The sequence below is a fragment of the Acidocella sp. genome, from assembly GCF_050253495.1.
Classification (GTDB): Bacteria; Pseudomonadota; Alphaproteobacteria; order Acetobacterales; family Acetobacteraceae; genus Acidocella.
Window position 1 is genome coordinate 56,758 of the sequence record NZ_JBFWIX010000009.1, and the last position, 56,329, is coordinate 113,086.

Here is a 56,329-nt window from a genome sequence, read left to right on the forward strand (position 1 = left end):
GTTAGCGAACGGGGGCGCTGAAGGTGGACGGATTCTTTGTGCCAGAATTGCTGCTATGGGGGAGCCGGTTCAGCGTGGCTCTGCTGGCGGTGGTTTTGGTGCTTTGCTTCGCCGGCTCTTATGTGGTGATGGTCTTGCTGCGTCGGGCCCAGCTATTATGGGGGCGCCGCCGTTTGGCTTGGTTCGCCGGGCTCTGCCTCTGTTTCGGGGTGGATGTCTGGGTGACGCATTTCATCGTCATGCTCGCCTTCAACCCTGGGGTTCCCGTTTATTACGATGCCCGCCGGACGGTGGTTTCCATCCTCGCCTCCGTGCTGGGCGGTGTGCCTGGCTTTGCTCTGCTGGTCTGGCGCGCGCATTGGCGTTTTGTCTGGGGGCTGGCGGGTTTGCTGTTGGCTGGCGCCATCTTGCTGATGCATTTCATCGGCATGTCCGCCATGGCGGTCTGCGGCGATCAGGATTACAAGGTGGTTTTCGTGATCGCCGCGCTGATAGTCGGCGCTCTGTTCTCTTCCTTGTCGATGCGCGTGATGCTGCATCCGGCCAAGAAACCGCCGGTGCTGGGCGGATTGCTCCTGGCTGTTGGCATTATCGGGCTGTATTTCAGCGTCATGGGCGGGCTGATGCTCGTGCGGGCTTCGGGGTTGAGCGTCATACCGGTGATCAATCTCACGGATCAGAACAATCTGGCCATTGCCATCGGTGGAATCAGCCTGCTGCTGTTATTCGCGCTGCTGGTTAGCGCCCTGGCGGACTCAAAGCTGGCGGAGCGGCAGCTTGAGGCGCGCCGGCTCTGGCATCTTGCCCGGCATGATGACCTGACCGGTCTGCTCAACAGGCGCGGTTTGCGCGAGAAGCTGGAAAAATTGACCGTGGATTCAAACGGCCGGCCCTTGCTGATCAGCATCGGGCTGGACCGGTTGAAACCCGTGAATGACCTGTTCGGGCGGGAATTGGTGGAGAATCTGTTTTGCCTGGCGGCGCGGCGCCTGTCCGCGCGTCTGCGGCAGGGGGATATTCTCGCCAAGCCGTCCGGTGGTGAGTTCGTGGTGCTGCGGGCGAAGGCCGGACGCGTGGAAACCGGCATGGCGCTGGCCCAGGAGCTGATTTCTTGCCTGTCGGAGCCGTTCGTCATTGACGGGGTGACGGCGCAGATCGGCGCATCCGCCGGGGTGGTGCATGGCGATGGCGGCGGCGAGCGGGCCGAGGCCTTGTTGACCGCCACCGACATCGCGTTGCGGGAAGCCCAGAGTGCCGGTGGCGGGCAGGTGCGGCTGTTCACGGCGGAGATGAGTGCCCGGCTGCTGCGCCGGCACCAGTTGGAGCAGGAGTTCCAGGGGGCTTTACGCAACCGCGATTTCAAGATTTTTTATCAGCCTTTGTTCGATTGCCGGAGCCTTGAACTGCGCGGTTTCGAGGCGTTGGCCCGTTGGCAGCATCCGGCGCGCGGGCTGATCGGTCCGGACGAGTTTATCCCCGTCGCCGAGGCGGGGGGGATGATCACCGCCCTGGGTGAATATGTGCTGGAAGGGGCCTGCCGCGCCGCCCGGAACTGGCCGGAGGACCTGCGCGTCGCGGTCAATCTCTCGCCCTTGCAGTTGCGCGACCCCGCCTTGCCGGACAAGGTTGGGTCGATTTTGACGCAGCTCGGGTTGGCGCCGCACCGTCTGGAGCTGGAAGTGACCGAGGGGGCGGTGCTGGAGCAGACCGCGCAGGTCCATGCCAGCCTGGCGGCGTTGAAGGCCTGCGGCGTGGGGCTGGCCATCGACGATTTTGGCGCGGGCTATTCCAGCCTCAGCTATCTGCACAGATTTTCCTTTGAGCGGCTGAAGATCGACAAATCCTTCATCCGCGCGATCGCGGGCAGCGCGGATGCGCGGATCGTCACGGGCGCGATCATCGGTCTCGGCGCGGCCTTGGGCATGGCGGTACTGGCGGAAGGCGTGGAGACGCAAGCGCAGCTCAATATATTGCGCAGCGCCGGGTGCGGGCAGGTGCAAGGTTTTCTGCTTGGCCGGCCCATGCCCGAGGCCGATATTCAGCCCTTGTTGGAGAAGATAAAGCGGACAGGTAATGTGACAGTCCCCGCGTGACGCGCTGAGGCTGGGCCTGCCTTGTTTGGCTCAGGCTGGCCGCGGGCCGCCTTGCAGACGAGAAAGGGCGAGATCCACTTCGACGGCCAATGCCGTGTCGGGGCAGGACAGGCGCCAGGCCGGGCGGGTGGTGCCGGGCGCGCCGATTTCGACGAAATGTTCCTGAAAGCCATTATCCAGCTTGGTGCGCGCGCTATGTGTTCCCAAGGCCGAGGCGGGGAGAATATCCGCCCGCATGCCGGCCTTGTCCGGTGTTGCCAGAAAAACTAGCCCCTGGGCATGGTCGATGGCCAGCCCCACGCCGCGGTCGAGAAAGCTTTCCCCAGGGGTGAAGGGGCGTTGCTGTGCCGCCAGCGCTTGCTCCAGCTGGGTTTGTGTCCGGCGGAGCCGCTGGGTTTTCATTCTTTCGCCAATATGGAGCCAGCCGCGTGTGGGCATGGCCGCCACCGCGCAAAGAACAAGAGTGCCCGTGATGAACAACCAGTGGAAAAACATTGCGTCGCCCCGCGGAATTGGTTGGAAATTCTTGTTTTTTGAATAGCCGCAAAACCGGACCGCAGGCAAACGGTCCTGGGTTTCAGGCCTTGTCTCTTCTCTGGGGTTCTTCTCTGGTCGATGGAGCCGGGGCGGCGCAAGTTTTAGTGAAGGGCGTGGATATGTTCGCGTAACTATGCTTGAAGCGGGGAATTCCGCCCTCGATAATCGCCGCCGCCAATGTCAGAAGGTCCATGAAGCAGCTTATTTCCCTCGTCGTGCCGTTTTATAACGAGGAGGAAGCGGTTCGTGTCTTCGCCGGGGCGGTGTTGCCCGTGCTGGAAGACATTCCCGATGCGGAATGGGAGGTCGTCTGTGTGGATGATGGCAGCCGTGACCGGACGCTGGCGGGGCTGTTGAAGCTCGCGGCGGCGGATCCGCGTTTCAAGGTGGTCGAGCTGTCGCGTAATTTCGGCAAGGAGGCGGCGTTGACCGCCGGGCTGGATGCGGCGCGCGGCGATGCGGTGATCCCGATCGACGCGGATTTACAGGATCCGCCGGAACTGATCGCGCGCATGGTTGCCGCCTGGCGCGATGGGGCGGAGGTGGTGCTGGCTCACCGTACCGACCGCTCGACCGACAGCTTGCTCAAACGCGGCACGGCCTTGCTGTTCTACCGGCTCAACCGTCATATCTCGAATATCGATCTGCCCGAGAATGTCGGTGATTTCCGGCTTCTGGACCGGGCCGTGGTGGAGGCGCTGAAACGCCTGCCGGAGCGTCAGCGTTTCATGAAGGGGTTGTTCGCCTGGTTGGGATTCAAGACGGTTTCGTTGGATTATACCCGCCTGCCGCGCGCCGCGGGCAGGAGCAAGTTTTCAGGTCTGCGCCTGTGGAATTTTGCCTTGGAGGGGTTCACCAGCTTTTCGACCACGCCCTTGAAGATATGGACCTATCTGGGCGGGGTCGGCGCGGTGGTGGCGCTGGTCTATGCGTTGTTTATCGTGGGCAGGACGATCTTGTTTGGCAATGCCGTGCCGGGCTATGCCTCCATTTTCGTGGCGGTGACGTTTTTTGGCAGCATCCAGCTCATCAGCATCGGGGTTCTGGGAGAATATATCGGCAGAATTTATGTCGAAACGAAACAGCGGCCGATTTATCTGATACGCCGGCTGCATGGGTTCGACGCTGAGCCATGACCCGGAACGCGTGGGGGCGGTGCGGGCCATTGGCTGAGTTCGATGGAAAAATAGTCAGGCCCGTTCTTGAGAGGCAGGATTATCTGGTTCTGGGGCTGGGGCTTTTATATGCATACATGATCTTCGGGGCGGCCGGGTATTATGACGACGATATAGGCCGGGCGCTGTTTGGAGGGCATCTTTGGTCGAATGACGGGCGGCCCTTCGCGGATCTGATCTATTTTCTGCTGATCCTGCATTATCCATGGGTGGATATCGCGCCTTTGCCGCAGCTTCTGGCGGCGGCTTTGACCGTGGGTGCCGCGCTCGCGGTGATCCGGCACTATGAACATCAAGGGTTACATATACCCAGGGCTGTGGCGCTGTTACCCTTGGGCAGCCCGCTCTATCTGCAAAATCTGGCCTATCATTTTGTTTCGGTCACGATGGCGATGTCCATCGTACTGGCGGTCTCCGGGTTTCTGATCAGGCCCAGGGCGGTTGCCTTCTATATAACAGGGGCTTTGAGCCTTTACGCGGCTTTGGGAACATATCAGACAGCCATCAATATTTTTCTGAGTCTTGCCCTTTTCGATCTGATCGGCGGGCGGCGGGGGGCTGCGAAACATACAGGCGCGGCTTTGGCCTTGTTCGGGCTGCGCTTGTCCCAGGCGGGGCTGGCGTTGCTGATCTATCAATGGACGATCACGCCCATGGTCAATGGTTATGCCGGGGGGCATAAGGATCTGTTGCCCTTGTCCGGGCTCGTGCCGGGGCTATTGCATAATCTAGGGGCGTTTTCAGGCTATATCGGGGCCATGCTGGCGGAGCCGCTCTTCGCGCCATGCTTGCTGCTGCTTTGCGTGGGCTGGCTGGGCGGCGTTCTGCTGTGTGTGCGGGGAGAAGCGGCTTTACCGACCAGGATTGTGTCTCTGCTCGCCTGGGGATTCGGAGCGCCGCTCTGCGTTGCCGGAGCGCTGGCGGCTCTGCGGCACCCGGTTCTACAGCCGAGGGTTTTCGACGATTTCGGGTGGTTCCTGTTTTGCTGCGCAATGGCGCTCTATGTCGGGGCAGAGGCAAGAGGCTGGCTGTGCCGCGTGGTCACATGCTGGGTTGGAATCGTTCTGCTGAATTTCCTGGTTGCCGGCATGGTGTTCAAGAATGCCTATGCGGCGCAATGGCGCCACGAAAACCGAATCGCCGGATTGCTGGCGGAAGATTTGTACGGGGTGTTCCAGGCGCATCCAGAGGCGAAATATGTCGCCGGTCCTGGCTCGGGCTATTCACCGCTCGTGCTGCATTATATGCGGGCCTACCCGTTTGTCTGGTTCCTGGTGCCGCAATATCTGGAGACGGATTCCACCAATATCTGGTTCAGGGGCGTCATGGTTTTGCACGGTGTTTCGGATGGGCGGTATGCGCTGAACCTGTCCCCCGTGGTGGGGCGGGAACTGACGGGCTGTACTGCCCAGCTGGTGCGTAAACGCCGGGATTACTGGCTCTATTATAAAAACAATCTGGCTTATGTCGATTTTACCAAGGGCGCGGATTGCGCGGCCTTGGCTCGGTGATCCAGGCTATTCCTCAATTTGGGAGGACGCGTTTAAAAGATGCCCATGGCAAGCCCCGCCGCCATGGCCTGGCCAAGTTCCGCGCAGGGGGCAAGGGCTGCCGTGGCGAGATGTTTCGGGGCCAATATCGTTTCCGGTGTCTGTGCGCCGGTCCGTATGATCACCGGCGGGGCGATTTCACGCAGCCGCCAGCCAGTGGCGATGCGGGCGATCTGGCGCGCGGCCCCGGTGCCGTCCGTTCCGGCGCAGACGAGGCTGGCATAGGGGCGCCCTTCGGTCCGCCCCAGTGCCGGGTAATAGCAGCGTTCGAAGAAATCCTTCATTAGTCCCGCCATGGCGGCGAGGTTTTCCGGTGTGGCGAAGAGATAGCCGTCCGCCGCCAGAACATCCTCAGGCCCCGCCGCTGGGGCTCGAAGCCGCCGGATTTGCACATCCTCCTGTGTTCCGCCGGCGTGGGCGGCGGCCTCGGCCATTTGCGCCGTGCCGCCGGTCAGGCTGTGCCAAACGATGAGCAATGTTTTCACATGTGCCAGCTTGCCCGTTTCCGCTGGACGGGAAAAGCCGCCCGCGTGACGCGCGGATGGAGCTGGGCTATGCAGGGGGCAATGATGCCTGCTTTCCGTTCTCTCCGTGCCACGGTGCTGTTATGTTCGATGATCGCGCTGGCGGGTTGTGCCGCGCCGTCCTTCCAGGCGCCCCGGCAGCCGGTCGCGCTGGGGCCCGTGATCACGGCGTCCGACCTGAAAAAGGCCGAGCGGATTTCCTATGACCGGGGGTTCGAGGCCGGGCGGCATTATCAGGACAAGCATGGCGGCGCGGTGAATGCCACCCCCGCGGCGGATGCGGCACAGGATGGTGCGGCACAGGATGGTTGCGCGCCGCCGCCGGCCTCGCAACAGCCGACCGCCGTGGCGCCCGTGGCACCCGTGGCGCCATCTTCCAGCTATACCACCTCCGGCCGGGCGCAGCCCCTGCCGCAATGAGTCGGATGGCTTGAACCGGGACGGCGCTTGGGCCAAACAGCCCGCATGGCGCCGCCCCTTCTGCTTTTGACCGATATTTCCGTGACACTCGGCGCCGCGCCGCTTCTGGAGCGCGCGACGCTGTCCCTCGGCGCGGGGGAGCGCGTCTGTCTCGTGGGCCGTAATGGCTCGGGCAAGTCCACCTTGCTGAAAATTGCTTCCGGTGAGATCCCCTTCGATTCCGGCACCAGGTTTTTCCAGCCGGGGGCGACCATGCGCTATCTGCCGCAGGAACCGGACCTCTCCGCCTTCGCCAATGTGATGGCCTATGTGTTGGCCGGGCTGGGGCCGAATGACGATGAATATCGCGCCCGCTATCTGCTGGGCGAGCTGGGGCTGTCCGGCGATGAAAAGCCTGGCCATCTCTCGGGCGGTGAGGCGCGCCGCGCCGCGCTGGCCCGAACGCTGGCACCCGAGCCGGATTTGCTGTTGCTGGACGAGCCGACCAACCATCTCGACCTGCCCGCCATCGAATGGCTGGAGGGCGAGCTGAAATCGCTCTCTTGCGGATTGGTGCTGATCTCCCATGACCGGCGGTTTCTGGAAAATCTGTCCCGCGCGATGGTCTGGCTGGACCGGGGGCAGACCAAGCGGCTGGACAGGAGCTTCGCGCATTTCGAAGCCTGGCGCGATGAGGTGCTGGAGCAGGAGGAGCAGGAATTCCACAAGCTGGGCCGCAAGATCGCCCGCGAGGAGGATTGGCTGCGCTACGGCGTGACGGCGCGGCGCAAGCGCAATGTGAAACGCCTGGCCGGGTTGCAGAGCCTGCGCGCCGAGCGGCGCAACTTCACCCATAAGCTGGGGCTGGCGAAGTTGGCCAGCCTGGATGCCGCGACTTCCGGCAAGATCGTGGTGGATGCGGACGGCATTTCCAAGAGCTTCGGTGAGAAGCGGGTGGTGGATAACCTCACCTTTCGCGTGCTGCGCGGGGACAGGCTGGGCATTGTCGGCCCGAACGGGGCGGGTAAATCCACCTTGTTGAAGCTGATCCTGGGGCAGTTGGCGCCTGATTGCGGTGCGGTGAGGCTGGGCTCGGCCCTGGATGTGGTGACGCTGGACCAGCAGCGGGCGGATTTGAACCCCACGGCCTCGCTGGCGGATACGCTCACGGGCGGCACTAGCGACCAGGTGGTGGTGGGAGGCCAGGCGCGGCATGTGATCGGCTATATGAAGGACTTCCTGTTCAAGCCGGAGCAGGCGCGCACGCCGGTGGGTACGCTCTCGGGCGGGGAGCGCGGGCGGCTGCTGCTGGCCTTGGCGCTGACCAAGCCTTCCAACCTGCTGGTGCTGGATGAACCGACCAACGATCTCGACCTTGAAACGTTGGATCTGTTGCAGGAGATGTTGGGCGATTATCCAGGCACGGTGGTTGTGGTCAGCCATGACCGTGATTTTCTGGACCGTGTCTGCACTTCGGTGTTGATGTCCGAAGGGCGGGGGCGCTGGGTGGAATATGCCGGCGGCTATGCGGACATGCTGGCCCAGCGCGGGGCGGGCGTGGAAGCGGCGAAGGCCGAAAAAACCGAGAAAAAACCCGCGCCGAAGCCTGCCCAGGCGCCCGCCGCCGCGGCGCGGCCAAAAATCTCCTTCAAGGAACAACATGAGCTGAAACAGCTCACCGGCGACATCGCCAGGATGCAGACGCAGATGGCCGGGTTGGAAGAGCGCCTCGCCGCACCGGATCTTTATACGAAGGACCCGAAACAATTCGCGGCGGCCACGGCGGCCTTGGCGGAACTGCATGCCAGGCTGGAAAAGGCCGAGGAGAGGTGGCTGGAGCTGGAGATGCTGAAAGACGGCTGAACCCGCCCGCTGGAGAAATGCCGCGAGGGATTTTCGCCATGCCGGCGTAGGGGGTTATCGATGGTGGCGCGCGGGGCATGACGGAGCCCGGTATTCCGGATTTGATGCAGGATGCGGCGGCGGGCGACCGGGCCGCCTTCAGCGCCGTCATGCGTTATGCGTTACCTCGCGCCTGGAGGCTGGCCATGCGCATGCTGGGCAACCAGGCCGAGGCCGAAGAGGTGGCGCAGGAGGCGATGCTGCGGCTCTGGCGCCATGCTGGGTCGTTCGATCCCAGGCGTGCGCCCTTCGATGCCTGGCTGACGCGCATCACCGCCAACCTGGCGTTGGACCGGCTGCGCATGCGCCAGCGCGCGGGCGTTGCGGTGGGGCTGGATGATGCCATTCCCTCCACGACGCCCAACCCGGAAGAGGCGCTGGGCCGTGCCGCCCGCATGGCGCGCATCGAGGTGGCGTTGCAAACTCTGCCAGACCGCCAGCGCGCCGCGGTGGTGCTGGTTCATTATGAGGGGTTGTCCGGCGTGCAGGCGGCGCAGAGCCTGGGTATGACGCCAAAGGCGCTGGAGGGGCTGCTTTATCGCGGGCTGGGAGCTTTACGGCGGCTTTTGCTGGATGAGGGAGAGGCGGAATGAAGGATGAGGCCTTGCGGGCACGGCTCGATGAATATGCCCCGGAACTGGACCCGCGCCGTCAGGCCGTCTTGCTGGCGGCATTGGAGGCCCGGCTGGATGCGAAACCGGCCCAGCGCTGGCTGCTTTATCTTGCCACGCCGCGCCAGGCCGGCTGGTTCGCCGGGTTGGGAGCCTGCGCTCTGGTGGCGGGCATCGCCGCGGGGCAGGCGGTGGTGCAGGGGGCGAGCGTGAAATTCGCCATGATCAGCCTGCTGCTGGGTTAGGAGGGACGATGCGAAGCGGGATGCGCTGGCTGCTGGCGGGGTCTTTACTGTTGAATCTCCTGTTGCTCGGCTTTGGCGGCACGGTGGCTTGGCGGTTGCGCCATGGGGCCGTGGGGCTGGTGGAAGGCGCGATGATCCGCCCCTTGCACGGGCAGGACAAGCGGATCATGCGCCAGGCTTTTCTGCAGGCGCGGCCGGAGGCGCGCGCCGCCCAGGCCAGAATGCGCGCCGCCCATCTGGCGGTGGACACGGCCCTGCGCGCCGAACCGTTCGACCCGGCGGCGCTGCAAACAGCCCTGACGAGCTGGCGGCTGGCCACGGACGCGTTTCTGGCGAGTTTCGAAGCCCCCTTGCTGCGGGGGGCGGGGGCTGTCTCGCCGCAGGGGCGGCGGGGCATGGCCGCGTTGGGCGACAAGCAGGCGCGCCGCGCCGCGCGCGGGGTCGGTCCGTGAAACTTCCGTAACGCGCGAGTGGGTTCGGGCGGGGCTTCGTAGAGGGGGCATCAGCTTATGAAGGAGATAATTCATGCGTCATTACCTGCTGGCCGCCACGCTGCTGCTCACCGCCGGTTCCGCCGCCGCGCGGGAGTTTCATTCCAGCAGCACCGTCACCGGGGCGAATGGCCGGGTCTATCAGCGCGAGGGCAGCACCAGCTTCGGCCAGGGTTATGCCAATCATCAAGGCAGTGTCACCGGCCCGAATGGCCGCGCCGTGACCAGCCAGGGCAGCACGCAATATGGCCAGGGCTACGTCAATCACGAAGGCACGGTGTCCGGCCCCAATGGCAATGAGGTTTCACGCCAAGCTACCACGACTTACAACGATGGGAGCTATGATCGCTCGGTGACCTATTCCGGCCCGAACGGCAACAGCACCGGCCATTCCAGCACCGGCACCTATGGCACCAGCCCCTGAAAGCCGCTGGGCCCGCGCGGCCCCAGGGCCGGATCGTCTCGGGCGATCCGGTTTTCTGACCCGCCGCCGGGATTTGCTCAGCTTTCGTTAAATCTTTCCGGCTTGAATGAGGCGTGTCGGAAACGGAGCCGGGCCTATGAAATTTTGGGGTAAGCGTGGCCAAGTGGCGCAGAAGCGGGTTTTACCGTTCGAGGCCATGCTGCATCACATGGTCGTGCCCATGTTCATGCTGAATGAGGAAGGCATTGTGGTCTTCTGGAACGAAGCATGCGCCGGGCTGACCGGGCTTGCCGCGCGGGAGGTGCTGGGTACCCGGGAACATTGGCGTGGTTTTTACCCGCAGGAGCGGCCTTGCCTGGCGGATCTCGTTCTGAAGGGCGCGCAGGACAAGGCGGGCGCGCTTTATGCCGCCCATTCCGACAAGCTAGCCGAGGATGGGCGGATGCTGGCGCAGAATTGGTGCGATCTGCCGCTGGGCAAGAGGCGCTATCTACGCATAGACGCGGGGCCGGTGCGCGGTCCGGATGGTGAAACGCGCTTCGTGGTCGAGACATTGCAGGATCTGACCGCCATGAAGGAGGCGGAGGCGCTGATCGCCTCCGAGCGGGAGACGGTGGCCAGCCAACAGCACAGCGTGATGGAAGCGCTTGGGCAAGGGCTGGAGGCGCTGGCGCACGGGGATTTGCAAAACCGGCTGACATCGCCTTTTCCTGGTGAATACGACGTGTTGCGCCGGAATTTCAACGCGGCCCTGGCCGGATTGACCGAGACCATGCAGGCGGTGCGCGGCAATGGCGGCAGCGTGCGGGGCAGTGCGCGAGAGATGGCGCATGCCGCCGACGATTTGGCGCAGGGCACGGCCCAGACCGAGAATGCCTTGCACCGGACCTCGGAAGCGTTGGGCCTGTTGACCGATACCGCCAGCAAGGCCGCGGACGGGACCAGCGAGGCCAGACGGGTGGTCACCAGCGCGCGCAAGGAGGCCGAGCAGTCAGGTGGCGTGGTGCGCGAGGCGGTGAACGCCATGGGGGAAATCGAGGCATCGTCCCGGCAGATCGGCAACATCATCGGGGTGATCGACGAGATTGCTTTTCAGACCAATCTGCTGGCGCTGAATGCTGGGGTGGAGGCCGCCCGCGCGGGCGATGCCGGGCGCGGCTTCGCCGTTGTCGCCACCGAGGTGCGGGCCCTGGCCCAGCGCTCCGCCGATGCCGCAAAGGAGATCAAGGCATTGGTCTCCACCTCCGGCACGCAGGTGGAAGCCGGCGTGAGGTTGGTGGGCGAGGCGGGGGCGGCGTTGACGCGGATCGTCAGCCATGTCGAGCAGTTGAACCAGATGATCGGCGTCATCGCTGAATCGGCGCGTCAGCAAACGGCTGGGCTTTCCGATATGGATAAGGCCCTGATGCAGATGAACGAGGTGCGCGGCAAAAATGCGCGGCTGGTGGAGCAGGCCGCCGCCGCCAGCCACGCGCTGAATGACGACGCCGAAGCCTTGGATATTCTGCTGGCGAAGTTCAAGCTGGCGGAAGAGGCTGAGCCACGCTTCCGTCGGGTGCCCGTGCTTCAGGGGCATTAGAACGGTATATTTTTGGAACGGTATATTTAGAGCGTGTCGCGGACACATCTCCATGAAATATCCATGAGGATTGAGGGGAGCGCTTAGTCCCGGTCCTTGAACGGGTTGTCCGTGCCGCGCAGATAAATGCGGATCGGCACGCCTGGCATCTCGAACACTTCGCGCAGGCTATTCACCAGATAGCGCTGGTAGGTTTCTGGCACCTGCTCGGCGCGGGTGCCGAACAAGGCGAAGGTTGGCGGGCGGGCCTTGATTTGCGTGATATAGCGCAGCTTCAGGCGGCGCCCATCCACCAGCGGGGGTGGGAAACGCTCAAGCGCTGCCTCGAACCAGCGATTGAGCTGGCTGGTGGGGATGCGCAGATTCCATTTCTCATATGTGTCGCGGATGGCGGGGAAGAGTTTTTTCACCCCTTCGCCTGTCTCCGCCGAGAGTGGCACCAAGGTGATGCCCTTCATCTGGCTGAGTGAAATGGAGATGCGGTCCAGGGCGGCTTTCTTGGCGTCCGGCCGGTCTTCCACCGCGTCCCATTTGGTCAGCGCGATCACGCAGGCGCGACCTTCCCGCTCGATCAGGCGGGCGATTTGCAGATCCTGCTCCTGCACGCCCTGGATGGCGTCGATGGCCAGCACCGCCATCTCGGCGCGTTTCAGTGCCTCAATCGAGGAGGAGGTGGACATTTTCTCCAGCCCTATATCCACCTTGGCGCGCTTGCGCAGGCCCGCCGTGTCCACCACGCGGTAGAGTCTGCCATCCGGCCCTTCGAAATCGGCGGAAACGGCATCGCGCGTCAGGCCTGGCTCGGGACCGGTGATCATGCGCTGCTCGCCGAGCAGATAATTCAGCAGGGTGGATTTGCCCGCGTTTGGACGGCCGACGATGGCAAGGTGAAGTGGCTTGTTCTCCTCGTCCTCGGTCAGTGTTTCCTCATCGGGCAGGCGGCTGACGATCTCGTTCATCAGATCGTACACGCCCTCATTATGCTCGGCGGAGATCGCCACGGGTTCGCCAAATCCCAGCTCATAAGCTTCCATGGCGTTGGCGATGCCGCCGCGTCCTTCGGCCTTGTTGGCCACCACCAGAACTTGCCGGTCCTTCCGGCGCAGCCAGGTGCCGAAATGCCGATCCTCCGGGATCAGACCGGATTTCGCGTCGAATACGAACAGCACCAGATCCGCCTGGTCCACGGCGGTGGCGGTGGAGGCGCGCATGCGCCCGGGCAGCGTGTCGGGTGCCGCTTCCTCCAGACCGGCCGTGTCCACCACCAGCATTTTACGTCCGCCCAGTTCGCACACGGCTTCCTTGCGGTCGCGCGTGACGCCCGGCGTGTCCGCCACCAGCGCCAAGCGGCTGCCGACGAGCCGGTTGAACAAGGTGGATTTGCCGACATTCGGCCGGCCGGCGATGACGATTCGCGGCAGCTCAGCCATAGGCTGTCAGGCGCGCATCGCGCGTGAGCTGCAGCAGCACGCCACCGGCCGCGATGGGGGGCATGTCGGCGGGAGCGCCCAGTTTCAGGGTTTGGGTCAGCTTGCCGGAGACGGCATTCACCAGGGCGGCCTCGCCATGGTCGCTGGTCACGATCAGGTTGCCATTCACCAGAGCCGGGCCCGACCATATGATGGGGTTGCGCTTCTTTTTCTCGTTCTTGAAGGCGGGCAGTTGGGTGGCCCAGCTGACCAGCCCGTCATCGGCATGCACGGCGAACAGGGTCTGGCTGGCATCCAGCAGGAACAGGAAACCGCCGGAGGCGGCGGGAGGCTGTGAGCCGGTGGCCTGATGGGTCCAGACCTTGGCGCCGGAATGTAAATCGACAGCCATGAAGGCGCCGCCGATATTGATGCCATAGACCACGCCGCTGGCGATGACCGGGGCGGCCACCACGTCTGAAAGGTCGAGCGAGCTGGCCTGGCCGAAGCCGGCCGCCAGGCTTTGCTCCCAGACCGGGGTGCCGGACATGCTGTCGATGGCGGCGAGCAGGCCGGTGGAAAACCCCGCCACGAGAATGCCGTCGGCGAAGGCGGGGGCACCGGTAACGCTGGCGGCGGTCATGGGCGGCGTGCCCACGGCGCCGGTGAAACGCCAGCCCGGGGTGCCGGATTGCATGTCGAAGGTCAGCAACAGGTCGTTCTGGCAGACGATGGCCACCAGCCCATTCGCCACCAGAGGGGCGGAGCGCGCCGCGAAATCAAGCGGCTGGCGCCAAAGGATCTTGCCGGAATCCGCATCCAGCGCCAATGCCTCGCCATAGCCGGTGCTCGCATAGATCTTGCCGGCCTCGAAGGCGATGCCGCCGCCGATATTCTGGTTGGAGGCGTGCTTGGGGCGTGTGTCCGTGCGCCAGAGCGTGGTGCCGTCCGCGAGGGACAGGGCGCGTATATGCGCGTCGGCATCCATGGTGAAGACATGTCCGCCAGAGACCAGCGGGCTGGCCGCCAGGGGCTGGCGGTAGCCGCCCGCGCTGCCGATGCCCGTGTGCCAGCGCGGCTTGAAGCCGAGCGGTCCAGCCACGTTGCCGGGGGCATGGGCCGGGTTGGCCAATGTTTGCCGCCAGGCGCTGAGTGGCGTGGCGGTGGGCAAGGCAACGGTGGGGGCGTTAGGGGACAGATCCATGCCCGTCTGGTCCGGCAGAACGGGCACTTGCAGGCCGGGAATGGGTTTTTTCGGGGTTGAGCAGGAGGCGAGCAGGCCGAACAGGCCGAGGGTCGCGGTGCGGCGGCGAATCATGGGCTCTTTCATCCGTTTAGCTTGGCGAGCATGGCCTGGGCGCGGTTGCGCGCGCCTTGGGGGGCGCTGGGGTCGTCCTGCACCTGGGTGAAGAAGGATTTGGCCATCGCCGTGTTGCCTTCGTTCAGGTAGGCCATGGCCTGCATCTCACGCGCCAGGCCGTGATAAGAGTTGCGTGCCTGTACCATGGGCTGCAGCCGGGCCAGAATGTCGGAATCCTTGGCGATACCCAGCTCATGCTGGGCGAAGAGCAGGTTGGCGGCGTCGCGCAGCAAGGTGGGGGCGGCCTCGTCGGCGCCGATTCGCGTCCAGAGTGCCGCGGCCTTCGAAGTCTCCCCCGCATTCGCGTAAAGTGCCGCGGCTCGTAGCCGGGCGAGGGTCTTATAGGTCTCCGGGGCCGTGTCGGAGAAGGTTATCAATGTCTTGGCGGTGGTTTCGGCCTGGGCGGGGGTTATGTCGCCGTTTGGCTCGTCCACCTGCTGGGTCAGCGCCAGATAACGCGTGGCGGCGGCCTCGGCCTGTTTGGTTTTGTGCGCCTGCCAATATTCCTGCCCGGCCACACCGGCCAGAATCAGGATGAGGACCAGCACCAGCAAACCGCCATAGCGCTTGGCGAGCTTCAGCGCCCGCTCATGGCGAATATCTTCTGCAATCTCGTCTAGAATATCGACCACGCGGCTTTTTTCCTCTTTGCCGGGTTTGTCTTAGCCGGGGTGGGCGCTGGCGGCAACGCAGGCGCTCAGGCGCCGGGCCGCGCGCGCGCTGCCCATCAGGCTGAGCAGGGGGGCCATCTCCGGCCCGTGCTCCTCACCGGTGAGAGCCAGACGCAAGGGCTGGTAGAGCTCCTTGCCCTTGGCGCCGGTGGCGGTGGCGATGGCGGCGGTCCAGCCTTTCCAGCTTTGCGGCGTCATCTCCGCAGGCAGGGAAGCCAGCGCGGCCTCGATCACGGGCAGGGCCGCCCCGGGCAGGGCGGGTGTTGTGATTTCACCGCGCGCCACCGCCCACCAGCGCCGCGCCTCGCTCAACAGGTCCAGATTGCCGCGCACGCTCTCCCAGAAATCCGGGCCTGCCCCTTCGGGAAGCCGGTCGCGCACGGCCTCATAGGGCATGTGGTGCAGGAGCTTGCGGTTCAGCCCGAGCAGCTGGGCGGCGTCGAAACGCGGGGGGGAGCGGGAAAAATCGCTTAGGGAGAATTGCGCGGCCAGTTCCGACAGAGGCAGGGGGGCGGTATCCTTGCTGGTGCCCAGCCGCGCCAGATAGGCGGTGATCGCGGCGGGTTCGATCCCATCCTTGCGCAGCGATTTCAAGGAGATGGAGCCGATACGCTTGGAGAGTTTCTCCCCGTCTCCACCGGAGATGAGCGGCAGATGCGCGAAACGTGGCACGGGCGCGCGGGCAACCGCCCGGAACAGGTCGATCTGCACCGCCGTGTTCGAGACATGATCCTCACCCCTTATAATATGGGTGATGCCCATATCGGCGTCGTCCACCACCGAGGTGAAAGTGTAAAGCGGTGTGCCGTCCGCGCGGATCAGCACCGGGTCCGACACGGTGGCCAGCTTGATGTTGCGCCCGCCCAGCACAAGATCGTTCCAGCTCACCGCCTCGTCCGACAGCTTGAAGCGCCAATAGGGCGTCTTGCCGTTGGCTTCGGCGGCGGCGCGCTGTTCGGCGGTCATGGCCAGGGCCGCGCGGTCATAGACCGGGGGCAGCTTGCGGCGGATGAGGGCGGCGCGCTTGGCGGCCAGCTCATCCTCATTCTCAAAACAGGGATAAAGCCGCCCGGTCTTTTTCAGCGCCTCGGCGACTTCCTCGTAACGGGCGAGGCGGTCGGATTGGCGGGCCTGCTCGTCCCATTCAATGCCTAGCCAGCGCAGGTCGTCGTAAATGCCTTGTTCGTATTCTGGGCGGCCGCGCGCTGTGTCCGTGTCGTCCAGGCGGAGCAGGAGCTGCCCGCCCTCGTGCCGGGCAAACAGGAAATTCACCAGGGCGGCGCGGGCATTGCCGACATGCAGATAACCGGTGGGGCTGGGGGCGAAGCGGACTTTGACCATTATCGGGGGGTTAGCCTTTTTTGCGGACGGGGGGAAGGCGAAGCGGCGCGGAACCGCGCGTATGAAGTGGATGAGTTTTTCTTGCCAAGCCCTCTTGCATCCGTGGCGTGGGCCGGTCTATACGCCCCTCCACCGAATGGCACGGGGCTATAGCTCAATTGGTAGAGCGTCTGCATGGCATGCAGAAGGTCAGCGGTTCGATTCCGCTTAGCTCCACCAAAGGCCTTGTTTAGGCATCGGTGATTTTCCCCCGGAATTAATCTTTGAGCTGTTTCGCGCCGCTGCGGATGAGCGCGACGCGATGGGATGAAAATCAAGAGCGGCAATGTCGCAAACGGTCGATATATCAAGCTGTTCGCTGTTACCCCGCCATAAAATTAACCGGCTAGCGCCCATTCGCCGTGAAAAGCCTGGGCGGGTTGGCGATGCGGTCGACCGTGAAGTTAAGCCCAAAATTTATGCTGTTGTAATTTCAATTAATTATTACCACGAAAAATAAGGTGAAATTTCATTCATTATGTGGTATTTTGGGCATCAACCTGAATTGACCTTGTCTTTCTGCTTGTTTTGTTGGCTGCAACCGTTGTGAGGGCCATGAGCATCGAAACTTTTCAGCCCGTCCGCTTCTCTCATATCGAGGCTTTCCGGACGGCATTACGTGGAGTTTGCGGGAGTTATTCTGTCACGCCTCGCGCGGCGGATGGGCGGTTGCGTGCCTGTGCCGGGTTGTTTCACCATGGCGGGCTGGAATTTGCCCGTGTCGGGCTGGACGCGCCTCTGGCCCGCCGCGACAGGCTGAGCATCAAACGTGATGACATCGACCATTTCGTGCTGGTGCTGGGCATCCAGGGCCAGGCGCAAATGGCCCAAGCCGGATGCAGCGCGCGGCTGCGCCGGGGAGATCTCTTGCTGTTGGATAGTAGTCAGCCCAGTACGTTCGATTTCTCCACCGGCTATTGCGAACAGCTCTCCGTGCATATCCCCCGCGACCAGATACAGGCCCGCTTTGGCGGCCAAGCCAGGGGCGGGTTACTGTTCCGGCGCGAGCATGATCTCGCGGGCATCGTGCAAACCTTGCTGCGCCGCCTCAGCCAGGGAGGTCTTGAGGCGGCCGGGGCCAAGGTGCTGGCCGATGCGCTGCTCAATATCATGGGAGTCTGTCTGGCGGAGGTAAGCGGCACGTCTTCCTCCCAGGGTGAAGATTTGCTCGCACGTTCCTTGCGGCTGATCGACCGGTCCTACGCTGACCCGGAATTTGGTCCGAGGCTGCTGGCCGAGCAACTCAATATTCCGCTGCGGCGGTTGCAGCGTCTGTTCGCCGATATCGGCTCCACACCGCGCGCGCATATTCAGCAGGTTCGCTTGGAGCAGAGCCGTCTTGCCTTGGCCAGGCGTGGCGAGCGCTCCGTGAGCGACATCGCCTTTGCTCATGGCTTCAACGATCTATCTTATTTTTACCGGGCCTTCCGGGAGCGTTTCGGCATTCCCCCCGGCGCATCGGTGTAAGGTCTGCGCTTCCCGCCTGGGCGGTGCAATGACGCACCAAGCCAATCTCCCTGTCGCTCTGGTCCAAGAAAGGCGGCGCCAGCTTGCTCTAGCCTGACCTCAGCTTCAATCAGTTTCAGGAGATGGCATCGTGCAAGCGCAACAGATTTTGGAACCGGCGCCACCAACAGCCGTCGAGGCCGGATTGTTAATCGATGGTGCGTTGCGCCCTGGCGTTGCACGCTACGAGGTGTGCAACCCCGCCACGGGCGGGGTGGTCGGTTCGGCGCCGGAAGCAACGTCAGCGGATCTGGACGCTGCCGTGGCTGCCGCCAGCCGTGCCTTTCCGGGTTGGGCCGCGGCCCCCGATGAAGTTCGTGCCGCCGCCTGCAACGCCTTTGCCGACACATTGGCCGAGCATGCCGAAGAATTGGCGCGTCTGATCACGCAGGAACAGGGTAAACCCCTCAACGGTATTGGCTCGCGCTTCGAACTCCAAGGCGCCATCGGTTGGGCCCGCTACACGGCCGGGCTGACGGTGCCGCGCGAAACGCTGCAAGATGACGCCACCGGTAAAATTGAACTGCTGCGCAAGCCGCTCGGCGTGGTTGGTTCCATCACGCCCTGGAACTGGCCGCTGCTAATCACGATGTGGCATATTCTTCCGGCTTTGCGCGCGGGCAACACGGTGGTGGCCAAACCCGCGCCGGGCACGCCTCTGGCTTGTCTGCGCATGGCCGAGTTGTTCAGCCGCCACCTGCCACCCGGCGTGCTCAACATGCTCAGCGGCACCGATAAGGATGGTGGCATAGGCGCCCGCATGGCGATGCATCCGGGCATCAAGCGTATTGTCTTCACGGGTTCAACCGCCACCGGTCAAAAGGTCATGCGTGGCGGCGCGGAAACCCTCAAGCGTCTTACCTTGGAGCTGGGAGGCAATGACGCCGCCATCCTGCTGCCAGACTGTAATCCAGCCGAGATTGCCGAGGGGCTGTTCTGGTCCGCCTTCATCAATACCGGGCAAACCTGTGCCGCTCTGAAGCGCCTTTATGTGCCAGCCAAACTCCATGAGAGCGTCTGTGAAGAACTGGGTGGCGTGGTGGCGCGGATGAAGATGGGCAATGGCCTTGAGGAAGACAGTATCCTGGGGCCGCTCAGCAACAAATCGCAATTCGATATTGTCTGCCGCCTGGCGGAGGCCGCCAAGGGCAAAGGCAGTTTCATAACCGGCGGGGAGCCAAGCGAGGGGCTGTTCTTCCCCGCCACGCTGGTGGCGGGGTTGAAGAATGGCGATGCGCTGGTGGATGAGGAGCAGTTTGGCCCAATTCTGCCGGTCATCCGCTATGACGATCTGGACGAGGCCGTGCAGGCCGCCAATGCGAGCCCCTTTGGGCTTGGCGGCTCCGTCTGGTCGCCCAATCTTGCCGCTGCCCGTGCCGTCGCCAGCCGTCTGGAATGTGGCACGGTTTGGCTGAACAAGCACGGCATGGTGCAGCCCCATGCCCCCTTCGGTGGGCATAAAATGTCCGGCCTTGGCGTGGAATTTGGCCAGGCTGGGCTGCTGGAAAACACCGAAATGCAAGTCATCATGGCCTGAGCAGGAGACTGGAAGAATGAGCAGCACAACACTCGCCCCAAGCTATGACTATATCATCTGCGGCGCCGGTTCCGCGGGTTGCGTTATTGCCGCCCGCCTTTCCGAGCAGCCGTCTGTCTCCGTGCTGCTGCTGGAGGCTGGCAGGCCAGACGATACCGACATGATCCACACGCCGCTGCGGGTCATCGAACTGTGGGAGAGCGATTATGATTGGGCCTATTGGACGGTACCGCAAAAACACGCACAGAATCGACGTCTCTTTTGGCCGCGCGGTAAAACATTAGGCGGTTCCTCCTCCCTCAATGGCATGATTTATGTGCGGGGCAACCCGGCGGATTACGACCGCTGGGAGGCTCTTGGCAATGAGGGGTGGGGGTGGAAGGATGTATTGCCCTTCTTCAAAAAATCCGAAGATCATGAGGGCGGCGCGAACGAAATGCATGCCACGGGTGGCCCGCTGCGGGTCACCAAGGACATCAACCCCCACCCGGTCAACGCGGCCGTTGTCGAAGCCGCGGTGCAAGCTGGGCACGCTTTCAACGATGATTGCAATAACGGCGACAGCCAGATGGGCGCGGGGCTCTGTCAGCTCAACACATTGAATGGCCGTCGCCAATCCAGCGCTGTTGCCTTCCTGCGTCCGGCCATGGCACGCCCGAACCTTACCGTGCTTACGGGTGCGCGGGTACAGCGGGTGGATATCGAAAACGGAGCGGCAAGCGGTGTCACGTTCATGCATGAGGGCGTACTGCACAGCATCGCGGCAAATCGTGAGGTGGTGCTCAGCGGTGGGGCGATCGAGAGCCCGCGCATGCTGATGCTCTCAGGCATTGGTCCACGCGCGGCGTTGGAACGTCTTGGCATTGCGGTGAAGCACGATCTACCCGGCGTGGGTGAAAATCTGCATGACCATACATTGCTGCCGATGATCTATGAGGCGAGGAAACCAATTCCCGCTCCGGAACATACCGGTTGGACGCCGCTGCACTCGCACCTTTTCATGAAGAGTGATGAGGAACTGGCGGAACCGGACTTGCAGCCATTATTCCTGTTCGCCCCTTATTATACGCCTGAGCTGAAGCCGGTGACACCGAATGCCTTCACCTTGAATGCCGGAGGTATCCGCCCGACCAGCCGGGGGCAGATCCGTCTCACATCCGCTGACCCGGACGCACCGATCGAACTCGACCCGAACGTGCTGGCCACGAAATATGATGTCGACGCTCTGGTAATCTGCATGAAACGGTTACGCGAGATCGCTGCCCAGCCCGCTTTGCGGGACTGGATCGAACGCGAGATCTATCCTGGCCCGGCCGTGCGGAGCGATGCGGAGTTGGAGGCCTATGCGCGTGGAGCCGTGGTGTCTTATCACCATCAATGCGGCACTTGTAAGATGGGCGTTGATGAGATGGCGGTGGTTGACCCGCAATTGCGGGTTCATGGTCTTAAGGGGCTGCGCGTCGCCGATGCCTCGATCATGCCCGATGTCACCTCTGGCAATACCAATGCTCCTTGCATCATGATCGGTGAGAAGGCCGCCGCGATGATTCTGGGCGCTGTTCACAAGGTGGCATGCGAAACCGAACCCGCCTGACATTGCTCTGCCCTGGGGCTGTCGGCGATGAAATAAAGCTGGTGGCTCCAGGTGTGACGTCAGCAAGACCAAGAGACGCTGAGTGGAATTAGACTAAGTTATGATAAATCTTCGCCGCGAGCCGGGTGAAGCTGTCGAGTTCCTTGCTGCTGAGCCCGTAAAATGCCTGGTCGGAGATAAACCCCACTTTTAGCCGCACACGTTCCAGCACATCCCGCCCGGAAGAGGTGATCAGTACTTCTGTTACACGCGCATCCTCGGTGGAGGGACGGGTGACAACGAGTTCCTGTGCCGCCATCCGCTGGATGATCTTGGTCATGGTCGGTACGCGCGAGACGGCTTCATCCGCCAGCTTGGTAACCGTTGCCGATTCGACGCGGGAGAGCACCATTAGCACCCGCCAGCGTGGGACATCCATGCCGATCGGCTTCAGAACTGAATCAAGCCGCAGATTATATAAGCCGACGAGACGCGAAGCCTGATAGAATGGCCAGTTCGACGGATCGAAATCCGGATCGGTCGGCTGGCTTGGCCGCCGCGAGGCGGGTGTACGCGTCATCTTGGCGCCCTTATGATGAAACGTCCTTGGCAGGACGCGAAATGAAGATGCTTGGCCGGCGTCTCCCGACCTTGAGGGCCTTATACCCGGCTTAGCCGTTCCCGTAAAAGGGGAGAAGTGCCGCGGGAAGCAAAGCTGGTTAATTCATCTTTTGATGAAAATTTACCCAAGAAAAACCCAAAAATTTTGCTAAATATTTAATTGAATATTCAAATGATTCTTCGTATTAATAAATGGCCACGAAATAGGCGGTCAACATGCTCACAGGGGATAAAAGCTTTGGGATCGAAGCGGCGCGAACCAAGCGCGTGCTCATCATTGGTGCAGGTGCCGTAGGGTGCGCCCTGGCTGCCACGCTGCTACGCCACAACGTGCATGTGACGCTTGTCGCCCGTGGCGCAACGCTTGCCGCGTTGCGTGCCAATGGCTTGCGGCTTCGCGATGAATTCGGGGTTTACAGGCTGTACCCCGAACTTGTGGAAACGCTCCCCGATGCAAGGGCTGACCTGCTGATTCTGGCGTTGAAGGCACAACAATTGCCGCCTCTCGCCGCTATATTGGCGCAACGTCAGGAATTGGTGGTGCCAGTGGTTAACGGCATCCCGTTCTGGTTTACCTCTCGCGGCATGGCCGCGCGGGAGTTGTCCCCGCAAGACAGGCTGCGCCATGCCATATCGGCGCATCGCCTCGCCGGCTGTGGCGCTTATCTGATGGCCCGCCTGGAAGCCCCTGGCCAAGTCTATTGTCCCCGCCCGCCGAGGTTGCAATTGGCCGCGCTGACGCAACAGGGGCGCGCGCCTCTGCGATGCTGCGCCGACTTCCTGCGCGCCGGTGGGGTAGAGGTGGACATCACCGCGGATCCGTCTGAAATGATGTGGAGCAAGCTGCTTGCCAATGCCGCCACAAATCCGCTCTCGGTCATCTCGCATACGACTTTGCGCCAAATCAGTCAGGATGCGGGACTGTATGATTGCGCCCGGAGTATCGCTCAGGAGATGGTCGCTCTCGGACGGGCCGCCGGCCTCTCCCTGCCCAAGGAACCTGCCGCCTGCCTTCAGGCGATAATGCATGCGGGTGACCACATCACTTCCATGCGCCAGGATTTCGAAGCCGGGCGTCTTCTGGAGCTTGAGGCGATATGCCACGCCCCCCTGGAGATGGCCACGCGCCTGGGTGTTGCCATGCCTGTCTTCCGGACGATTGTCAGCCTCGTCCATCACGCCGCCGAAACTCGGTCGCACGGCCAATCCGCCGCCATGCCGCAGATGCAGTTAGGAGCATGAATTTGGATCATACCTTAATCGTTTCAATGTGCCACGAACAGGAAGAGGCGAGACTGCGCAAGCAATTGGCCGAATGCTATCACCTTGTTGATTTTCATGGCTGGACTGAATCCATCTTCAGCCACATATCTGTGCGTCTGCCTGGCCAAGAGCGGCGATATCTCGTGAATCCCTTTGGCTGTAACTACAACGAGGTCACGCCGGACAATCTTCTTGTGGTCAACGCCGATGGCAAGATCATCAGCAATTCTGGAAACCAGCCAAACCCGGCGGGCTTCGCCTTGCATGGTGCCATTCATACGGCACGCGACGATATTCATTGTGTCATCCACACTCATACCAATCCGGTCTGCGCGGTGGCCATGAAGCAAGACGGGTTCAGCCACGATAATTTCTACGGCGCGCAGCTTTTTGGCCGTGTCGGTTATCATGATTTCGAAGGTATCACGCTTTATGCCGATGAGCGCTCACGCATATTGGCCAGCCTGGGAGATAGGCATGTGCTGGTGCTGCGCAATCACGGAATCGCGGTTGGTGAAGCGGATATCGCCCGCACTTTTTTTCTGCACTGGGTCGCGCAACGCGCCGCTGAAATACAGTGTCAAAGCGGGACGATCCCGGGTGCTGACATTCCGCTGTCCGATGAAATCCGTTCCTCTTGCGCGCGCGATGCTGGCCGGCTGATCGACCAGGCGGGGGCCGCGCAATTGATGTTCGACGCCGAGGTACGCCGAATGCGCAAAGCGCGCGGCGCGCTCTGGAAAGGTGACCGCGCGGACTGACCCGCCAGGAACCTGCCAGCCTTTTCATAACCTAAATCCATACAGAGAGGCCGACTTCATGAGTGTATCCAAGAACATCTCCACGCGCCGCCGGCGCTGGGGAAACAGGGGGGCTTGCGCCCTGGCCTTGGCTAGCCTTTTACCCGGTGCCGCGCTGGCCCAGGGCGCACCTGCCGAGCCGTCCAGCCCGTCCATCACGCATGTTATTCCCGATGTGACCAAGGCTTTTGCCGATAACGGCATCAACTGGCGTGCTATCGTTCTCTATAACTTCGTTGATAATGTTTCTGGCGGTATCAATACCGGCAGCCGCATGACCAACGGTATTTTTGATTTGGGCGCCGATGCGGATTTGAACAAGCTGGTCGGTTGGCAAGGCGCCACTGTTCATTTCGACCAGGATCTTTTCTTTTTGCGCAGTAACGAATCCTGGTCTGCCGACATGGGGGATGCCACCGTCGGCTATCAGCCGCCGCATCTATTTCGCGGAAATTATCTTTCCCGGTTCACCATCGAGCAGAGTCTGCTGAATGACCGGCTCGACGTCGAGGTTGGCCGTACCAATTTGAGCCGCTATTTCCTTACCTCCAACAATACCGGAGATTGCAATCAGCTTCTGACCTGCTTCAAGAATATTTGGGCGTTCGATGCGGGGATCAGCACGCCAGTCTATGGTACCTGGTCCGGCCGGGTAAAATACGATATCACGCCTGATCTTTATCTGCAGGCCGCCGCCACCGAAGACAACAAGCTCGATCTTTATACGGGTGGCTGGACCTGGAACACCAACACCGCAACCGGCACCACTGTTGTTGGCGAAATCGGCTATGACCGTGGCTTCGACGAAACCGCTTATCCCACCCGCATTGAACTGCTTGGTTTTCATAACACCAGCCCGGTCACGGATGAATTGAGCGGCTACAAGCACAACGGTTCCTCGGGCATGTTCGCGACATTCGACCAATATGTCTGGCGCAAGGATGGTGGCGCCACGCATAACCCGCATGGTACGGCGCTTGCCGTGTTTGCCGGCGGTGGCGAGGGGTTCAACGCTTATGACCCGATCGGTGCTGAAGCCTATGTAGGCACGACCTTGCAGGCTCCCTTCGCGGATCGTCCATTTGACAGCTACACGTTCCAGATGCACTGGAGCGATCTGGGCAGCACCGAGGCTGCTTATCTAGCCAAGGAAAACGCCGCGAATGGCGGCAGCGGCAAACCGTTCAATGGCACTTACGTACTCGATTGGCATGCACAGATTGGTGTCGTGAAGGGGGTTTTTGTTCAGCCGTCTCTCGAATACGTGATCAACCCGAACAACTACTACAATCCCACCGCCAAGCGCGCGCGTAATGCCGTCGTCGTCGGCGCCACATTGATCATGAATCTTGGTGCGATCATGGGCTTTGCCCATTAATTCTCCGCCCATCCATTCATCGTCAGCGAATAAATCATAAAGCCATGAGCAAGGAGCTTTAAAAATGTCAACGCCAGTCATGCAGCCTTCTCCGGCTTCTTCCCAAATCCGTATCAACGCGGCATTGGACGCCATCCAGGCGTTGGAGCCCCAGATTGGTGCCTTCTGTGCCTTTGATGCCGGTCGCGCCACCGGACTTATGCCCCGGCAGGGGCCTTTGTCGGGCGTTACGCTGGGCGTTAAGGACATCATCGATACCAAGGATTTTCCAACATCCTATGGTTCATCCATCTATGCGGGTTGGCGCCCTTGTGCCGATGCCGCCTGCGTCACCTTGCTGGAGCGTGCGGGGGCGGTGAGTCTGGGTAAGACCGTCACCACCGAGTTCGCCTTTTTTCGTCCGGGCAAGACGCGTAATCCGCATGATCTGAGGCGCACTCCTGGTGGGTCTTCGTCCGGTTCCGCCGCGGCCGTGTCCTGTGGCATGGTGAGCCTGGGCCTGGCTTCCCAGACCGCGGCCTCGCTGACCCGCCCTGCTTCTTATTGTGGCATCGCCGGGCTAAAACCTTCTTTTGGAAGCTACGGTCTCGCTGGCATAAAGGGGCTGGCGCCATCCTTTGATACGTTGGGAACATTGGCGGTTGATGTTGCCACGTTGGCCGCCGCCCATAATGCGCTGGGTGGTGGTGTGGCGCGTGCCGCCACCCGACCGGCGCGCATCGGCTTTTGCCGTACCCCTTGGTGGCACCAGGGCGATGCCGGCATGCATCAAGCCCTGGAACAAGCCGCCACGCTGTTGGGCGCGCAAACGCAGCTGGAAGAACTCGCCCTGGATGAGTTTACCGAAGGCGAAGCCTTGCATAAGCTTATCATGAGCTACGAGGCCGCCCAGGCGCTGGCTTTTGAGTTCGATCATCACGAGGCGCAACTCAGCCCGCAGATCGCGGGGTTGATCAAAGCCGGAATGGCGATCCCGCGGGAGGATTATCTGACAGCGCGCGGTCAGGCGGCCCGCTTGCGCCGCCGGGCGAATGCCTTGTTCGATAAATACGATATATTGCTTGCCCCCGCCGCTCCTGGCGAAGCACCGCTTGGGCTAGAGGGCACGGGCGATCCGGTGTTCAGCAGGCTCTGGACATTGCTGCGTCTCCCCAGCCTTACCTTGCCTGGGCTGCAAGGGCCAGGCGGCTTGCCGATCGGCGTGCAATTGCTGGGCGCGCGTGGCGCGGACGAGCAGTTGCTGGGGTTTGGCTCCTGGGCTGAGACGTTGCTGCCCGCCAGACCCATTCCCGCCATCGCGGCCAGATCATTTTGAAATCCTGAGGCCCTGAGCTGGGGTCGTGCAACCGCCCGCAAGGGCATCTTGGAGGTTGAGACATGAGCGAGATTGGTATCGGCAAAGTAGCGCCCATTGCGGTGCCGGCTCCGTTTGGGGCGGTCAAGCGTTGGGCCATCGTTTGTCTCTTTATTCTGGCGTATATTCTATCTTACACGGACAGACAGCTTCTCTCGCTCCTTGTCGGTCCGGTACGGCAGACTTTCCACATCACCGACACGGAATTCGGCTTGCTTAACGGCCTTGCCTTCGCGCTGTTCTATGCGGTGCTTGGTATTCCCGTCGCCAAGATGAGCGACCGCTTGCCTCGCCCATCCGTGATGGCGGCTGGCGTTCTCATTTGGAGTCTGGCGACGATGGCCTGTGGCATTGTCAGCAGCTTTGCTGAGCTTTTCATTGCCCGCATCATCGTGGGAGCTGGCGAGGCTTCACTCGCCCCTGCGGTTTATTCCTATATCGCGGATATTTTTCCTCGCGAAAAACTCGGGCGGGCGCTGGGTATCTTTTCGCTTGGGCCATTCTTGGGCACGGGCGTTGCTTTCCTGCTTGGCGGCATAGCCATTGCGTATGTCACCCATCTCGGCCCGCTCTCCCTGTTCGGCATGCCGCTGGCCCCCTGGCAGCTTTGCTTTGTGCTCATCGGCATTCCTGGTTTGGTGGTGGCGTTGCTCATCGTCTCGCTGGTGCGCGAAGTCGCGGAACGCGGTGCCAAAGCCGCTAAGCCTGCACCTTCCCTTGCCGAAGTGCTGGCTTTCCTGTGGCGTGAAAAAGCGATCTTTTTTCCTCATATGTTGGGTTTCACCTTGCTGGCAATGACCTTGTTCACATTGATGAGCTGGTCTCCGGCGGCGCTTGAGCGTTTATTCCATCTCACGCCGCATCAGGTTGGCCCGGTGCTTGGCATGATCATCTTCCTGTGTGGGAGCGCGGGGGTGCTGTGTAGCGGTTTTCTTGTCGATATGTTCTATAGCCGTGGCAAAAAGGCGGCTCCGATCATCGTGGGCGTCATAGGCGGTTTGTGCAGTGTGGTTCCCGCGGCGCTGATCGGTTTCGTCTCCTCCCAGGAGATGATGATCGTGGTGCTGGTGGTGGCGTTCTTCTTTGCTTCCTTCCCGTTGCCGACCTCGGTTTCCGTGATGCAGATCGTGCCTCCGGCGGATATGCGTTCACGGGTCTCGGCGATCTTCCTGTTCTGCAACTCACTGGGGGGGCTTGCATTGGGCGCCTTCCTGGTCGGGTTCTTGAATGACCATGTCTTCCATAGCGATATGGCGGTTGGCACCTCTCTTGCTGTTGTGACTGCCCTCTCCGCGTTGCTTGGTGGCTTGCTGCTTACCCGTTGCCATGGTCCTTATTTGAGATATCTGAATAACAAGGGCTGAGGCGATAGCTGTGGCCGGCTCTGAAAAGAGGCGCGGTGGTTATTAGGATATGAAACAGGCGCCTTTCGGCGCCTGTTTTCCTTAGCGCATCAGCACTGAATGTTCAGGAAAATCCGTTGCCCAGCCTGAAGAGAGCGGTGCCACGAAGACATTTTCGGTACGGGTCCGGGTGATTTTCCAGTTTCCGTCGATTTTTGCGAACCCGTTATTCAGCCGGCTGGAGCGCAGCAAGGATTTACCGTCGGAAAAAATCCATGGCTGGCAGTGCACCCATTGCCCGTCCGCCCTGTCACCTTTCACATAAATCTGCTCACTGGTCAGGTAATGCACATTCAACAGTAATGCCGGGTCTCGCTTCTCGCCCCAAAATGCCTGAAAATGCCTGCGGATGGCATCCTTGCCCTCAGCGCGGCCAAACTGGTTGTCATAGAAGCTGCCGACGCCTTCCCAAACCGCATTCTCAGCATATAACTCAAGGATCAGCTCAATTCGTTGCTTATCGTCGCGCACTCCGAATTCAGGGCAGGGTGTATCGCAAAGAAACATGTAGCGCGCCTGAATACGGCGGATCTCGGCCTCGGCCTCCAAAATCTCGATTCTGTTTATTAAACTCTCGATTTTTTCTTGCATCTACAAAACTCCTTTCAAATCGATCAGGCTGTCAAAAGCAATATGTAATGCCATGCCAGGAGCCTTTCCGTCTCTGTGGAACCGAGCGGAAGCCTCCTGCCTTGTCAATGTCAAACGTGAAAATAAAGATGAAAATTCAAATTTATTTTCAAATATTTTTATTGACCTAGACCACCCCGGCGGTATTTTTACGCCGAATGGCGTTCATCGAAGGTGGCCGATGCCGCCTCATGCGCTTGTCAATGTAGAGGATCATTTCCGATGAACCAGCTTTTCCCCCCCACGCGCCCGGCTTCGGCCGAGCTTTCGGCGCTAAAGGCGGAGATCAGGTCGCGACGGGCTGAATTTGAAAAGCTCCGTCATATTCCAGATGATATCATCGCGGCTTTAAAGCGTGTGGGTGCTTATCGTGCCTTTGTTCCCGCCGCCCTGGGAGGCGATGAGCTTTCCCCCGCGGCGTTCTGCCGGCTGATTGAGGAGATTTCCTATGCCGACGCCTCCACGGGCTGGGTGGCGAGTTTTGGGGTCAGCACCACCTATCTGGCGGCTCTGCCGAAGCAGACCTTCGAAGCGATTTATGGGGCTGATCCTGACATGACCTTCGCGGGGGCGATTTTTCCCCCGCAGCCCGCCCCGGTCGAGCGTGGCGGGTTTATCGTCTCTGGCCGTTGGCCTTATTGCTCCGGCTGCATGGGGGCGGATTATATTGGCGTTGGCATCAAATCCTCCGATCCTGGGAACAGTTTGCCGCGCATGGCGGTGATGAAGGCGTCCCAGGCCCGCATCGAGCAAGTTTGGGACTGCGTTGGTTTGGCGGCCACCGGTAGTCATGACGTGCTGGTCGAGGCTGTATTCGTGCCCGAGGAGATGAGCTTCGTGCGCGGCGGGCGCAGCCAGCGCGACGAGCCGGTGTTCCGCTACCCGGCCATGGCCCTGGCATCCCAGGTTCTGGCCGTTGTCGCCCTGGGCACCGCGCAAGAGGCGCTGGATTACGTGCATGATGCCCTGGCCGAAAAATCATCCATTACCGGGGCGCCGAGTTTGGCGACACGAGCCTATGTCCAGCAAGGTTTTGCGCAGGCACAAGCCGCTCTCTCCAGCGCGCGGGCCTATTTCTACGAGACCATTGAGCAAGGCTGGGCGCAGGTGTTGCGTGGTGATGATGTCCCCCGCGCGCAACGCACGGCGATGCGCCTGGCCGCGACCAATGCGGCGCATACCGGTGCCGATGTGGCGCGCCAGGCTTTCCGCCTGGGCGGCACCGAGGCGCTTCGTCGTGGCCATGTGCTTGGGCGTTGTATGCTTGATGCCGCCTCCGTTGCCCAGCATGCTTTTCTGGGTCTTGGCACCTGGACGCTGGCGGGTGCCGGCATGCTGAATCAGCCAACCCCGCCCGGTTATCCCTGATCTTCGAGAAGGACCTCTCATGACTTCCCCTGCAAAACCCATCCGCACCTTGTTCTGCATCGCCGTCGATCAGACTTTTTTTCAACTCCCCTTTGCTGAAATCGGTAAGGTATGGGCTGGATTTTCCGCTTTCATGTCCGGTGTCGCGAAGCTGCCTGGCGTGACTGTGCTGGGTACGTTGGACGATGACGAAACCATGGTCGGCACCTCTCCGTCCGGCTTTCCGTTTACTTGCTATTTATTGGCCGATTGTCCTGACCGTGAGACCGTGAAGGCGGCCTGCAACCTGTTCCGTACCATCGAGATCGGTGAATACCGGCTCTGGCGCTATATGCGTATCGAGGCGCGCATGGGCCGGGCTCTCGAAATTCCTAATCTATGAACATTTCGCGTGAAAGGAATGTCGTCAATGCCTGATCACCCCTGTTCGCCCGCGCCCGGGGCGCTGTTCACCGGCTCACGCGTGAAAACGCCTATGTATGAGGATCCCGCTATTTTCGCGGAGGAGATGGACAGAATTTTCACCAAGACCTGGGTTTGGGTCGCGCATGCTTCCGAGATCCCGGACAAGGGGGATTTCAAGCTCTCCTGGCTTGGCACTCAGCCTGTCATCGTCGCGCGCGACCGTAAGGGTGAAGTGCATGTCATGGTCAATCGCTGCCGGCACCGCGCCGCGACCGTGTGCGAGGTGAAGAAGGGCAAGACCTCCTCCTTCCAATGTCCATATCATGGCTGGGGCTATGCGCTCGATGGCGGCCTGCGCGGAGTGCCGAATCCAGAGCAATACGGGGCTGATTTCGACAAAGCCAAGCTTGGCCTGAAAACACTGCGCACCGAGAGCTATCAGGGCATGATTTTCGCCACCTTCAAGGAGACAATCGAGCCGCTGGAGGATTTTCTTGGTCCGGCCAGGAAATGGATCGATCTATTCATGAAGCAGGGTGGTAGGTATCCGGTGAAGACAATGGGCGAACATCAGTTCAGCTTCCCCGGAAATTGGAAGATCCAGTTGGAAAACACGACGGATGCTTACCATTTTCCAATCGTGCATAAATCCTTCCTGCGGTCTCTTGACGAGGAGGCTGAAAAAACCTTTACCTTTCTGGATGGCGCGGGGTTTGTCGAGGATCTTGGTAACGGCCATTCGGTCATGGTTATGATACCTGAGCTTGTGGACCTGGAGGATAATCTTGACGCTCCCATCCCCGAGCGTTTTCAGGCTCTGGCCGAAGAGTTGCGCCAAAGCCATGACGAACAACAGGTGCGCCGGATTGTGCGGGCGGTCGGTGGAAGTGGTTTCAATCTGAATTTGTTTCCCAATGTCGCTTGCTCGATGGCTTTCTTCCGTGTGCTGCGGCCCATAAATGTAAAGGAAACGGCCATTCGGCATATCGCCATAGGCATGGAAGGTGGCCCGGAGGCGGCAAATCGCATGCGTTTGCGTCTGCATGAGCATTTCCAGGGGCCGATGGGCTTCGGCAGTCCGGATGATTCGGAAGTGTGGGAGCGCGTGCAGCGTGGTGCCGCTGGGGCGCGGGATTTGGATATTCTGGTTAATCGTGGAGAAGATTCGCCAGGTGATGACGGTCCACGTGGCCATGTCAGCGCCGAGACTGGCATGCGCGCCGCATATACCATGTGGAAGAGGATGATGAGCGCATGAGCCAGACCATGAGCATGGAAGATAGAGCCCTCCTGCAGCGCGCGGCGCATTTCATTTGGGCTGAAGCGGATCTGCTCGACAGCAAATCCTATGATGATTGGCTGGCGCTGTGGACCCCTGATGGTCATTATGTATTGCCCATCGGCAACGGAGATGATTTTGAGAATACGCTGAATCTGGCATATGATGACGCGACGATGCGGATGATGCGGATCGAGCGTTTCAAGGCGGGCTTTTCCATATCCTCCGCTCCGCCGGCGCAAACCGTGCGCACTCTCTCACGTTTCGTGCTGGCCGGCATGGAAGGTGCTGAGTTGCAAATTCGCTGCGCTCAACATCTGGTGGAAGATAAGTTCGGCCGCCAGCGCCTCTTTGCCGCCAATGTCACCTATGTTTTGGTGCGGAGCGGTGAGAGCTTCTTGATCCGAGATAAAATCGTGCGGCTGCTGAACTCCGACGGTATCCTCACCTCTATCTCCTATCTGTTCTGATGGGAGGTTCCTTGCCAGATCAGATTCAAACAGCGCTTGTCACTGGCGGCGCCTCCGGTTTTGGCGCCGCCGCCGTGCGTGCCCTGCATCAAGCAGGGTTTCGCGTGGTAATCGGTGACATCGATGGCAAGGCGGCCGAGGCCCTGGCGCTAAGCCTGGACCTCGCGGGTGAAACCGCCATCGCCGCAACGCTCGACATCTCCAAACCTGACCATTTTCAATCGGTTCTGGATAAAATCATCGCACGCTGGGGCTCAGCCGAAGTGCTGGTGAATAATGCGGCACGCACCGTGGTACAGCCGGTACTGGAAATCGCGCCGGAGGATTTCAATGCCATCATGGCGCTGAATGCCGGCGGCACCTTTGCCGGTAGCCAGATTTTCGGGCGCCATTTTAAGGCCAGAGGATATGGGCGCATCATTAATCTTGCCTCGCTCGCGGGGCAGAATGGTGGCACGGCCACAGGTGCGCATTACGCGGCCTCGAAAGGCGCGATCCTGACGCTGACGAAGATTTTTGCCCGTGATCTGGCAAGTTTTGGCGTCACCTGCAACGCCATTGCTCCCGGTCCGATGGACACACCGATGGTTCGCGCTGTGTTGAATGGCGAGAAGCTGCAAGCGGCCTTGGCCAATATTCCGGTGGGCCAGCTTGGCGATCCTGATTTCGTCGCCCAGCTGGTGGCCTTGCTGGCATCTCCGGCCGCCGCTTTCGTCAATGGTGCTTGCTGGGATGTCAATGGCGGCCTGTTTATGAGATAAGGATGTAAGAAAAGATGGATGCCAACCAGCCCATGCATCGCCTCGTCGTTTTGAAACGGCAGGACGATGCTGGCAATATCATGCGCCTGCGCCTGGGGGCGGTGGATGCCTCTCCTTTGCCGGCTTTTGGCGCGGGAGCTCATCTCGATATATTGGTGCCTGGCCAGGACGCGCCTTTATGGCGGCAATATTCGCTGAGCAGCGATCCTGCCGACACCAGCTTCTATGAAGTCGGCATCCTGAAGGATCCGGCAAGCCGTGGTGGTTCATTGGCGCTGCATGAGCATGTGGTTGAGGGCATGAGCCTGCTGACGGAAGGCCCACGCAACCATTTCCCACTGGAAGAACAAGCGGATTTCACCGTGCTGATCGCGGGTGGCATCGGTATTACCCCGATCCTGGCGATGGCGCGGCGCCTATCTGCGCTAGGCCGGGCGTTCATGCTGCATTATTGCACGCGTTCGGCCGCCGGTACCGCCTTCTTGGATGATCTTGCCGGCGCTCCTTTCCGGAATCACGTCGTGTTTCATCACGATGATCTGCCCTCCACGCAGCGTTTCGATCCAGCGCGCGACATGCCGGCCCCGGCTTCCGGTGTGCATCTCTATGTCTGCGGTCCGGCGGGATTCATGGATTGGATCATCGCCGCCGCGCAGGCGCGTGGTTATGCCAATGCCAATATCCACCGTGAGTATTTTGCCGCCACGCTCGAAACCGGTGGCGAGAGCTTCGAGGTCGAAGCGCGCGCTTCTGGCGTTACCGTGACTGTCGGCCCGGACGATACGATTACCAAGGCCTTGGCCCGTGCCGGTGTGAAGATCGAGGTGAAATGCGAGGAAGGTGTCTGCGGCACCTGTGTGACCACTGTTCTGGAGGGCACGCCGGATCATCGTGATAAATTCCTGACCGAGGATGAACGTGCATCCGGCGAGGAAATCTGCGCTTGTTGTTCACGCGCTTGCGGGGCAAGGCTGGTGCTCGATGTCTGAGCGACCCTCCCGTCAGGCCGGCAAGGGAGGTCAAAACCCTAGTCCCTTGGCGATCCGCGCGGCGCAACCTCGCAAGGTTGGCAGCAGGGTAAGGCTTACCGGCTCCCTGGCTTGGAAGGAGACGGACAGCGCACACCGCGCGCCCTTGCCCGGTTCAGGGACAGGTACGGCAAGGCAAAAGAGATTTTCCGCCATTTCGGCATTATCGAAAGCATAGCCTTGCGAGGCGATGTTCTGGAATTCAAGCCGCAGGGCGGCGGGGTCGGTGATGGTTTGCGGCGTTAGCGCCACAAAGGGGCCATTGGCCAGATAGGCGGCCTGCGCATCGGGCGGCAAGGCGCTTAGCAGCACCTTGCCGATGCCGGTGCCGTAACCTTCCAGCTGGTTTGCTTCCTGCGTCAGGATTCCCGTGCCGCCGCCATGCTCCTTGACAAGATATGTGACCATATCGCCTTCCAGCACGCCAAGATGTGCCGTCGCATTGAGGGTCCGGGCCAAATCCCGCAGATGCGGCCGGGCGACGGCGGCCAGAATGCCCGCTTGCGTGAGAGAGCCGCACAGCTCCGGCAGACGCACCCCCGCCGCATAGCGCCCATGGCCTACCCGGGCGAGCAGCCCGTTGCGCAGATAAACGCTGGCGAGCCGGTGCGCTGTAGAAAGCGGCAATCCGGTCCGCTTGGCGATGGCCGATAACGGCAAGCGGCCTTGTGTTTCCAAAAGAGCCAGAAACAGAGCCGCGCCCTTCTCGGCCGTCTTGCTGCCCTGAGATGCCTGGCCGTTCTTCATCTTCTCACAATATGAGAGGATTTTGCCCATGTAAATTGCCTGGCGTTTCATGGCGCGGGTAATGCTTCCAGCGCAAAGAAGGAGAAACGCGAAAATGGCGATGACCCGTGAAGCCTTGGCGGCATGTTTGCGAGCGGCCTATCAGTCTGGAGCGGTGCCACCCTTGCGCGATGGCTTGGCACCGGACGATGGCGCTGGCGCCTATGAAATTCAAAATCTCAACACGAAATTCTGGATGCAGTCCGGCCGTCGCATCAGTGGGCGCAAGATCGGCCTGACCTCCAAGGCCGTGCAGGTGCAGCTTGGGGTGGACCAGCCAGATTTCGGCACCTTGTTCATGGATATGGCGATTGCGGATGGCGGCGTGCTGGCCTCCCATTCGGTCTTGCAGCCAAAGGCGGAAGCGGAAATCGCCGTCGTGCTGGGCAGGGATTTGGATCATCCCGCCGCCACGGAGCAGGATATTCTGGCCGCTTGCGATTATGCCTGTGCCGCCATTGAGATCGTGGATAGCCGTATCGCGGACTGGAAAATCAGTTTCGCGGATACGGTCGCGGATAACGGATCCTCGGCCTTCTATGTTCTTGGCCAGGAGAAACATAAGCTTCCGGGGCTCGATCTTTATACGTGCGGCATGGCGATGACGGTAAATGGCGCCATTGTTTCGGTCGGTGCCGGGGCGGCATGCCTTGGCCACCCGTTGAAGGCCGCCGCGTGGCTGGCCCGGACCTTCGCGCGGCAAGGCGAAACATTACGCGCGGGCGATGTCATTCTCACCGGTGCGCTGGGCCCGATGGCGGCCATCAAATCAGGCGACGTGATCGAGGCGCGGATCGGTGGGGTGGGCAAGGTTGGTTTCAGCATGGGGGACAAATAAAATGAGCGGAAAGATCAAGGTCGCGATCATCGGCTCCGGCAATATCGGCACTGATCTGATGATCAAGATCATGCGCAGGTCGGATCTTCTGGAAATGGGCGCGTTTGTCGGCGTCGACCCGGAATCGGACGGGCTGAAGCGTGCGGCCAGGCTCGGCGTGCAAACCACGCATGAAGGTATCGACGGTCTGACGAAATTGAAGATATGGCCGGAAATCGGTATCGTGTTCGACGCCACCTCCGCCGGGGCGCACAAGAAACACAACGATATTTGCGCCAAGGCGGGCAAGGTGATCATCGATCTCACCCCGGCGGCCATCGGTCCTTATGTCATCCCGATGGTGAATGGCGATCTGTATCTCGACGCGCCGAACGTCAACATGGTGACATGCGGCGGTCAGGCGACCATTCCCATCGTCGCGGCGATCTCGTCGGTGGCGAAGGTGCATTACGCGGAAATCGTTGCCTCCATCTCCTCCAAGAGCGCTGGCCCAGGCACCCGGGCCAATATCGACGAGTTTACCGAAACAACCTCGAAAGCCATTGAGGATGTCGGCGGTGCTGGCAAGGGCAAGGCCATCATCATCCTCAACCCGGCCGAACCGCCGATGATCATGCGCGATACGGTTTTCGCCTTGTCATCGGGCGCGGATGAAGCCGCCATCGAGGGCGCCATCGAGGCGATGGTCGAAAAAGTGCAGTCCTACGTGCCGGGTTACCGGCTGAAGCAACGCGTGCAGTTTGAGCGCTTCGGCGATAATAACCCGGTGAAGATCCCGGGCCTTGGCGAATTCACCGGCCTCAAGACCAGTGTTTTCCTGGAGGTTGAGGGGGCGGCCCATTATCTTCCAGCCTATGCGGGCAATCTCGACATCATGACTTCCTCCGCGCTGCGCACGGCGGAGAAGATCGCGCAACGCAAACTCAGCAAGGAGGTCGCATAATGGCTTTCGATCCGGCCACGCAAAAACTCTACATTCAGGACGTGACATTGCGCGATGGCATGCATGCCATCCGCCATCAATATGGCCTGGACCATGTCTGTAAGATCGCCCAGGCGCTTGACGAAGCTGGAGTGGATGCCATCGAGGTCGCGCATGGCGACGGGTTGAACGGCGCCAGCTTCAATTACGGTTTTGGCGCCCATACGGATTGGGACTGGATCGAGGCCGCGGCGCAGGTAGTGAAACGCGCCAAGCTCACCACCTTGCTGCTGCCTGGCATCGGCACCATCCATGAGCTGAAACATGCTTATGATCTCGGTGTTCGCTCGGTCCGCATCGCCACCCATTGCACCGAGGCCGACATCTCCCGGCAGCATATCGAGGCCGCGCGCGATCTGGGCATGGATACGATCGGCTTTTTGATGATGAGCCATATGACGTCTCCGGAAAAGCTGGCTGAACAGGCCAAGTTGATGGAAAGCTATGGCGCGCAATGCATCTATGTCACGGATTCCGGCGGGGCGATGGACATGGACGACTATAAGGCCCGTCTGCAAGCCTATGATCGTGTCTTGAAGCCGGAGACGGAGCGCGGCGTGCATGCGCATCATAATCTTTCGCTGGGTGTCGCCAACTCCATCGTGGCGGTGCAGAATGGCGCGGTGCGCGTGGATGCCTCGCTCGCGGGCATGGGGGCGGGGGCCGGTAACGCGCCGTTGGAGGTGTTTATCGCCGCGGCCGACCGCAAGGGCTGGAACCATGGCACGGACCTCTACAAGCTGATGGATGCGGCGGAGGATCTTGTCCGCCCGCTGCAGGACCGGCCCGTGCGGGTGGACCGCGAAACGCTGAGCCTAGGGTATGCGGGGGTTTATTCTTCCTTCCTGCGTCATGCGGAAAAAGCCGCCGAGGATTATGGGCTGGATACACGCGCCATTCTCGTCGAGCTTGGGCGCCGGCGCATGGTCGGCGGGCAGGAGGATATGATCGTGGATGTGGCGCTGGATATGATCAAGGCGCGCGACTGAATAAGCTGGTGCTAAATGGCCCCATGTCCGGCGCCGTTCACCCGGCGCCGGGTGTGTCCTCGTTCTCGGGCGGATGCTCGATTTGTTGTGAAATGGCATCCGCGCAGGCTTGCAGGGAGTTCAGATGCTTGGCCGCGATCTGTTCCGGTGTCGCCGCGCGGCGAAAGAATACGATATTGACCGCACCCAATATACGCCCTCTGCCCCGCACGGGGACGGCGATGGCGGAGATATGCGGTTCCGACCCGGCAATGGACCATGCATAGCCGCGTTGGGCAAAATCTTCCAGCAAGGGCTCGAACCGCCGTGGAACCGGGCGGCGCAGCGCGGCTTCGGCCAGGTCCAAGGTCAGCTCCCGCTCTGGCGCGGTTGCCCCGGCGAGATAGGCGCGGCCCATGGCGGAGCTGAATAGCGGGCGCCTACGCCCCACCATGCCGCGATGCACCGATAATCTGCTGAAACGGTGCGTGGTTTCCTGAATCACCATGGTGCCGCGATCGAAGGTGGCGAAGTCCGACGGCCAGAGCACATCGGGCAGCATGCGGCCGAGTTCGCGCGCGGCGATATGCAGAATTTCATCGGTCTCGATGAACCCGTCGGACAATCTGCGTACATCGCGCAGCAGATAATATTTATCCTCGGAGGGGCTGCGCGCGACCAGCCCCTTGCCGGCCAATGTTTCCAGCATGCGATAAACCGTCGTGCGGTCTAGGCCCGTGGCGTTGGCGAGTTCGCCTGGTTTTGCCCGGCCACGAAGATTCAGCTCCATCAACAGGTCCAGGCCGCGCTCCAGCGCCCGCACGGATTTATAGGTTCGCTCCATGGTCTGTTTCGGCGGTATGTCGGAGGGGCTCGTGTTTCCGGAGATACCGCCATATCTCCCGATTTTCCGAAATTATGCCATGCGGGCGGCGGCGGTTCAATCCTCGCGGCGGCGGGAAGGATCAGCGGCGCAGAAACGCCACCACCATGTTGTTGAAGCTGTCCGCATGTTCCCATTGCGCCCAATGGCCGCAGCGGTTGAACACATGCAGTTCCGCGTTTTGCAGGCCCCAGAGCAGACGCAACCCGCAGTCGAGTGGCACGAAGCGATCGTCGCGTCCCCAGATGATGAGCGAGGCGGCTGAGACCTCTCCAAGCCGGTGGCCGTAATCTGGAAACTGCTTCGGATTGGCGGCGAGACTCTTGATGAAATTCTCAAGATGATCACGCCGGGACAACATGGCATCGAGCCGTGCCTGGAACAAATCCTCGGTGAGGGAGGATGCGTCATATACGAAGACAGCCATCATCCGCTTGAGATTTTCGATGCTGGGGTCGCGGTATAAAGCTTGAATCAGCTTGATGCCTTCGGTCGGCATTGGCACGAAGTTGCTCGGCCCGCCGGTTCCTCCGCCCATCATCACCAGCTTGCCCACTCGTTCCGGATTGGCGAGCGCGAAAGCCACGGCGCTGTGCCCGCCCATTGAGTTGCCGATGAGGTGGGCGCGCCCGATGCCCAGATGATCCAGCAAACCGGCGAGGGTTTGGGCGTTGAGGTCGGAGCGTGAGCCGGTACAGACCACCGTGTCGCTCTTGTTCCAGCCGGGGCAATCCATCAGCACAACGCGGTAGCCTGCTTGCGTGAGCGGCTGCACATTGCGGGAAAAATTCGACCAGCCGCTGGCGCCGGGGCCGGAGCCGTGCAGCATCACCACGGTTTCCGCGCCGCTATGGGTGTCGTTGTAATGGATGTTGAACGCGCCGATCTTGGCCATGTGGCTGGTCGCGGATTCGGTGATTTGCATCGTCATGCGCGGTGATCCTTATGGCAGCCGGTGAAAGGCGCCGTTGAAATAGAGCAAGGGGAGCCCCGGTGTTTCTCGTGCCGCCAGCACTTCGCACAGGCAGGCGTAATGTGTGCTCTCCTCGGTGACGCCGATAACCCTGGTATCGAAAGAAGCCAGCGCCCCGGAGAGCATGGGTGAGCCGGTCACGAGCGTGTCCCATGCGCCGTGATTGAAGCGCGCCATGCCGTGTACATCCGGGATCATGCCCGCGAAGGCCTTGGCGATGTCTTCCTGTTCGGCGGCCAGCACATTCACGCCCAACGCGCCCCGGCGCAGCATGATGTCCGCGGCCAGCACGTTCTTGTTGATGAACACCATCAGGCGTGGCGGGTCGGCGGTGACGGAGACCATTGCCGTGGCGGTCAGCCCGGCACGCTCATCGCCATGGGCGGTGGTGATGATGGTGACGCCCGCGGCAAATTGGCGCATGCCGCCCTTATGCGCCGCGGGCTCCACCATCGCCTGGGAGGCGAGCGTTGAATCCGGCGCCCAGCCCGCCAGTGTGGCGCTCATATCCGTACCCCGAATGGATTGCCTGGGGCTAGCTTGTTGCCAAGCATCTGCCCGCCTAAGAGATCCCCGATATTGTCCTGGTTCTGGGTGATGTGGTTGGCGCCGACCAGAATGTCGCGCATCTGGCGCTGTATCGGGCTGGAAAGCCAGACGCCGCGCGTTGAGGTTTTCTTGAACAGCATATGTGCCGCCTCGAAACATTCGCCGCCGGTGAACTGATTGGTGGCGAAGGTGCGGATGCGCACCTCCAAGGGCACCAGTTCACCGCGCGCGGCATAGCTCCAGGCTTCGTCCGTGTTGGTCAATATGCGGGCCGCGGCGGCGGAGATTTTCGCCGTGGCATCGCCCAGCCGGTTCTTGATGAACGGATCCTGCACGGCGGCGCCGATCGCCTGGTTGATGTTCTGGCGCGGCATCATGTGCTCGACATAAAGATCCGCCATGCCGCGCGCCATGCCGACGATCACCGAGGACACCGCGGCATAGAACATGTAAAAGAACGGCATTTTGTAAAGATTGTTCAGATGGCCATGGGTTTCCGCGCCATAGGCGGCGATGACATGGTTGCGGTAATCCGGCACGAAGGCCTCCTTCACCACCAGCCGTTTGGAGCCAGTGCCCTGCAACCCCACCACGTGCCAGTCATCGATGATGCTGAAATCTTCGCGCTTCACCCAGAAGGAGCGGAACACGGATTCGCCATTCTCCACGACGCGCCCGCCGAGAAACGCTCCGCCGGCGGCATGGTCGCAACCTGAGGAGGTCATCCATTCCCCGTTCAGCACATAGCCGCCATCGGCCCTGGTGACGGTGCCGAACGGCGCATAGGAGGAAGAGATCAGCGTGGAATTATCCTGCCCCCAAAGCTCCTCGCCGCAGCGCTCATCCAGCAGCCCGACCTCGAAGGGATGCACGCCCAGCACCATGACGATCCAGGCGGAGGATGGGCAGCCGCGCCCCAATTCCATCAGCACCTTGTTGAGCGTGTTGGGGGTCATTTCATATCCACCCCAGCGGCGTGGCTGCAGGATGCGGAAAAACCCCGCGCGCTGGAAATCTTCGATGGTTTCCTTCGGGACCATGCGGGCTTTTTCACAGGATTCGGCGCGCGCGCGCAGAACGGGGATGAGGTCGCGGGCGCGCGAGACGATCTCCGCTTCCGTGGGGGGGATTGAGGTCATGACGTTCATGCCACGAGTTCCTTGCTGGTTTCTGTTGAAGACATGGCGCTGAGCATGCCGTACCCGGCGATCCATTCATTGATCGGCCGGTAGTAATCCTGGCGTGCCCGGTACGGGCCAATGGCACCCATGGCCGCGAAGGCCGCCACCCAGGTGCGGATTTCATGCGTGGAGCGCCCAGCCCGTTTTGAGATCTCCTCGATATTGAAGCCATCGGCCAGCGCGACTTCGCCGTGCAGCAGCAAATTCATGAAATCCTGGTCCCATTCCGGGTTCAGGGGGGTCAGCGGGCTGTTCGGCGTGCCGTAGATTTGTCCGGCGGCGATGGTGCGCGCCTGGCGGGCGGCACGCGCCTCCGGGGTGGGGTTGCGTCCGGCGATGAGAAAATCCCGGATCTCCTCGGGCGCGCCGGAGATCAGAGGCACGGGCGGTTCGTGGGAAAGGCCGCCAGTGCCGAGAATCAGCACGCGCCGGTCCAGCTTGGCGATGAAATGCCCCACCGCCTCGCCCAGTTTCACCACCCGGCGATAGGGCGCGAAGGGCGGAGCCACCGAATTGATAATGATTGGAATGGTTGGATACCGTGTCAGACTGCCGGTCATTTCCTCCAATGCCTGGGTGCAGCCATGATCCACCTGCAAGCGATGCGAGATGGCGACATCGACATCGCTATCCAGAACATGCCGGGCCAGATCCTGCGCCAATTCGGCGGGGACACGCACGGGCCCCGGCAGGGTCTGGTAATCGGCAACCGATTCCGCCGCCGTGGCGATCACGAAAGGGGGCATCAGATCGTAGAACAGCCCGTTATAATGGTCCGGCGCGAAGATCACGATCAGCTCGGGGGCAAAGGCTTCCACATCGGCACGGGATTTCGCCAATGCGGCATCCACTTCCGCCACGACCTCGGCACCGGGGTCGTTCAGCCCGCGCAAGGGGGTATGCGAAAGGCATTTCAGCATGACGCTCATGGTTTCCTCGGAGTTTTGCTTCTTCGAGGCTCTAGCTAGCGGCATGGCGGGAGCGTTTAAACGGCCATTTTCGTTTTGTGCATTCAGTGAACAGAGAGTGGAATGTCTGTGTCGGCGGACATTATGCGCCATGCGCAGACAATGGTCGGGAAGCCGTTTAATGAAACGAAATCGTATGACATGAAATTGTCTGAAAATATCTTTGGTTTTTTGAAATATCAACTGGCATTGTTTCAAGCTTGGTACTGGTTGAAAGAACCAAGCCTGAAAAACTTTTGGTGTTTTGAGGAGAATGTCCGAGCTTGTGCCCTAAGCGGCGATCAGGCCGCCTTGATGGGCCAGCGCCCGCAAATGCGCGCCGCTATCGCCGAATTGGCGTTCGATCATGATCAGGCGTTTGAAATAATGCGCGCCTTTATATTCCATCGTCAGGCCGATGCCGCCATGAAGCTGTGTGGCTGTTTCACCGATCAGAAGCGCCGAGTGGCCGATCTGCGCCTTCGCGGCGGCGATGGCGGCGGAGCGCATGGAGGGATCGTCCTCGACGATGGCCAGGGCGGCATAGATCGCCATGGAGCGGGCCTGTTCCAGCGCCACATACATGTCGACCGCGCGATGCTGCAAGGCCTGGAAACTGCCCAGCGCCACGCCGAACTGTTTGCGGGTCCGCAGATATTCCACGGTCAGATTCAGCAGCGCGGCCATGGCGCCCACGGCTTCGGCGCAAAGGGCGGCCGTGGCTTCCTCCACCGCGCGGCGCAGCGGGGCCAGGCCTTGCCCTTCCTGGCCGATGAGATTCGCGCGGGGCACCAGGACATTTTCAAAATCGATCGTGGCCGCCTGAAAACCATCCTGCGTGGGATATGCCTGACGTGTGAGGCCGGATGACGTGCCCTCCACCAATAACAAGCTCAGCCCTGTTTCATCGCGCGGTGTTCCTGTGCCGCGGGCCACCACAATGAACAGATCCGCCGTTCCGCCGCCCATGACCATGCTCTTGCGGCCATTCAGCACATATCCCTCCGGCGTGGGGCGCGCCGTCAGGGCGGCTTCGTGCAATGCGCCGCGCAGGTCTGGCTCGGTCTGGGCGAGGGCGAGCAGGGTTTCCCCGGAGATCATGCCGGGCAGCAGACGCGCCTTCATGTCTGGGCTCGCGGTGTCGCGCAGCAAGGCGCCGCATAGCACGGAGGCGCTGAGATAAGGCTCAATGGCCAGCGCCGCGCCGAGTTGCTCCATCACCAGCATGGTCTCCACCGCTCCGGCGCCAAACCCGCCATCCGCTTCGGAGAAGGGCAGGGCGAGCAACCCCGCTTCGGCGAATTCGTTCCATATGGCGCGGGAAAACCCATCTGGCTCGGCCTGATACCCCTTGCGGGCTTCCAGTGTGTCATAATGGGCCGCCAGCAGCTTGCCGACGCTTTCCCGCAGCAGGCGCTGTTCCTCGCTCAGATCGAAATCCATTGGAAATCTCCTTTATTCTGGCGTCAAAGGCCGAGTATGGCCTTGGCGATAATGCCGCGCTGAATCTCGTTGGCGCCGCCATAGATGCTGATCTTGCGCCAGTTGAAATAGGTTGGGGCGGCCATGGCCGCCCAGTCCGGTCCTGTCGGGTGGGCTGTGTCCTGTTCTTCCGCGTCCAGCGAGGCGGAGAAGGGGAATAGATGCGGCCCGGCCACGTCCATCAGCAGGGCTGTTGTCGCCTGCTGCAATTCCGATCCCTTGATTTTCAACACGGAGGAATTCGGGTCGGGCCCGCCATGCCCGCCTTGTGCCTGGGCCCGCGCCACGGCGCGTAATTGCGTCACTTCCAGCGCCTGCAATTCAACTTCCACGGCGGCCAGCTTCTCACGAAACCAGGGCTGTTCCAGCAGGGTTGCGTCCCCGGCCGGCATGGTGGCGGCCAGTTGCTTGATGCGCCGGATACGCTGTTTGCTGGTGCCCACGCGGGCGATGGCGTTGCGTTCGTTGGTCAGTAGAAATTTCGCATAATCCCAGCCTTTGTTCTCCTCGCCGACGAGATTTTCCACGGGTATCCGCGCTTCGTCGAAAAAGACCTCGTTCACCTCATGTCCGCCGTCGATCATCTGGATCGGCCGCATGGTGATGCCCGGTGTTTTCATATCCGCCAACAGAAAGGAGATGCCTTGTTGTTTTCTGGGCGCGGCCGGGTCGGTGCGGGCCAGCAGGAAAATCCAATCCGCATATTGCGCCAGGCTGGTCCAGGTCTTCTGGCCGTTCACCACATAATGGTCGCCCTCCCGCCGGGCGGTGGTCTTCAGGCTGGCGAGGTCGGAGCCGGCACCGGGTTCAGAGAAACCCTGGCACCACCATATGTCGAGATTGGCCGTGGCGGGCAGGAAACGCGCTTTCTGCTCGGCCGAGCCAAAGCGCGCGATGACCGGCCCCACCATCGAGACATTGAAGGCCAAGGGCATCGGCGCCGGTGCGAGCTGCAACTCGTCCAGCAGGATATATTCCCGCATCGCCGACCAGCCATTCCCGCCGCATTCCACGGGCCAGTGCGGCACGGCCCAGCCCTTGGCGTTGAGTTTGCGCTGCCAGTCCCGCCATTCCCGTGGCGGGATCTCGGCGCCAAGCAATGTCTTGCGGCGCACGTCCGCGGGCAATTCACGGGCGATGAAGTCGCGGATTTCCGCGCGGAAGGCGCGTTCCTCCGCCGTGGGGTGAAGGTCCATTGGTTTCCTCGGATTTTTGGTGGGGGTGAACGTCCCGCCTGTTAGGGGAGCGGCAGGATCAGCGTGTCCGGTGCGCTGGCCAGTCCGCGCAGCAATTGCTGGGTGATGGAATGGGCGATTTGCTCCGGCGGCAATTCACCATTCGGCTTGTACCAGCGCGTGATCCAGTTGATGGCGCCCAGCACGGTGAAAATCGCCAGCTTGGGGTCGCAGGGGGAGAGAGAGCCATCCGCGACGCCATCCCTCACCACCCGCCGCAGCCCTTGCTCCAGCGCATCGCGCCGGCGCAGGATTTCCGCCGCATGCTCAGGCTTCAGCGCCTCCGCCTCGAACAGCACCAGGCAGGAGGTGGGGGAGCGCATGATCTCGATCAGATAATCGTAGATGCAGTGGCGCAGCCGTTCCAGGCCGGTAAGTTCGGTCCGGAACGGGGCATCGCGCATCACCCGTTCGGCCTGGCGCATCGTCAGGTCGTGGAGTTGGTAAAGCAGGTCCTGCTTGCTGTCGATGTAATGATAGAGCGTTGAAATGGAAACGCCGAGGGCGGAGGCGATGTCCGCGATGGAGGTTCCATGAAAACCGCGTTCGTTGAAGATCCGCGCGGCGGTTTCGTGCAGCGCCTCGATCTTCAGGTCGCGCAGCAGGCTCTGGCCGGGTACGTCCTTGCCCCAGGCCGCGCGTTTCCTGCCCCGTGCCGGTTTCGCGGGAGATACCGCCATGACGCTGCTTTCAACCAGTTTCAACTGGGGTTGCTTCATAATTGAATTTCCCGCGCGGGTCACGTTTTGTCCCGCTCCGTAAAATTAAAACGACTGTTCATATTGACGTTCGAATAAACATTCGATTAATGTCCATGTCAACGTAAAAACCACGGCCCTGGGGCCGGCATTGGGACGAAACAAGAGGGACGCCAGGGGGCGTCCGTCAATCAGCGAAGGGATCGAGCATGGCACATGCCGTCAGCCTGCGGGTCGAGGCCGGGGTTGGAATCATCACCATCGACAATCCGCCGGTGAACGTCATGAGCCTGGAGGTGCGCCTGCAACTCCAAGCTTGTCTTGAAGCGGCGCGGCGCCAGGAGCTCAAGGGCATCCTGCTGACCGGCGCGGGGCGGGTCTTCATGGCCGGCGCCGATCTGACGGAGTTGGCGCGTGGTGTGCTGCCGCCGCCGCCCGACCCGAATGAACTGCATGAGATGATCGAATCCTCCCCCGTGCCCGTGGCGGTGGCGTTGCATGGCACGTGCCTGGGGGGTGGCACGGAAATGGCGCTGGCCTGCCATTTCCGCCTGGCCGCGCGCGAGGCGCGGCTTGGCCTGCCGGAGGTCACGCTGGGCCTGCTGCCCGGGGCGGGGGGTACACAGCGCCTGCCTCGGCTGCTGCCCGCCGGCGAGGCGTTGAACTTCATGCTCACGGGCGCGCCGGTGACGGCCGAATGGGCGCATCGCCATGGGCTGGTGGATGAGCTGTTCGTGGGAGATCCCGTGGCCGCGGGGCTGGCGTTCTTCGCGTCTCCCCGGGCTCCGCGCCGCACGGCGGATAGGCCGGCGCGGCTGCCCGAGACGGGTTTGCCGCCGGCGGCTCCGGACGAAACCAAGGCGCAGGCGCGAATCCGGGCCTGTGTGGAAGCCGCCGGAGCGCTCCCCTTCGCCGAGGGGTTGGCGCTGGAACGGCGGTTATTCATGGACTGCCTGGAATCGCCGGAGGCCAAGGCGCTGCTGCATCTTTTCTTCGCGGAGCGTGAATGCGCGAAGATCCCCGGCCTGCCCGCCAATGTCACGCCGCGTTCCTTCGCGCGTATCGGCGTGGTGGGGGCGGGAACCATGGGCAGCGGCATCGCCATGGCCTGCGCCAATGCTGGCTTGCCCGTCACCTTGCTGGAAACCGATGAAGCGGCGCTGACGCGGGGGCTCTCGACGATTGCCAAAACCTACGAAACCATGGTGGCGCGCGGGCGGTTGGCGCCGGAACATGCGGCAAGGCGCCAGGCCTTGGTCGCCGGAACGCTGGATCGCGCCGCTCTTGGCGAATGCGACATCGTCATCGAGGCGGTGTTCGAATCGATGGCGGTGAAGCGTCAGGTGATGGAAATGCTGGGCCGTGTTTGCCGCCCCGGCGCCATCATCGCCACCAACACGTCCACCCTGGATGTGAATGTCCTGGCCGAAGCCTCGGGCCGCCCGGCCGATGTTCTGGGGCTGCATTTCTTCTCGCCCGCCCAGATCATGCGGCTGCTGGAAGTGGTACGCGGTACCGCCACCGCGCCGGATGCGCTGGCGACGGGTCTGGCCTTTGCCCGGAAGATCGGCAAGATCGCGGTGGTGTCGGGGGTCTGTTACGGCTTCATCGGCAATCGCATGCTGGAAGGCTATTTGCGTGAGGCCGAGGCGCTGTTGCTGGAGGGCGCCACACCCGCGCAAGTGGACGCGGCGCTGGAAGCTTTCGGCATGGCCATGGGGCCGTTTCGCATGATGGATATGGCCGGGGTCGATCTTGGCGACCGGCTGGTCCGTGAGGCGCAGGAGGCCGGGCATGTGCCGGGCGGTCCCGCCTATCGCGCCATGACCAAGGCGCTCGCCGCGCAAGGGCGCTTCGGCCAGAAGAGCGGCGCTGGTTATTACCGGCATGAAGGGCGTAACGCCCTTGCGGACGAGGATGTCGTCGGTCTGGCGGCGGAACTGGCCGCCAAGATGGGCATCGCGCGGCATGCGGCCTTCTCCACGGCGGATATTCAACGCCGTTGCCTGGCGCCGTTGGTCCAGGAAGGCGCGAAGCTTCTTGAGGAAGGCATCGCCTGCCGGGCCTCCGACATCGATATGGTCTGGGCCGCCGGCTACGGATTTCCGCGCCGCGAGGGTGGGCCGATGTTCTGGGGGCGCGCCCAGGGGTTGCTCACCGCCACTGACCATTCCGCTGCCTAAGGAAACACCATGACCGACGCTGTGATTGTCTCCACCGCCCGCACTGGCATTGGCCGGGCCTTCAAGGGGGCGTTGAACGACATCAAATCTCCCAGCCTTCTGGGCCATGTCCTGCGCGCCGCCGCCGAGAGGGGCGGGGTCGAGGGAGGAGAGATCGAGGATGTGGTGGTGGGCACCGTGCTCGCCGCCGGAACGGCGGGCATGAATATAGCCCGCAACGCCACACTGGCCGCCGGGCTGGGGGTTTTGCCGGGCGGGCAGACCGTGGACCGGCAATGCGCCTCTGGCCTGATGGCCATCGCCATCGCGGCGCGGCAGATCACCGCCGAGGGCATGGAGATCGTGCTGGCGGGGGGGCAGGAGAATGTCTCGGCCTTGCAGGCGCGCTATCTGGAGTGGGCGGCGGCGGAGATGGATCCGGCGGTCGTCAAGGCAATTCCCGATGCCTATATGCCGATGCTGCAAACGGCTGAAACTGTCGCCGCGCGCTATGGGGTGAGCCGCGAGGCGCAGGATGAATATGCGCTGGCGTCCCAGCGCCGTACCGCCGCCGCGCAGGCGGCCGGGCGCTTCGCTGCCGAGATCGTGCCCATCACCGTCCGGCAGGCGATGGTGGACAAGCAGACCAAGGCGGTTTCCCACCGTGTGGTGACATTGACCCAGGATGAGGGCAACCGGCCGGAGACCACGATGGAGACGCTGGCCGGGCTGAAACCAGTGCTGGAAGGCGGCAGCGTGACGGCGGGCAATGCCTCGCAGCTTTCGGACGGAGCCGCCGCTTGCCTGCTGATGAACGCGAAGCTGGCCGAGCGGCGAGGGCTGCGGCCATTGGGCATTTTCCGGGGCATGGCGGTGGCGGGTTGCGGGCCCGAGGAGATGGGGATCGGGCCGGTGTTCGCCGTGCCGCGCCTGCTGGCCCGTCATGGGCTTGGCGTTTCCGACATCGGGTTGTGGGAGATCAACGAGGCCTTTGCCTCCCAGGTGGTCTATTGCAGGGACAGGCTCGGCATCGACCCGGATTTGTTCAACGTGAATGGCGGCGGCATTTCCATCGGTCATCCGTTCGGCATGACGGGCGCGCGGCTGGCCGGGCATGCGTTGATCGAAGGCAAGCGCCGGGGCGCGCGCTATGTCGTGGCGGGCATGTGCGTGGGCGGGGGCATGGGTGCCGCCGCCTTGTTCGAGGTGGCGTGATGGACGCCCAGTCTCTTGTCAGGCTTGGCGACTATCTCGGTCCCTTGCTGGATGGCGCGGGCGGCGCCCCCACCGTGACGCCCATTGCCGGCGGCCAGTCAAACCCCACTTACTTTCTGAATTTCGCCCCGGGTGGGCGTTACGTGCTGCGCAAGCAGCCGCCGGGTCCGCTCTTGCCCTCCGCCCATGCGATCGACCGTGAATATCGCGTGCAGGCGGCGCTGGCGGCCACCAGCGTGCCGGTGGCGCGCATGTTCGTTTATTGTCCGGACCCGGACATTATCGGCACGCCGTTTTATGTGATGGAGCGGTTGGATGGGCGCGTATTCCATGACAATGCGCTGCCAGGATTGACGCCGGAAGACCGCGCGGCGGTTTTCGACGCGATGAACGCCACGCTGGCCGCCCTGCATGCCGTCGATCCCGCCGTCGTGGGGCTGGCGGATTTCGGCCGACCCGCGGGGTTCTTTGCCCGCCAGATCAACCGCTGGACGAAGCAGTACGAGGCATCCCGGCGTGTGGCCGTGCCCGCCCTGGAAAAATTGGCCTCCTGGTTGCCCGCGCATACTCCCAGCGCGGAGCGGGGAGGCATCGTGCATGGGGATTACCGGCTGGGCAATCTGATGTTCCATCCCAGCGAACCGCGCGTGATCGGCGTGCTGGATTGGGAGCTGGCGACGTTGGGTCATCCGTTGGCGGATCTGGGGTATAATTCCATGATCTGGTTCAACAAGCCCGAGGAATATCACGGTCTGGCGGGGTTGGATCTGGCGGCGCTGGGTATTCCCGCCCATGCGGAGTACGCCGCCGCCTATGAGCGCCGGGCCAGGCTGGGTGAGGCCTTGCAGCCGTTCCATATCGCGTTTTCTTATTTTCGGCTGGCGGTGATTTTCGAAGGCGTGGCGGCGCGCGCCGCGCAGGGCAACGCGGTGGATGCGCGCGCGGGTGAGCTGGGGGTGTTTTCCACGCTGTTCGCCGAGCGGGGCTGCCGCATCGCCGGGCTGGGCTAGGGCCATGGGGCTGTCGCCACCCGCCCCGCGCGCGCCGATGCACCGGCGCGTCATTTCCTGCGAGGGGTTTCGCCGCGCGGACGGGCTGTGGGACATAGAGGGCCGGCTGACCGACACCAAGGCTTATCGGGTCGAGAATGCCTGGCGCGGGAGGCTGGAGCCGGGCGAGCCGTTGCACGACATGCAGATCCGGCTGACGCTGGATGAGGATATGTTGATCCTGCGGGCCGAGGCCGCGACCTTGTCCTCTCCCTTCGCGCTATGCGGCGATGTGGCGCCGGATTTCGCCGGCTTGGCGGGGCTGCGCATCGGCCGGGGGTGGATGCGCGAGGCGCGCCAGCGCGTGGGCGGGGTGGCGGGCTGCACGCATCTGGTGGAGATGCTGCCGGTGCTGGCCACCACGGCCTTTCAGACCATGCGGGCGGGGCGCAATGTGCGTGCCCGCGATGCGCGGACGAAGCCGGCATTGCTGAATAGCTGCCACGCTTATGACGAGCGCAAGGACAATGCGCGCCGCGTCTGGCCGGGCTATTTCGAGGCATTGGAAGCCCCCTTGCTGGCGCCGTTGATGGCACCGGTGACATCGGCGGCGCGGATGGCCGCGCAAGACCGGCTGGAATGCAGGATCGCGGCCCTGCGTCCGCCCGAGGCCGAACCGTTCAACCGGGCGGCGGTCATTGGGCTTGGCACCATGGGGGTGGGCATCGCCACGGCCCTGGCCGATGCGGGGTTGGAGGTGCTGGCGCTGGAAGCGCGGGGCGATGCCTTGGAGCGGGGCATGGCGGCGATCCGGGGCTTGTATGAAAGCCAGCTCCGGCGCGGCAAACTATCCTCCGTGGAGGTGACGGCGCGGCTGGAGCGGATCCATCCGGTCAGCCATGTGACGGAACTGAGTGGGGCGGAGATCGTCATTGAGGCGATTCCGGAAAACCTGCCCGCCAAACAGGCGCTGATGGTGGAGCTGGACAGGCTGCTCCCGCCGGAGGTGGTGCTGGCCTCCAACACCTCGACCCTGGATATCGATGCGCTGGCGGCGGCCACGCGGCGCCCGGCCCTGGTGGTGGGAACGCATTTTTTCGTGCCCGCCAATGTCACGAAGCTGCTGGAGGTGGTGCGCGGCGCCGTCACCGCGCCAGACGTGCTGGCCCGTGTGCGTGCCCTGGCCGCGCGGCTTGGCAAGCTGGCCGTGGTGGCGCGTATCTGCGATGGCTTCATCGGGAATCGCATGTTCGACCAATATTTGCGTCAGGCGATGTTCTTGGTGGAGGAAGGCGCCTGGCCGCACGAGGTTGACGAGGCGCTGGAGGGCTGGGGCATGGCGATCGGCCCGTTCCGCAGCCTGGATATGATCGGCAATGATATTCCCTGGGGCGTGTGGCGGGCCCGTGCGGCCAGTCAGCCTGGCATTCGCCAGCCAGCCTTGTGGGGAGAGATGGTGGCGCGGGGCTGGCTGGGGCGCAAAACCGGCCAGGGGTGGTATTTGCATGGGCCGGGCGAGGGCGGACGCACGCCGAATCCACGAATGCAGGAACTTGTCGGCGCTTATTGGGTCGCCCAGGGGGGACGCTTGCGCGCGCCGGAGCAGCGCCGCCCGATACCGCCCGCGCGGATCGTGGCGCGTTGTGTGCTGGCCTTGGCCAATGAAGGCGCGCGGCTGCTGGAGGAAGGCATCGCCGCCTGTGCCGAGGATGCCGACATGGTGATGGTGAAGGGGTATGGTTTTCCCGCCGTGCGAGGCGGGCCGCTTTATCTGCTGGGGCTTTTGGGGTTGGAGCGGGTGGAGGAGATTTTTCACCAGTTCGCGGAAGCCCCTGGCGGAGACAAGATCTTTTGGGAAGCCGCGCCGTTGATTCGACAACGGGATGTCCGCCTAGTGCACAAAACACAAATTCCGGTTCGAGGGGGCGCCGATTGTTCCTAAAACCAGATTAACGAGAGGAAATTGAATGGGCGTCCGGGACTTGTTCAGCCTTGCGGGGAAAACCGCCTTGGTGACGGGGGGATCGCGTGGTTTGGGGTTGCAGATCGCACGCGGCTTGGCCGAGGCGGGCGCGCGCGTGGGAATCACCGCGCGCAAGCCGGAGGAATTGGCCGATGCCGCGGCCGCGCTGCGCCGCACCGGCCACGAGATTGAGGTATTTGCTTGTGATCTAGCCAAGGATGGAGAAGCCGCCAGGCTGGCGGCGGATGCGCTGGCGCGGTTTGGCCGGCTCGATATCCTGGTGAATAATGCGGGAACAAGCTGGAGCGCGCCGGCGGAGCTTTACCCCGCCGAGGGTTGGAACAAGGTGATGCGGCTCAATCTCGACGCCGTGTTTTTCCTGACACAGGCCATTGCCCGTCAGGTCATGATTCCAGCGGGATCGGGCAAGATTATCAACATCGCTTCCATTGGCGGGCTGGGCGGCAATGCGCCTGGGATCGAAATGCACACCGTGGCTTATAATGCTTCCAAGGCGGCGCTCATCAATATGACGCAAGCCTTGGCGGTTGAGTGGGGGCGGCACAATATCAACGTCAACGCGATCTGTCCTGGTTGGTTTCCTTCCAAAATGTCCGGTGAATTGCTGAAACAGCACGAAGATCTGTTTCTCTCGCGGATTCCGCTTGGTCGGTTTGGTGGTGAGGAGGATTTGCAGGGTGTGGCGTTGCTGCTCGCCGCCGAGGCGGGGCGGCATATCACCGGCCAGGCCATCGTGGTCGATGGAGGAGAGACGGCATAAGGTTTTAAACGAATGTTTGACATGGGGATGCTGCTATAGTATGAGATATAACATAATATGTTGGCCGCGGTTCCCAGGCCAGAAGAGCAGAAATGTCCAAGAAAGGGGAAGTCGTAAAATCTGAAAATCCCAGTGAAAATCAAGATCCGGCCTGATCGTTCTCGCCGGTAAAGGGAAGTTTTGTGTGCGTGGTGGCGTGCAAGCGCGGGGTGTAAGCTCGGGCGGCCTGTCTTCACGCGTCTGTAAGGCTAAAAAAATAACAAGCTGAGGAGACTGATAAAAATGAAAAAACGTTCAAGGAATATTCTTCTGGCGGGTGTTTGTGCTGGTGGTGCCGCGTTGACGCAGGCGCATCCCGCTTTCGCGCTGGAGCATTTTTCACCGTTTCAGGTTGGTGTGACCGCTGGGTTTCCAACAGGCGCGCTGCCGCCTCCGGGGCTTTATTTCAGTAACGATATTTACTTCATGGAAGGAAATGTCGTGACCGGTCAGGGCAAGAATACCGGTGTGAAGATTCAAGGCGCTGAAACCTCGCCGATGCTGATGTGGGTGCCCAACATCAAAATCCTCGGCGCGCGTTATTCCGTCGGGATCATGCAGCCCTTCGCGCTTAACAACACGGATGAGAACAATGTAGGCGGTGCAAGCGTCATTTCCGCTGGCTTGTTCAACATGGTGCTGTTTCCGGAAAAGCTTTCATGGGATCTTGGACGGGCCAATTTCGTGTCGGAAGGGTTGGCGGTTTATCTGCCGACCGGCGATTACCACCATACGGGCACGACGACGAACGCCGATTCCTACGCCAATAATTTCACGACCTTTGAGCCATCTCTTGCATATTCCTATCTGGGCCATGGCTGGGACGTGACGTTGAACAATGTGTTCGACTTCAATACCAAGAACAAAGCCACGGATTATCACTCCGGCTCCACTTACTATCTGGATTGGACGGTCGCGCATAGTTTCGGAAAGCTGACGCTTGGGGCGATCGGCAATTATACCCAGCAATTCACGGATGACACGCAATTCGGAAAAGCGGTCGAGAATGTCGGCGGTGATGGTTACGGCAACCGTTACATGCATGTGGGTGTCGGTGTCGCGGTTGAATATCAGGTTGGATCGGTCCTGTGGTCGGTTCGGTATATCGATGGGGTGGCGGGGGCCAATGGTGGCAATCCGAGCTTCGTGCATTTCGGCGTTTCGTTCCCGCTCTCCTGATCTCATGCCCACGCCGCGCGGGGGTTAGCCGGGCGGCCGTAAAATCATAACGGAGTCCAAGAATGGTTTGCAATCCAACGATCTTGCTGACGCGATTGGGCAGGATTCTCAGCGCGTCCGCCGTGGCGTTATGTTTTTGTCTATTGGCTGTTCATGGTGCCGCGGCGCAGGACGCACCGGTGAAATGCGGCCTGGGCAATGGTCAGCCCGCCACGGGCGCGCCGATCGTCGTCGGCGCGGTGGTCGGCAAGACCGGCCCGGCTGATTTCAGCGCCGGGGCGGCGGCGGCGCGAGCCTATTTCGCTTGTGTGAACGCCAATGGCGGTATCCATGGTCGGCCAGTGAAATATATCATCGAGGACGATCAGTGGAACCCGCAGATCGCGGCGCAGGTCGCGGCGAAACTCGTGAATGTCGATCATGTCGTGGCGCTGGTGGGTAGCGGCAGTTTCGTGGATGCATCGGCCAATGCCGCGTTTTACGCCAAGAACAATGTGCTGTCCTTGTCGGCGGCTTGCCCGGAGCGGGGGTGTTACGAAGCCAGCAACATGGCCGCTGTCGATGCCGGCCCGGCGGCTTCTGGCTTGGCGGCTGAGCAATATGCGGTGAAATATCTGGGTGCCAAATCCGTTGTCTGCATCACCATCAACATGCCTAATTCCGGAAATTGGTCGTGTCAGCTCGATAATGACTGGATGAAGGCGCATGGGCTGACGGGTACGCAGGTACTCATCAATGGCGGGTCGATCGACATGACCTCCGCTCTGTTGCAGGCCGAGGCGCAAAACCCGGATACGATCCTGCTCAATCTGCCCGCGCCTTATGCGATCGCGGCCTTGAAGGCCGCCGTGGACCAGGGGGTGCAGGATCAGTATCATTTTATTGGGGAAACGACATTGTACGACCCGGCGGTGCCATCGGCCTTGCATGGACAGTGGGATGGCAAGCTGTTTATCCAGACCGCGACCACGCCGATTGATGGCAAGGGGCCGGATGCGACGCTGTGGCGTGAGGTGATGAAAAAATACGGTGTCAGCGATGCGGCCGCCACGGCGCGCATGGATGCGTTCTCTCAGGAAGGGTTCGTGGCGGCGCGCGTATTCGTGAAGGCGTTGCTGGAGATGAACCCGGCGGACATCGACCGCGCCAATGTCACCAAGGAAATCAGGGCCATGCCCCCCTACAAGACCGATCTGCTGTGCAGGCCTTGGTATTTTGGCCCGGGTAACCGGCATTATCCCAACCGCACCGGTTTGATCGTCACGCCTGAAGGCAAGGGCTTCAAGACCGTGCATGACTGCCTGACCGCGGAATCCTCTTACTTCGCGCCCATCGTGGCCGAGGAAAAGAAGCTGGGGCTGTAATCATGATCTATGGGATCTTCCTCATCGCGGGCTTGAGCGTTGGCGCCCTTTATGCCTTGTCCGGCGTGGGACTGGTTCTGCTCTACCGGGCAACCGGCGTGCTGAATCTTGGCTATGGCGCCATCGGCGGTATCGCGGCGCTGACGGCATGGCAGATCGAACAAGTGGGCGGCCCGGTCTGGGCCGCCTGTCTGGGCGCCATCATATTGTCCACCGCCATCTCCTCCTTGTATGGCTTCGCGGTCTCGCCCTTCATGGCGTACCGCGAGCCGGTGGTGAAGGCGGTGGCCTCCATTGGCCTGGCGCTTATCCTGCTTGGCTTGTCCAATTTTATCTGGGAAGTGACAGCGCGCAGCCTGAACTTCGCCACCGATGGATGGAGCATCAGCCTGTTTCGCGTCCATATCAACGGCACGCGGCTGATCGCCTTTGGCGTCGCGGTGGGGGCAACGCTCGGCATCGCCGCCTATCTGCGGTTCACCCGCATGGGATTGCTGATGCGCTCCCTGGCGGAAAACCGGAATCTCTCGGCCATGCTTGGCATTCCGGTCCGGCGGGTGGAGGCGCTGGCCTGGATGATCTCGGGCGTGCTCGCGGGGATTACCGGCCTGTTGCTGGCGGATCTCGTGCGGCTGGATTCCGCCACGCTCACCTTCATGGTTATCCCGGCCATCGCGGCGGCGGTGCTGGGGCGGTTGCAATCGCTCATCATCACGCTGGCGGGCGGCATGTTTCTGGGGGTGGTCGAATCCATGACGACCTTGATCGGCCCGTTGGCGCCCTATCGTTCCATCGCGCCCTATGCGGTGGCCGTGTTCATTCTGCTCTGGCTGCGCCGCCAGACCAACCTGGCGCTTTCCGCCCATGATTAAGGATCATGCCATGAAGCTGGACCATGCCAGCCCCACCCCGGCAGCCGCATGGATGTCGCGTCTACCCCGGCAGGATGTCGCGCTTGGCGTTGCCATGCTGCTGACCATCGCCATTTTGCCGATGTTGCTGAATGCCTACTGGCTGAGCGTGGTGATGAGCAGCTTTGTCTATGCCACGGCGGCCATCGGCACGGCGGTGCTGTATGCGCGGCTGGGGCTCGTCTCCCTGGCGCAAGTGGCGCTGGTGGGGGTGGGGGGCTGGTGCTGCATGCGGATCGGCTTCGCCACCGGTCTGCCTTTTGAGCTCGACATGCTGGCCGGCGCGTCGATCACCGCGGTGATCAGCATGATCATCGGTCTGCCGGCCCTGCGGATGCGCGGGTTATATTACGCGCTCGTGACCTTGATGGCGGCGAGCGCTTTTTTCATCATCATCACGGCCATCGCCTTTCCCAATGGCGGGCCAGGGTTTCTGGGGCAGGATTTCGCCAATCCCCAGATGTTTCCAAGGCCCTGG

52 protein-coding genes, 1 tRNA gene and 2 pseudogenes (1 of these 55 cut by a window edge) are annotated in these 56,329 nt (G+C 61.8%); 38 read left to right on the plus strand and 17 right to left on the minus strand.

The genetic code is table 11. The annotated features are described in order from the left end of the window. The first annotated feature begins 23 nt into the window (after positions 1-23). A complete protein-coding gene (locus AB7D48_RS08910; protein WP_427977900.1) occupies positions 24-2,093 on the plus strand; it encodes a putative bifunctional diguanylate cyclase/phosphodiesterase in 2,070 nt (689 codons plus the stop codon). A 30-nt stretch (positions 2,094-2,123) separates the two neighbouring features. Here the strand turns inward: AB7D48_RS08910 and AB7D48_RS08915 are convergent, their stop codons facing one another. Next, entirely contained in the window at positions 2,124-2,495 is a 372-nt protein-coding gene (locus AB7D48_RS08915) for a hypothetical protein (RefSeq protein ID WP_427977902.1), read from the minus strand. Positions 2,496-2,821: 326 nt separating this feature from the next. Between AB7D48_RS08915 and AB7D48_RS08920 the strand changes: the two genes are divergently transcribed. Then, a complete protein-coding gene (locus AB7D48_RS08920) occupies positions 2,822-3,766 on the plus strand; it encodes a glycosyltransferase family 2 protein (RefSeq protein ID WP_427977904.1) in 945 nt (314 codons plus the stop codon). Between the two features lie 116 nt (positions 3,767-3,882). Further along, complete coding sequence (locus tag AB7D48_RS08925; protein WP_427977907.1) at positions 3,883-5,316, plus strand: glucosyltransferase domain-containing protein; 1,434 nt, start codon at positions 3,883-3,885, stop codon at positions 5,314-5,316. Between the two features lie 32 nt (positions 5,317-5,348). Here AB7D48_RS08925 and AB7D48_RS08930 read toward each other — a convergent pair whose 3' ends face one another. Continuing rightward, complete coding sequence (locus tag AB7D48_RS08930) at positions 5,349-5,840, minus strand: flavodoxin family protein (protein ID WP_427977909.1); 492 nt, start codon at positions 5,838-5,840, stop codon at positions 5,349-5,351. Positions 5,841-5,924: 84 nt separating this feature from the next. On the opposite strand from AB7D48_RS08930, the gene AB7D48_RS08935 reads away from it, so the two are divergent. The 8 genes and pseudogenes from AB7D48_RS08935 to AB7D48_RS08970 form a co-directional block, all read left to right on the plus strand. Further along, positions 5,925-6,299 carry a hypothetical protein gene (locus tag AB7D48_RS08935; protein WP_427977911.1) on the plus strand — a complete coding sequence of 125 codons (375 nt, stop codon included), beginning with the start codon at positions 5,925-5,927 and terminating at the stop codon, positions 6,297-6,299. A 45-nt stretch (positions 6,300-6,344) separates the two neighbouring features. Continuing rightward, the gene (locus AB7D48_RS08940) at positions 6,345-8,141 is read left to right on the plus strand and encodes an ABC-F family ATP-binding cassette domain-containing protein (RefSeq protein WP_427977913.1); all 1,797 of its coding nucleotides are present in this window, start codon (positions 6,345-6,347) and stop codon (positions 8,139-8,141) included. A gap of 77 nt (positions 8,142-8,218) precedes the next feature. Further along, positions 8,219-8,773: a sigma-70 family RNA polymerase sigma factor gene (locus AB7D48_RS08945; RefSeq protein ID WP_427977915.1), complete on the plus strand. Its 555-nt coding sequence runs from the start codon at positions 8,219-8,221 to the stop codon at positions 8,771-8,773. Next, positions 8,770-9,036: a hypothetical protein gene (locus AB7D48_RS08950; RefSeq protein WP_427977917.1), complete on the plus strand. Its 267-nt coding sequence runs from the start codon at positions 8,770-8,772 to the stop codon at positions 9,034-9,036. The genes AB7D48_RS08945 and AB7D48_RS08950 overlap by 4 nt, the downstream gene beginning before the upstream one ends. A gap of 8 nt (positions 9,037-9,044) precedes the next feature. Beyond that, complete coding sequence (locus tag AB7D48_RS08955) at positions 9,045-9,488, plus strand: periplasmic heavy metal sensor (protein ID WP_427977920.1); 444 nt, start codon at positions 9,045-9,047, stop codon at positions 9,486-9,488. 73 nt (positions 9,489-9,561) lie between these two features. Beyond that, positions 9,562-9,951 carry a hypothetical protein gene (locus AB7D48_RS08960; RefSeq protein WP_427977923.1) on the plus strand — a complete coding sequence of 130 codons (390 nt, stop codon included), beginning with the start codon at positions 9,562-9,564 and terminating at the stop codon, positions 9,949-9,951. 196 nt (positions 9,952-10,147) lie between these two features. Continuing rightward, a pseudogene (locus AB7D48_RS08965) lies at positions 10,148-10,528 on the plus strand (PAS domain-containing protein); the annotation flags it as partial. A gap of 396 nt (positions 10,529-10,924) precedes the next feature. Then, positions 10,925-11,530 (plus strand): annotated as a pseudogene (locus AB7D48_RS08970) (methyl-accepting chemotaxis protein); the annotation flags it as partial. Positions 11,531-11,613: 83 nt separating this feature from the next. Here AB7D48_RS08970 and der read toward each other — a convergent pair. From der to gltX, 4 genes are read right to left on the minus strand one after another with little or no spacing between them, the layout of a single operon-like run. Beyond that, on the minus strand, positions 11,614-12,960 hold the full coding sequence (der, locus tag AB7D48_RS08975) for a ribosome biogenesis GTPase Der (RefSeq protein ID WP_427977925.1): 1,347 nt from the start codon (positions 12,958-12,960) through the stop codon (positions 11,614-11,616). Continuing rightward, positions 12,953-14,257: a PQQ-binding-like beta-propeller repeat protein gene (locus tag AB7D48_RS08980; protein ID WP_427977928.1), complete on the minus strand. Its 1,305-nt coding sequence runs from the start codon at positions 14,255-14,257 to the stop codon at positions 12,953-12,955. Before AB7D48_RS08980 ends, der begins: the two co-directional genes overlap by 8 nt. 8 nt (positions 14,258-14,265) lie before the next feature. After that, complete coding sequence (locus AB7D48_RS08985; protein ID WP_427977930.1) at positions 14,266-14,931, minus strand: tetratricopeptide repeat protein; 666 nt, start codon at positions 14,929-14,931, stop codon at positions 14,266-14,268. 30 nt (positions 14,932-14,961) lie between these two features. Next, complete coding sequence (gene gltX / locus AB7D48_RS08990) at positions 14,962-16,311, minus strand: glutamate--tRNA ligase (RefSeq protein ID WP_427977932.1); 1,350 nt, start codon at positions 16,309-16,311, stop codon at positions 14,962-14,964. A 143-nt stretch (positions 16,312-16,454) separates the two neighbouring features. Here gltX and AB7D48_RS08995 point away from each other — a divergent pair. The 4 genes from AB7D48_RS08995 (at position 16,455) to AB7D48_RS09010 (ending at position 20,987) form a co-directional block, all read left to right on the plus strand. Continuing rightward, positions 16,455-16,530, plus strand: a tRNA-Ala gene (locus AB7D48_RS08995). A gap of 375 nt (positions 16,531-16,905) precedes the next feature. Then, on the plus strand, positions 16,906-17,817 hold the full coding sequence (locus tag AB7D48_RS09000; RefSeq protein ID WP_427977934.1) for a helix-turn-helix domain-containing protein: 912 nt from the start codon (positions 16,906-16,908) through the stop codon (positions 17,815-17,817). 130 nt (positions 17,818-17,947) lie between these two features. Beyond that, complete coding sequence (locus AB7D48_RS09005) at positions 17,948-19,393, plus strand: aldehyde dehydrogenase family protein (RefSeq protein ID WP_427977936.1); 1,446 nt, start codon at positions 17,948-17,950, stop codon at positions 19,391-19,393. 16 nt (positions 19,394-19,409) lie between these two features. Next, on the plus strand, positions 19,410-20,987 hold the full coding sequence (locus AB7D48_RS09010; protein ID WP_427977939.1) for a GMC family oxidoreductase: 1,578 nt from the start codon (positions 19,410-19,412) through the stop codon (positions 20,985-20,987). A gap of 88 nt (positions 20,988-21,075) precedes the next feature. Here the strand turns inward: AB7D48_RS09010 and AB7D48_RS09015 are convergent, their stop codons facing one another. After that, a complete protein-coding gene (locus AB7D48_RS09015; RefSeq protein WP_427977942.1) occupies positions 21,076-21,546 on the minus strand; it encodes a MarR family winged helix-turn-helix transcriptional regulator in 471 nt (156 codons plus the stop codon). Between the two features lie 257 nt (positions 21,547-21,803). On the opposite strand from AB7D48_RS09015, the gene AB7D48_RS09020 reads away from it, so the two are divergent. The 5 genes from AB7D48_RS09020 to AB7D48_RS09040 all read left to right on the plus strand — a co-directional run bounded on the left by AB7D48_RS09020 (position 21,804) and on the right by AB7D48_RS09040 (position 27,746). Next, on the plus strand, positions 21,804-22,829 hold the full coding sequence (locus AB7D48_RS09020; protein ID WP_427977945.1) for a ketopantoate reductase family protein: 1,026 nt from the start codon (positions 21,804-21,806) through the stop codon (positions 22,827-22,829). Between the two features lie 2 nt (positions 22,830-22,831). Continuing rightward, positions 22,832-23,611: a class II aldolase/adducin family protein gene (locus AB7D48_RS09025; RefSeq protein ID WP_427977948.1), complete on the plus strand. Its 780-nt coding sequence runs from the start codon at positions 22,832-22,834 to the stop codon at positions 23,609-23,611. Between the two features lie 58 nt (positions 23,612-23,669). After that, complete coding sequence (locus tag AB7D48_RS09030) at positions 23,670-25,028, plus strand: carbohydrate porin (RefSeq protein WP_427977950.1); 1,359 nt, start codon at positions 23,670-23,672, stop codon at positions 25,026-25,028. Between the two features lie 64 nt (positions 25,029-25,092). Next, positions 25,093-26,343, plus strand: a complete 1,251-nt coding sequence (locus AB7D48_RS09035) for an amidase (protein ID WP_427977953.1) — start codon at positions 25,093-25,095, stop codon at positions 26,341-26,343. Positions 26,344-26,405: 62 nt separating this feature from the next. Continuing rightward, positions 26,406-27,746 carry a spinster family MFS transporter gene (locus AB7D48_RS09040; RefSeq protein WP_427977955.1) on the plus strand — a complete coding sequence of 447 codons (1,341 nt, stop codon included), beginning with the start codon at positions 26,406-26,408 and terminating at the stop codon, positions 27,744-27,746. Positions 27,747-27,827: 81 nt separating this feature from the next. Here the strand turns inward: AB7D48_RS09040 and AB7D48_RS09045 are convergent, their stop codons facing one another. Further along, positions 27,828-28,376 (minus strand): nuclear transport factor 2 family protein, encoded by a 549-nt coding sequence (locus tag AB7D48_RS09045; protein ID WP_427977957.1) that lies wholly within the window; start codon positions 28,374-28,376, stop codon positions 27,828-27,830. Positions 28,377-28,637: 261 nt separating this feature from the next. Between AB7D48_RS09045 and AB7D48_RS09050 the strand changes: the two genes are divergently transcribed. Genes AB7D48_RS09050 through AB7D48_RS09075 form a run of 6 tightly spaced genes read left to right on the plus strand, consistent with a single transcriptional unit; the run spans position 28,638 to position 33,687 of the window. Then, on the plus strand, positions 28,638-29,783 hold the full coding sequence (locus tag AB7D48_RS09050; RefSeq protein ID WP_427977960.1) for an acyl-CoA dehydrogenase family protein: 1,146 nt from the start codon (positions 28,638-28,640) through the stop codon (positions 29,781-29,783). A gap of 19 nt (positions 29,784-29,802) precedes the next feature. After that, a complete protein-coding gene (locus AB7D48_RS09055) occupies positions 29,803-30,165 on the plus strand; it encodes a hypothetical protein (RefSeq protein WP_427977963.1) in 363 nt (120 codons plus the stop codon). Between the two features lie 27 nt (positions 30,166-30,192). Continuing rightward, complete coding sequence (locus AB7D48_RS09060; protein ID WP_427977965.1) at positions 30,193-31,446, plus strand: aromatic ring-hydroxylating oxygenase subunit alpha; 1,254 nt, start codon at positions 30,193-30,195, stop codon at positions 31,444-31,446. Beyond that, positions 31,443-31,937, plus strand: a complete 495-nt coding sequence (locus AB7D48_RS09065; RefSeq protein ID WP_427977968.1) for an aromatic-ring-hydroxylating dioxygenase subunit beta — start codon at positions 31,443-31,445, stop codon at positions 31,935-31,937. Before AB7D48_RS09060 ends, AB7D48_RS09065 begins: the two co-directional genes overlap by 4 nt. 11 nt (positions 31,938-31,948) lie before the next feature. Beyond that, on the plus strand, positions 31,949-32,698 hold the full coding sequence (locus AB7D48_RS09070; protein WP_427977970.1) for an SDR family NAD(P)-dependent oxidoreductase: 750 nt from the start codon (positions 31,949-31,951) through the stop codon (positions 32,696-32,698). A gap of 14 nt (positions 32,699-32,712) precedes the next feature. After that, complete coding sequence (locus AB7D48_RS09075; protein ID WP_427977973.1) at positions 32,713-33,687, plus strand: PDR/VanB family oxidoreductase; 975 nt, start codon at positions 32,713-32,715, stop codon at positions 33,685-33,687. Between the two features lie 30 nt (positions 33,688-33,717). Here the strand turns inward: AB7D48_RS09075 and AB7D48_RS09080 are convergent, their stop codons facing one another. Then, positions 33,718-34,524, minus strand: coding sequence for an IclR family transcriptional regulator (locus tag AB7D48_RS09080; protein ID WP_427977976.1), 807 nt, complete (start codon positions 34,522-34,524; stop codon positions 33,718-33,720). Between the two features lie 43 nt (positions 34,525-34,567). Here AB7D48_RS09080 and AB7D48_RS09085 point away from each other — a divergent pair, with 43 nt between their 5' ends. From AB7D48_RS09085 to dmpG, 3 genes are read left to right on the plus strand one after another with little or no spacing between them, the layout of a single operon-like run. Then, the gene (locus AB7D48_RS09085; RefSeq protein WP_427977979.1) at positions 34,568-35,350 is read left to right on the plus strand and encodes a 2-keto-4-pentenoate hydratase; all 783 of its coding nucleotides are present in this window, start codon (positions 34,568-34,570) and stop codon (positions 35,348-35,350) included. Between the two features lies 1 nt (position 35,351). Beyond that, entirely contained in the window at positions 35,352-36,293 is a 942-nt protein-coding gene (locus AB7D48_RS09090; RefSeq protein ID WP_427977981.1) for an acetaldehyde dehydrogenase (acetylating), read from the plus strand. Beyond that, positions 36,293-37,321, plus strand: coding sequence for a 4-hydroxy-2-oxovalerate aldolase (dmpG, locus tag AB7D48_RS09095; protein ID WP_427977983.1), 1,029 nt, complete (start codon positions 36,293-36,295; stop codon positions 37,319-37,321). The genes AB7D48_RS09090 and dmpG overlap by 1 nt, the downstream gene beginning before the upstream one ends. A gap of 37 nt (positions 37,322-37,358) precedes the next feature. Here the strand turns inward: dmpG and AB7D48_RS09100 are convergent, their stop codons facing one another. From AB7D48_RS09100 to AB7D48_RS09135, 8 genes are all read right to left on the minus strand, one after another. After that, positions 37,359-38,144 carry an IclR family transcriptional regulator domain-containing protein gene (locus AB7D48_RS09100; protein ID WP_427977986.1) on the minus strand — a complete coding sequence of 262 codons (786 nt, stop codon included), beginning with the start codon at positions 38,142-38,144 and terminating at the stop codon, positions 37,359-37,361. 121 nt (positions 38,145-38,265) lie between these two features. Continuing rightward, positions 38,266-39,114 carry an alpha/beta fold hydrolase gene (locus tag AB7D48_RS09105; RefSeq protein ID WP_427977989.1) on the minus strand — a complete coding sequence of 283 codons (849 nt, stop codon included), beginning with the start codon at positions 39,112-39,114 and terminating at the stop codon, positions 38,266-38,268. A gap of 12 nt (positions 39,115-39,126) precedes the next feature. Continuing rightward, complete coding sequence (locus AB7D48_RS09110; RefSeq protein ID WP_427977991.1) at positions 39,127-39,663, minus strand: flavin reductase family protein; 537 nt, start codon at positions 39,661-39,663, stop codon at positions 39,127-39,129. After that, on the minus strand, positions 39,660-40,853 hold the full coding sequence (locus AB7D48_RS09115; RefSeq protein ID WP_427977994.1) for an acyl-CoA dehydrogenase family protein: 1,194 nt from the start codon (positions 40,851-40,853) through the stop codon (positions 39,660-39,662). The genes AB7D48_RS09110 and AB7D48_RS09115 overlap by 4 nt, the downstream gene beginning before the upstream one ends. Continuing rightward, the gene (locus AB7D48_RS09120) at positions 40,850-41,860 is read right to left on the minus strand and encodes a 3-carboxyethylcatechol 2,3-dioxygenase (protein WP_427977996.1); all 1,011 of its coding nucleotides are present in this window, start codon (positions 41,858-41,860) and stop codon (positions 40,850-40,852) included. The genes AB7D48_RS09115 and AB7D48_RS09120 overlap by 4 nt, the downstream gene beginning before the upstream one ends. Before the next feature lie 264 nt (positions 41,861-42,124). Next, a complete protein-coding gene (locus tag AB7D48_RS09125) occupies positions 42,125-43,276 on the minus strand; it encodes an acyl-CoA dehydrogenase family protein (protein WP_427977999.1) in 1,152 nt (383 codons plus the stop codon). Positions 43,277-43,299: 23 nt separating this feature from the next. Beyond that, entirely contained in the window at positions 43,300-44,511 is a 1,212-nt protein-coding gene (locus tag AB7D48_RS09130) for an acyl-CoA dehydrogenase family protein (RefSeq protein WP_427978002.1), read from the minus strand. Positions 44,512-44,552: 41 nt separating this feature from the next. Continuing rightward, a complete protein-coding gene (locus tag AB7D48_RS09135) occupies positions 44,553-45,269 on the minus strand; it encodes a TetR/AcrR family transcriptional regulator (RefSeq protein ID WP_427978004.1) in 717 nt (238 codons plus the stop codon). Positions 45,270-45,457: 188 nt separating this feature from the next. Between AB7D48_RS09135 and AB7D48_RS09140 the strand changes: the two genes are divergently transcribed. The 9 genes from AB7D48_RS09140 to AB7D48_RS09180 form a co-directional block, all read left to right on the plus strand. Then, positions 45,458-47,431: a 3-hydroxyacyl-CoA dehydrogenase NAD-binding domain-containing protein gene (locus AB7D48_RS09140; protein WP_427978006.1), complete on the plus strand. Its 1,974-nt coding sequence runs from the start codon at positions 45,458-45,460 to the stop codon at positions 47,429-47,431. 9 nt (positions 47,432-47,440) lie between these two features. Continuing rightward, on the plus strand, positions 47,441-48,625 hold the full coding sequence (locus tag AB7D48_RS09145) for an acetyl-CoA C-acyltransferase (protein ID WP_427978008.1): 1,185 nt from the start codon (positions 47,441-47,443) through the stop codon (positions 48,623-48,625). After that, positions 48,625-49,635 (plus strand): phosphotransferase family protein, encoded by a 1,011-nt coding sequence (locus AB7D48_RS09150; RefSeq protein ID WP_427978011.1) that lies wholly within the window; start codon positions 48,625-48,627, stop codon positions 49,633-49,635. Before AB7D48_RS09145 ends, AB7D48_RS09150 begins: the two co-directional genes overlap by 1 nt. A gap of 4 nt (positions 49,636-49,639) precedes the next feature. Next, the gene (locus tag AB7D48_RS09155) at positions 49,640-51,556 is read left to right on the plus strand and encodes a 3-hydroxyacyl-CoA dehydrogenase NAD-binding domain-containing protein (RefSeq protein WP_427978013.1); all 1,917 of its coding nucleotides are present in this window, start codon (positions 49,640-49,642) and stop codon (positions 51,554-51,556) included. Positions 51,557-51,581: 25 nt separating this feature from the next. Beyond that, a complete protein-coding gene (locus tag AB7D48_RS09160; RefSeq protein ID WP_427978016.1) occupies positions 51,582-52,358 on the plus strand; it encodes an SDR family oxidoreductase in 777 nt (258 codons plus the stop codon). A 282-nt stretch (positions 52,359-52,640) separates the two neighbouring features. Beyond that, the gene (locus AB7D48_RS09165) at positions 52,641-53,576 is read left to right on the plus strand and encodes a SphA family protein (RefSeq protein ID WP_427978020.1); all 936 of its coding nucleotides are present in this window, start codon (positions 52,641-52,643) and stop codon (positions 53,574-53,576) included. Positions 53,577-53,638: 62 nt separating this feature from the next. Further along, a complete protein-coding gene (locus tag AB7D48_RS09170) occupies positions 53,639-54,940 on the plus strand; it encodes an ABC transporter substrate-binding protein (protein WP_427978022.1) in 1,302 nt (433 codons plus the stop codon). A gap of 2 nt (positions 54,941-54,942) precedes the next feature. After that, on the plus strand, positions 54,943-55,812 hold the full coding sequence (locus AB7D48_RS09175; protein WP_427978024.1) for a branched-chain amino acid ABC transporter permease: 870 nt from the start codon (positions 54,943-54,945) through the stop codon (positions 55,810-55,812). After that, on the plus strand, positions 55,805-56,329 hold the 5' portion of the coding sequence (locus AB7D48_RS09180; protein WP_427978026.1) for a branched-chain amino acid ABC transporter permease. It continues 513 nt past the right edge of the window; only the first 525 of its 1,038 coding nucleotides appear in the window; the start codon lies at positions 55,805-55,807; the stop codon falls past the right edge of the window. Before AB7D48_RS09175 ends, AB7D48_RS09180 begins: the two co-directional genes overlap by 8 nt.

Bases quoted from the DNA above. Each gene is read 5' to 3' on its own strand.
- der (WP_427977925.1), bottom strand. From the start codon at position 12,960: ATGGCTGAGCTGCCGCGAATCGTCATCGCCGGCCGGCCGAATGTCGGC.
- AB7D48_RS09080 (WP_427977976.1), bottom strand. From the start codon at position 34,524: ATGAAACGCCAGGCAATTTACATGGGCAAAATCCTCTCATATTGTGAG.
- AB7D48_RS09165 (WP_427978020.1), top strand. From the start codon at position 52,641: ATGAAAAAACGTTCAAGGAATATTCTTCTGGCGGGTGTTTGTGCTGGT.
- AB7D48_RS09035 (WP_427977953.1), top strand. From the start codon at position 25,093: ATGTCAACGCCAGTCATGCAGCCTTCTCCGGCTTCTTCCCAAATCCGT.
- AB7D48_RS08960 (WP_427977923.1), top strand. From the start codon at position 9,562: ATGCGTCATTACCTGCTGGCCGCCACGCTGCTGCTCACCGCCGGTTCC.
- AB7D48_RS09100 (WP_427977986.1), bottom strand. From the start codon at position 38,144: ATGGAGCGAACCTATAAATCCGTGCGGGCGCTGGAGCGCGGCCTGGAC.
- AB7D48_RS09170 (WP_427978022.1), top strand. From the start codon at position 53,639: ATGGTTTGCAATCCAACGATCTTGCTGACGCGATTGGGCAGGATTCTC.
- AB7D48_RS09155 (WP_427978013.1), top strand. From the start codon at position 49,640: ATGGGGCTGTCGCCACCCGCCCCGCGCGCGCCGATGCACCGGCGCGTC.
- AB7D48_RS09030 (WP_427977950.1), top strand. From the start codon at position 23,670: ATGAGTGTATCCAAGAACATCTCCACGCGCCGCCGGCGCTGGGGAAAC.
- AB7D48_RS09110 (WP_427977991.1), bottom strand. From the start codon at position 39,663: ATGAGCGCCACACTGGCGGGCTGGGCGCCGGATTCAACGCTCGCCTCC.
- AB7D48_RS09140 (WP_427978006.1), top strand. From the start codon at position 45,458: ATGGCACATGCCGTCAGCCTGCGGGTCGAGGCCGGGGTTGGAATCATC.
- AB7D48_RS08955 (WP_427977920.1), top strand. From the start codon at position 9,045: ATGCGAAGCGGGATGCGCTGGCTGCTGGCGGGGTCTTTACTGTTGAAT.
- AB7D48_RS09065 (WP_427977968.1), top strand. From the start codon at position 31,443: ATGAGCCAGACCATGAGCATGGAAGATAGAGCCCTCCTGCAGCGCGCG.
- AB7D48_RS09010 (WP_427977939.1), top strand. From the start codon at position 19,410: ATGAGCAGCACAACACTCGCCCCAAGCTATGACTATATCATCTGCGGC.
- AB7D48_RS09075 (WP_427977973.1), top strand. From the start codon at position 32,713: ATGGATGCCAACCAGCCCATGCATCGCCTCGTCGTTTTGAAACGGCAG.
- AB7D48_RS09085 (WP_427977979.1), top strand. From the start codon at position 34,568: ATGGCGATGACCCGTGAAGCCTTGGCGGCATGTTTGCGAGCGGCCTAT.
- AB7D48_RS08935 (WP_427977911.1), top strand. From the start codon at position 5,925: ATGCCTGCTTTCCGTTCTCTCCGTGCCACGGTGCTGTTATGTTCGATG.
- AB7D48_RS09115 (WP_427977994.1), bottom strand. From the start codon at position 40,853: ATGAACGTCATGACCTCAATCCCCCCCACGGAAGCGGAGATCGTCTCG.
- AB7D48_RS09125 (WP_427977999.1), bottom strand. From the start codon at position 43,276: ATGGATTTCGATCTGAGCGAGGAACAGCGCCTGCTGCGGGAAAGCGTC.
- AB7D48_RS09055 (WP_427977963.1), top strand. From the start codon at position 29,803: ATGACTTCCCCTGCAAAACCCATCCGCACCTTGTTCTGCATCGCCGTC.
- AB7D48_RS09020 (WP_427977945.1), top strand. From the start codon at position 21,804: ATGCTCACAGGGGATAAAAGCTTTGGGATCGAAGCGGCGCGAACCAAG.
- AB7D48_RS09105 (WP_427977989.1), bottom strand. From the start codon at position 39,114: ATGACGATGCAAATCACCGAATCCGCGACCAGCCACATGGCCAAGATC.
- dmpG (WP_427977983.1), top strand. From the start codon at position 36,293: ATGGCTTTCGATCCGGCCACGCAAAAACTCTACATTCAGGACGTGACA.
- AB7D48_RS09145 (WP_427978008.1), top strand. From the start codon at position 47,441: ATGACCGACGCTGTGATTGTCTCCACCGCCCGCACTGGCATTGGCCGG.
- AB7D48_RS09175 (WP_427978024.1), top strand. From the start codon at position 54,943: ATGATCTATGGGATCTTCCTCATCGCGGGCTTGAGCGTTGGCGCCCTT.
- AB7D48_RS08915 (WP_427977902.1), bottom strand. From the start codon at position 2,495: ATGAAAACCCAGCGGCTCCGCCGGACACAAACCCAGCTGGAGCAAGCG.
- AB7D48_RS09015 (WP_427977942.1), bottom strand. From the start codon at position 21,546: ATGACGCGTACACCCGCCTCGCGGCGGCCAAGCCAGCCGACCGATCCG.
- AB7D48_RS08940 (WP_427977913.1), top strand. From the start codon at position 6,345: ATGGCGCCGCCCCTTCTGCTTTTGACCGATATTTCCGTGACACTCGGC.
- AB7D48_RS08945 (WP_427977915.1), top strand. From the start codon at position 8,219: ATGACGGAGCCCGGTATTCCGGATTTGATGCAGGATGCGGCGGCGGGC.
- AB7D48_RS08980 (WP_427977928.1), bottom strand. From the start codon at position 14,257: ATGATTCGCCGCCGCACCGCGACCCTCGGCCTGTTCGGCCTGCTCGCC.
- gltX (WP_427977932.1), bottom strand. From the start codon at position 16,311: ATGGTCAAAGTCCGCTTCGCCCCCAGCCCCACCGGTTATCTGCATGTC.
- AB7D48_RS09000 (WP_427977934.1), top strand. From the start codon at position 16,906: ATGAGCATCGAAACTTTTCAGCCCGTCCGCTTCTCTCATATCGAGGCT.
- AB7D48_RS09135 (WP_427978004.1), bottom strand. From the start codon at position 45,269: ATGAAGCAACCCCAGTTGAAACTGGTTGAAAGCAGCGTCATGGCGGTA.
- AB7D48_RS09060 (WP_427977965.1), top strand. From the start codon at position 30,193: ATGCCTGATCACCCCTGTTCGCCCGCGCCCGGGGCGCTGTTCACCGGC.
- AB7D48_RS09090 (WP_427977981.1), top strand. From the start codon at position 35,352: ATGAGCGGAAAGATCAAGGTCGCGATCATCGGCTCCGGCAATATCGGC.
- AB7D48_RS09045 (WP_427977957.1), bottom strand. From the start codon at position 28,376: ATGCAAGAAAAAATCGAGAGTTTAATAAACAGAATCGAGATTTTGGAG.
- AB7D48_RS09120 (WP_427977996.1), bottom strand. From the start codon at position 41,860: ATGCCGCTAGCTAGAGCCTCGAAGAAGCAAAACTCCGAGGAAACCATG.
- AB7D48_RS09160 (WP_427978016.1), top strand. From the start codon at position 51,582: ATGGGCGTCCGGGACTTGTTCAGCCTTGCGGGGAAAACCGCCTTGGTG.
- AB7D48_RS09040 (WP_427977955.1), top strand. From the start codon at position 26,406: ATGAGCGAGATTGGTATCGGCAAAGTAGCGCCCATTGCGGTGCCGGCT.
- AB7D48_RS09050 (WP_427977960.1), top strand. From the start codon at position 28,638: ATGAACCAGCTTTTCCCCCCCACGCGCCCGGCTTCGGCCGAGCTTTCG.
- AB7D48_RS08920 (WP_427977904.1), top strand. From the start codon at position 2,822: ATGAAGCAGCTTATTTCCCTCGTCGTGCCGTTTTATAACGAGGAGGAA.
- AB7D48_RS09150 (WP_427978011.1), top strand. From the start codon at position 48,625: ATGGACGCCCAGTCTCTTGTCAGGCTTGGCGACTATCTCGGTCCCTTG.
- AB7D48_RS09130 (WP_427978002.1), bottom strand. From the start codon at position 44,511: ATGGACCTTCACCCCACGGCGGAGGAACGCGCCTTCCGCGCGGAAATC.
- AB7D48_RS08925 (WP_427977907.1), top strand. From the start codon at position 3,883: ATGATCTTCGGGGCGGCCGGGTATTATGACGACGATATAGGCCGGGCG.
- AB7D48_RS08950 (WP_427977917.1), top strand. From the start codon at position 8,770: ATGAAGGATGAGGCCTTGCGGGCACGGCTCGATGAATATGCCCCGGAA.